Source organism: Janthinobacterium sp. FT14W (assembly GCF_009208755.1).
Classification (GTDB): Bacteria; Pseudomonadota; Gammaproteobacteria; order Burkholderiales; family Burkholderiaceae_D; genus Janthinobacterium; species Janthinobacterium violaceinigrum.
On the sequence record NZ_WFLL01000002.1, the window covers coordinates 56,496 to 113,553 of the forward strand.

A 57,058-nucleotide genomic window follows, 5' to 3' on the forward strand; every position below is an offset into this window, starting at 1 on the left:
ATGGCCACGTTGCCGGCGATGGAGCCGAGGATGGCGCAGAAGCAGTCCACCGCTTCGATGCACACGTCGCATTCGTTGTTCAGCGCGCGGCTGGTGATTTCGGCCGCCAGCAGGGGCAGCGCATCGGGCTTGCCGGCGCGTTCGGACAGGGCGCGGTAGATCAGTTCCAGTCCCCGTCCGGAAGCGAGGCGTTCGGCCGAGACGTGCGACAGTTCGCGCCAGGCGAAGGACAGCACGTCCATCTCGCGCTGGTCGCACGGGGCGAAGCTGACGTGGCCCCCTTCGCTGCCCAGCGCGATCCAGCGGTCTTCCGCGGGGATCATGCCCGACACGCCCAGTCCCGTGCCCGAACCGAGCAGGCCGATGACGCTGTCGGCGCGCGCCATGCCGCCGCCGATCTGCAGGCGCTGGTCGGGCCGCAGGTAGGGCAGGGCCATGGCCAGCGCCGTGAAGTCGTTCACGACGAGCAAGGTATCGAGGCCCAGCGCTTCGCGCATGGCTTCGATCGAGAAGAACCAGTGATGGTTCATCATGCGGATATTGTCGTCGTCGATGGGATTGGCGATGGCGATGGCGGCATGGCGCACGCGCGCCGAACCTGCAGCGCGCGCCTCGCTGCTATCGATATAGGCGGTGATGGCGTCGAGCAGCGAAGCGTAGTCGTCGCAGGGCAGCACGGCCACCGCTTCCAGGTGGCCCTGGCGCGTTTCGAGCACGAAGCGGGCATTGGTGCCGCCGATGTCTGCCAGCAGGCGCGGCCCGTCACTGAAACGCTCCGCCGGATCGCTGCCTGCTACTTCCATTTTTTCATCAATTTTCATGGCGGTGCTTAGTCTCGTCTGCGTGCGCTGTCGTGGCGGCGCACTGTCGTTATGGGCAAAAACCAAGGATTTTAATTCGTATACGTGCCGCGTGCCGAAAAATGCGGGACGCCTGCGCAATTGCTTGTCCAGCGTGCCAGAAAGGGTGGCGTCAGCGGGAAAAAACAGGGCAGTCAACGCGCAGATCAGTACGCAAATAAAGTGTCGCAGAGTAGTCGTAGGATTACAACATAATATGTTGATATTTGTTCGTAGTATAGTTACTATGTCCCTGCTGGAAAGAATTCTGGCCAGTACATTCGGCCACGAATGACTAGATAAAAACAAATTACTGAGGAGACTTACCATGCTGCATCGCACCATGTTGAAGGCCGTGTTGAAAGCACTGCCAGCTGCCATCGTCTTGGCCATCGCCAGCGGTTCCGCTGCCGCCGATCCCATGTATCCATCCGATTCCGAAGGCTTCCATGGCTACCTGCGCGCCGGCGCCGGCAGCAATACCTCGGGCGACGGCGGCTCGCAAGGCTGCTTCGGCCTGGGCGGCAATACCATGAAATACCGTCTGGGCAATGAGTGCGACGCCTACACGGAGTTCGGCTACACCAAGTCCATCGCCAATTCCGGCGGCGTGAACTACCTGGCCACCATCTGGGTCAACGCCTACGCGCCGAATTCGGATTTCGGCGACAACAAGCTGGGCATCGTCAAGGCCTATGTCGAAGCGCAGGGACTCGATTTCCTGAACGGCGGCACGGCCTGGATCGGTAAGCGCTTCTACTACCGTCCTGACATCCACATGCTGGACTTGCAATACATCAATATGAACGGCACGGGTGCCGGCCTGGACCGCATTCCTGCCGGCCCGGGTAAATTCTCGTACGCCTTCTTCAAGGACAACGACATCAACACCGTGTCGCCGACCGGCGTCGTCAGCACCAAGTCCGCCGTGCGCCAGAACTTTATCTACGGCGAGATTCCCGTGAATGAAAACGGCACCCTGGACCTGGCCGCCACCTACATCATCGGTGAAGGCAAGGACAACGACTTATACGGCAAGAAACACAATGGCTGGCAGCTGTCGGCCTTCCACCGTCAAGCCAAAGTCTTCGGCGGCGGCAATACCTTCGGCGTGCAGTACGGCGTCGGTCCCGGCACGGGCAAGGGCGCGCAGTTCGGCGCGTCGGGCGACACCAATTTCGGCTCGGACGTGAAACGCACGCGCATCTTCAATGACATGGCGATCCAGCCCATGGCCAACTTCGGCATGGAATTCGTCGCCCTGTGGCAAAAAGACGAGTCCAACGCCAACGGTTCCTCGACCTGGACCTCGGTCGGCGTGCGTCCTGTGTACGCGTTCACCAACAACTTCAAGCTGGTGGGCGAACTGGGCACGGACCGCGTGACGCAAGCGGGCGGCCTGCCGGCCAAGCGCCTGACCAAGCTGACCATCGCGCCGACGATCTCGGCCGGTCCTGGCCTGTGGTCGCGTCCTGAACTGCGCGCCTTTGTCACCTACGGCAAATGGAACGATGCGGCCACCGCCTCGGTCAACGCGTCGAACAACGGCGGCCCCATCTACAACAACAATACCAGCGGAACGTCCTACGGCTTCCAAGTGGAAACCTGGTTCTAAGCACCGGACCGAACCTGCTGCGCGGCGCGCCTTGCGGCCTGCGATGCTCACCGGGTTCCAGCCCGGCTGCGCTTCCCGGCCACAAATCGCTGCCGCTCGCGACGGTTTTGTTCAGTGTTGATGTTTGTAATGCAGATCAACCTGGCGCATCCTTCGCGGATGCGTTTTTGGCGCCGTCCCGTGATATAAATGCAATGTAGTCATTTCATGGATCACGGCGCCGTCTTTATACCAAGATGATGCCCGTTTGCAAGCGGGTCTGAGCACAAGAGCGCCGGTACAGGCGCAGATTTCACCTTTTTCGGCCCCCGTATGCCGAAGCCCCCTAAAAGCTTGATCAAAAAAGGAATGTGGAGATGAAACTGAAATTCAAGATTACCCAACTGGCCGCATTGACCACCCTGGCATTCGCCGGCAGCGCCTTTGCGACCGACGTGGAAGTGTTGCACTACTGGACCTCCGGCGGCGAAGCGAAGTCCGTGGGCCAGTTGCAGCAAATCGTGAAAGAAAGCGGCTTCGGCTGGAAAGACTTCGCCGTGGCTGGCGGCGCTGGCGAAAACGCCGCGACCGCGCTGAAAACCCGCGTCATTTCCGGCAATCCGCCAACGGCCGCCCAGATCAAGGGCCCGTCGATCCAGGAGTGGGGCGCGGAAGGCGTGCTGGCGAATATCGATGATGCCGCCATTCCAGGCAAATGGGATGCCGTGCTGCCGAAAGTCGTCGCCGACATCATGAAATACAAGGGCCACTACGTCGCCGCTCCCGTCAACGTCCACCGCGTCAACTGGATGTGGGTCAATCCGGAAGTGCTGAGAAAAGCCGGCGTGGCCACCACCCCGACCACCTGGGATGCGTTCTTCGACGCGGCCGAGAAAATCAAGAAATCGGGCGGCATCGCGATCGCCCACGGCGGCCAGCCATGGCAGGACGCCACCGTGTTCGAATCCGTCGCGCTGGGCGTGGGCGGCACGGAATTCTACAAGAAGGCCATCCTCAAGCTGGACCAGAAGGAATTGACCGGCCCGACCATGCTCAAGGTGTTCGACACCCTGGGCAAGGTGAAGACCTACATCGACAAGGATGCGGCAGGCCGCGACTGGAACCTGGCGACCGCCATGGTCATCAACAACAAGGCCGGCTTCCAGTTCATGGGCGACTGGGCCAAGGGCGAGTTCACGGCTGCCGGCAAGGTGCCGGGCAAGGACTACCTGTGCGTGGCCGCGCCTGGCACGGACAAGGCCTACACCTTCAACATCGATTCGTTTGCCATGTTCACGCAAAAGGATGCAAATGCGAAGAAAGGGCAGATCGCCCTGGCCAACGCCATCATGAATCCGAAGTTCCAGTCGATCTTCAACCTGAACAAGGGTTCCATCCCCGTGCGTTCCGGCGTTTCCAAGGACAAGTTTGACGCTTGCGCCCTGAAATCGATGGAAGACATGGACGCTACCAACAAGAACGGCGGCCTGGTGCCATCGTTTGCCCACGGCATGGCGCTGCCATCGGCCACGCAAGGCGCCGTGACCGACGTCATCGCCAAGTTCATGAATACCAACATGAGCTCGAAAGACGCGGTTGCCGCATTGGCCAAAGCGGCAAAAGTGAAGTAATCACGACGGCGCCGGCACTCCCGCCGGCGCCCTCTGCATCGCATGCATCGCAGGCGCCCGCCCTGGCGTTCGTCCAGGCCGGCGCCACACGCAGTTCTACTTCTACGGCTGTCCTATGTCCATACGCAAGCAATTCGACCGATGGATACCGCAGATGGTGCTGGGCCCCACGCTCATCGCCAGCCTGGTATTCGTCTATGGTTTTATCTTTTTGACCGGTTGGCTGTCGCTGACCGAATCGCGGCTGATGCCGAACTACGAGTTCGCCGGCCTGGTGCAATACGTCGAGCTGTTCGACAATGAGCGCTGGTGGACCTCGCTCAAGAACCTCGGCATCTTCGGTGTCCTGTTCATCGCCTGCAGCATCGCCATCGGCCTGTTCCTGGCCATCCTGCTGGACCAGAAAATCCGCGCCGAAGGCGCGCTGCGCGCCATCTACCTGTATCCGATGGCGCTGTCCTTCATCGTCACCGGCACGGCCTGGAAATGGATGCTCAATCCCAGCCTGGGCCTGGAAAAGGTCATGCACGACTGGGGCTGGACCTCGTTTACCTTCGACTGGCTGGTGAACTCCGACATGGCCATCTACACGGTGGTGATCGCCGGCGTCTGGCAATCGTCGGGCTTCGTCATGGCCCTGTTCCTGGCGGGCCTGCGCGGCATCGATGATGAAATCATCAAGGCGGCGCAAGTCGATGGCGCGTCCTTGCCGACGATTTACTGGCGCATCGTGATTCCCGCCATGCGGCCCGTGTTCTTCAGCGTGCTGCTGATCCTCGCGCATATCGCCATCAAGAGCTTCGACCTGGTCATCGCACTGACGGCTGGCGGACCTGGCAACTCGTCGTCCGTGCCGGCCATCTTCATGTACCAGTTTTCCTTCACCCGCGGCCAGCTGGGCCTGGGCTCGGCATCGGCAATGATGATGCTGGCTACCATCGTGGCCGTGCTCGTGCCGCTGATGTACCTGGAAACGCGCAGCGCAAAGGCGATGAGATGACACCTACACGCAATAATCGCCTCACCCTCGGACGGGTGGTTGTATACCTGCTGCTGATCCTGTTTGCGGTGTACTACATCGTGCCCCTGTACGTGACCCTGTCGACGTCGTTCAAGTCGCTCGACGAGATCCGCAGCGGCAACCTGCTGGCACTGCCGCACGTGTGGCAGTTCGATTCCTGGTCCAAGGCCTGGTCCTCGGCCTGCACGGGCGTCACCTGCGACGGCATGCAGCCGTTCTTCTGGAACTCGATCAAGATGGTGATTCCCGCCGTGCTGATCTCGACCTTCCTGGGCGCCTTCAACGGCTATGTGTTCGCGCACTGGCGCTTCCGCGGTTCGGAAATCCTGTTTGCCGCCTTGCTGGTGGGCTGCTTCATTCCGTTCCAGGTGGTGATCCTGCCGATGGCGCGTTTGCTGGGCGAATTCGGCCTGGCCAATACCACCACGGGCCTCGTCTTCGTGCACGTGGTGTACGGCACGGCCTTCACGACCCTGTTCTTCCGCAACTACTATATCGGCGTGCCGGAAGAGCTGATCAAGGCGGCGCGCATCGACGGTGCCGGCTTCTTCCTGATCTTCCGCAAGATCGTGCTGCCGATTTCGGGTCCGATTTTCGTCGTCTGCATCATCTGGCAATTCACGCAGATCTGGAACGACTTCCTGTTCGGCATCGTGTTCGCCAGCGGCGATTCGCAGCCGATCACGGTGGGCTTGAACAACCTGGTCAACACGTCCACGGGCGTGAAGGAATACAACGTCAACATGGCTGCCGCGGTGATTGCCGCGCTGCCGACCCTGCTGGTCTATCTGGTCGCAGGCCGTTATTTTGTGCGCGGTCTGACCGCAGGCGCAGTCAAAGGTTAAGGAAAGAATATGTCCAGTTTATCGATACGCAGCATCCGCAAGGTGTACACGAATGGCGTCGAAGTCCTCAAGGGCATCGACATCGAGATCAAGGATGGCCAGTTTCTGATCCTCGTCGGCGGCTCCGGCTCCGGCAAGTCGACCTTGCTCAACATGGTAGCCGGCCTGGAAAGCGTCACCTCGGGCGAAATCCTCATCGACGGCAAGGTGGTCAACGACCTGCCGCCGAAGGACCGCGACATCGCCATGGTGTTCCAGTCCTACGCGCTGTACCCGTCGATGACGGTGCGCGAAAACATCGCGTTCGGCCTGAACGTGAAAAAAGTGCCGAAGGCGGAGCAGGAAGAAATCGTCGCCCGCGTGGCCGAAACGCTGCAGATCACCCACTTGCTGGACCGCCGTCCGGCGCAGTTGTCGGGCGGTCAGCGCCAGCGCGTGGCCATGGGCCGCGCCATCTCGCGCAAGCCGTCGCTGTTCCTGTTCGACGAACCGCTGTCGAACCTGGACGCCAAGCTGCGCGTGGAAATGCGCGCCGAGATCAAGCTGCTGCACCAGCGCCTGAAAGCCACCATCGTCTACGTCACGCATGACCAGATCGAGGCGATGACCATGGGCGATCTGATCGCCGTCATGAAGGATGGGGTGGTGCAGCAACTGGGCACGCCGCAGGAAATCTACGACAATCCGGCGAACCTGTTCGTGGCCGGCTTCATCGGCTCGCCGTCGATGAACTTCATTACCGTCAAGCCTGTCATCGAGGGCAACGAGGTATTTGCCGTCATCGACAACGCGGGCAAGAGCATGCGCCTGGTCTTGCCATTCCCGGCCGACAAGCTGCGCAGCCATGCGGGCCGCGACGTGATCCTGGGCGTGCGCCCGGAACAGATCACGGACATGAGCAGCGCGCACGGCGACGTGGGCCAGGAACTGGGCTGCCTGATCGACCTCGTCGAGCCGACCGGTCCCGACACCCTGCTGACGACGCGCTTGAACGGCGCGGCAGTGACCTGCCGCACGCACCCGCGCGAAGCCGTGCTGCCGGGGCAGACCATGCAGCTGTCGTTCAACCTGTCGAAAGCGGCCCTGTTCGATCCGGCCAACGGCGAACGCATCGCGTAAGCAGCAACTGCGATAAAAAACGGCCCGCCTGTCAGCTGACAGGCGGGCCGTTGTCGTTTGCGCCGCGCTTACTTGGCCAGCGATTTTTTATACGCGATGGCGTAGCTCAGCTTGCCCGTCGGCGTGACCAGGTCGTCCAGCGCCGCCTGGCTGAAGACGCCCGTCCAGCCCAGCGCCTGCGCCGTCGCGCCGCCGCTGACGATGTCGCCCGCCTTCAGGCCCGCCATCGCCAGCGAAGCCGTCTTGATGGTGGCCATGTAGCTGCTGGCGTCGCTCGTATCCGTCCTGGCCAGGTCGACGCCGGCCTGCTTGCGCAGCCAGTCGGCCCAGTAGAATTCGAGGAATTCCGTGGCTGTCGATGGCACCACGTAGCCCGCGTCGCGCGTGAAGTAGACGAGGGCGCGGTAGGGATCGTTGCCCAGCGATTTGAGGCCGATGGAGGCCGGCAGCTGGCTGGTGGCGATGGCCTTGTTGCCGCCATCCTTGAGCCAGACCTTGTTGACCTTCTTCATCTGTGCCCAGAAATCGTATTCATTGAGCTTGCTGAAATTGTCCGTCACTTTGACCCACACTTTGAGCTGATGGTTCTGGCCATTGTCCGCATCCCAGAAGGCGCTGAACGTGTGGTGGCCGTCCGTCAGGTACAGGGTGCCGTTCGGGCCGATGACGACGGTCTTCATGTCGCCCGGCTTGGTGCCCACGGCGGACTTGCACTGGAAGGTGGCGGGCGGGGTGCTCAGGGTGGCGCCGGCCACGTTGGCCGTTTTCGTCACCACGTCGTCCTGGCCGTTGGCTTCGCACAGTTCGGCGAATTTCTTCGGCTTGTTGGTCTTGGCCATGATCTGGTCTTCCGCGCCGTAGCGGCCCAGCTTGTAGTAGATCTGGTCGTAGCCGACGGCGGGCTGCGTGGGGCGCAGTTCGTCGAGCGACACTTGCAGGAAGACGGGCGCCGCATCGGTGCCGGCGGCCGTGGCGGCCAGCACTTGCTGGCGCGCGCTCAGGACGGGCGGCGTTTCCAGCACGCTCTTGCCGGTGGCCATGGGCGTGCCGCCATCGATGATCTGCGCGACGATGCTGCCGCTGGCATTGACGATGTCGATATCCGTGCCGCTCTGTTTTACCTGCAGGTTGTCCAGCAGGACGTCGGCCGGGTCCTTGCTGTTCGGCGTCAGGGCGCCATTGACGAAGTCGTAGCTGGCCGCCATGCCCAGGGTCTGCATGGGTGCCGCCAGGGCCTTGCCCAGCTGCGTCTGCGCCGTTTGCAGGCGTGCCGCATCGACGGCGGCCAGGCTGGCGGGCGATGCGCTCGACGGGGTGCTGCCCAGCAGCTGCATGGCGATGACGGAGGTGAGCGGCGTGAGGTTGACGGCCGTTTCCTTCAGCGACAAGGTGTACAGGGTGGCGCCGCCCGCCGGCGTGACGGAGACGAGGAAGGGCGCCTTCGCCGCCGCAGCCAGGGTGATGGCCACCTTGCCATTCGCGTCCGTGGTGCCGCTGCCGACGACATTCTTGCTGGCGTCGAGCACGCTGACGGAGGCGTTCGCCACGGCCTTGCCGGTGGCCGCCACCACGTTCAACAGGCGTGCGGGAGTGACGGGATCGACTGGCACGACGGGCGCCGTGGCGTCGTCGCGGTAGTCGTGGCCGCCGCAGGCGGCCAGGCTGGCGCCCAGCGTCATGGCGATGGCGAGGGATAGAGTCGTGCGGCGAAGGCTGTTCTTGTACATGGTGTCCCGTGATGTCGGCATAAAAAGTGCCGACATGCTAGCGGGCGCAGATGTCAGGATGATGACACGCCCGCATGTCACTGGCGCGGCAGCGACTTCCGGTAGCCGATGGCGTAGCGCAGTTTGCCTTTGTCCCGCGTCAATTCATCGCGTGTCTCGCGGTCGACTTGGTCCAGCGCCCCCAGGTCCGCCGCCGTTTGATGCCGCGCAGGCGCGGCGCACAATGGCCGCGCGCCGTCAGCGGCCCAGCATGCGCAGGCAGGCGGCGGCCACGTCGGCGGCAAAGGCGCTGCTATCGTCCAGTTGCGCGGCGATGGCGTCGTCCGTCACGCCATGCACGGCCGAGTAAATCATCAGGGCCGCCAGGCGCGGCTGGGGCAGGGGCCACGCGCCCGCTGCCGCGCCGCCTGCCAGGATGGCGCCCAGCTGCGCCAGGATGGCGTTCTTGTCGGGATTGTCCGCAGAGTCGATGCCGATGCCGATGCTGCGGCGGTGCTGCGTGTAGACGATGTCGTGCAGGCGCCAAGTGGCCAGGTAAGTGGCCACATTCGCCTGCACCCAGGCGCGCAGCCGGCCCTCCCAGTCGTGCGGCATGCACAGGCCGACTGCCGTTTCCAGGCTGGCCAGGAAACGGGCCGTGTAGCGTGCGGCCAGCGCCGCCAGCATTTCATGCTTGGACGGGAAGTAATGATAGAAGGTGCCTTTCGCCACGCCGGCCAGCGCCGTGATGTCGCTGACGGTGGTCGCTTCCACGCCCTGGTCCAGGAATAGCCGCTCGGCGGCGGCCATCAATTCATCGAGGCGTACTTCGGCCGGCTTGGTGCGGGGGCGGGCGGGGGCCGGCGGGGCGGCATCGGGCAAGACGGTCTGGGTGGGGCGTGTCGTGGTCATGCGCCCAGTATAAGTGAAGCGCGGGCGCCGCCCAAGCATCCGCGTGCACACGGTGGATTTTTAATTGACCGACGGTCGGTCGATGGTTATGATGAAAGCGAACTCATACTTAGGAGCGACTCCATGCAGCGTTATCGCCGTGCGGCCCTGGTGGCCGCCGCCTACCTGGGCACCTTTCTTGCCTCGCTCGACATCAGCATCGTCAACGTGGCCCTGCCCACCCTGCAAACGGCGCTGGCGACGGACATGGCGGGCTTGCAGTGGGTGGTCAATGCGTATGCGCTGTGCCTGTCGGCCTGCATGCTGTCGGCCGGGCCGCTGGGCGACCGGCATGGCCACAAGCGCATCTGGCTGCTGGGCGTGGCCCTGTTTACGGCCGGGTCACTGCTGTGCGCGCTGGCCGCCAGCCTGCCCCTGCTGCTGGCCGGGCGTGCCGTGCAGGGCGTGGCGGGGGCCCTGCTGATCCCGGGCGCCATGCCCATCCTCAGCCATGCCTTTCCCGACCCGCGCGAACGGGCGCACGTGATCGGCGGCTGGTCCGCCTTCAGCGCGCTGGCGCTGATCCTGGGGCCGCTGCTGGGCGGCATGCTGCTGGAAGCCACGGGCTGGCAAAGCATTTTCCTGATCAACCTGCCGCTGGGCTTGCTTGCCCTGCTGCTGGGCGCCTGGGGCATCCCCGAGCGCCGCTACCACGGGCAGGCGGCGCTGGACCGGACGGGGCAGGTGCTCAGCATCGTCTGGCTGGGCGCGCTCACCTATGCCTTGATCGCGCTGGGCGAGTCCGGGCACGGCGGCAGGTACGCGTGGCTGGCGCTGGCCGTGGCGCTGCCGGCCTTCGCCGCCTTCCTGGCCGTGGAAGCGCGCGCGCCGCGCCCCTTGCTGCCGCTGCGGCTGTTCCGCGACCGGACCTTTGCGCTGGTCAACCTGGCTTCGCTGGTGCTGGGCTTTGCCTGCTACAGCAGCCTGTTCTTCTTTTCGCTGTACCTGCAGCAGATCCAGGGCTGGGCGGCCGGCGCCAGCGGCTGGCGCATGTTGCCGCAGTTCGCGGCCATGGCCATCGTTTCCCTGTGTTTCGGCCGCCTCAGCCGTCACGTGCCGTTGCGGCGTCTGATGCTGGGGGGCTATGTGCTGGCGGGACTGGTGCTGCTGGCCACGGCGGCCCTGGCACCGTGCACGCCGTATGTCATCGTGGGTAGCTTGTTCGGCCTGCTGGGCGTGGCCATGGGACTGGCCGTGCCCGCCACCGGCCTGCTGGCGATGGCCAGCGTGGAGGGCGGGCGTGCCGCGCTGGCGTCGGCCGTCCTGAATGCCTTGCGGCAGGCGGGCATGACCCTGGGCGTGGCCGTGCTGGGCAGCGTGATGAACGTGCGCGCCGCCGCGCTGCTGGAGCGGGCGGGGCAGGTCGTGGCACTGGCCGCCGGCTTCCAGCTGGCCATGCTGCTGGCGGGGCTGGCGTGCCTGGCCGTGGCCTTGCCGCTGTACTGGCTGCCGCCGGAGTAAGGCTCAGGCAAGCAGATCGCTGGGCACGCGGGGCGAGGACATCAGGTCGCGGAAGGCGGCCCAGTGTTCGGCGCGCGTCGCGCCCTGGCGTTCGACATAGGCTTTCGCCATGTCCTGGCCCAGGTTGTAATTGATCACATAGGCACCCATGGCATCGTAGAACTGCAGGCGCTGTGCGGACTTTTCGGCCGGATACAGGCGCACGTTGACCAGCCATTCCAGCGCTTGCTCGCGGGTCAGGCTGCCTTCGAGGTACTGGCGCGCGATGTCGTTGTCGGCATAGCCGAGCTTGGCCAGCAGGCGGTTCAGCTGGGCGTAGCGGGGCGCCAGCGCGGGGTCGAGGCCGGCCAGCGGGTACAGCACCTGCTGTTCGAACGCCAGCCGCTCTGCATCCGTGAAACTCAGTTCGATGCCGTAGTTGGCCGTGCCTTCGGCGATCAGCGATTGCGGCGAATACAGCGGATAGATGCAGTACTCCATCCAGCCCTTGCCGCGCACCAGGTCGCGCTCCAGCAGCACGTTGTACACGTGGTGGCCCGGATACGCTTCGTGGCAGCCGAGGTCGACCGCGCGGTCTATATACACGGGCAAGTCGGTATTGATCTGGATCACGCTCTGGTAATTACCCTTGTACCAGTTGTAGCCGCTCCACGGCTTGTCGGTGACAAATTCCAGCACGAAATCTTCGCCTTCGGGCAGGGCGATGTATTGCAAGGTGCGTTCACGGCCCGCGCGGATGGCCGCATCCATGACGGCGCGCAGCTTGTCGGCGGGAATGACGAGTTGCGCGCGCAAGGCGTTCACGCGTTCGCTGACCGTGCCGTCGCCGGGCAGCAGGGTGTCGATCTCCGCCACCAGCTGTTCGTACCAGGCGCGGCTGTGATGGGGCGAGACGGCGTCGTACAAGCGCGCGCTTTCCGTGTCGAAATCGAGGCGCGATCCCTGCAGCATGTCCGCCTTGGCCAGCAGCGCTTGCAGCTGCTTGCGCAGGTTGAGGGCGCGCAAGGAGGCGTCGCCGGCCAGCAGGGCCAGCGCGGTGTCCGCGGCAGCCTGGATGTCGCTCAGACTCTGCGGCTGGGCGTTCGCCTGCTGCTGCCAGGCGGGCGGGCCGTAATAGGCGTCCACATACGAGGCGTCGTGCCGGCCCATGGCCAGGACCAGCTTGACGTAGCGCTCGGCCACGTCGGCAAGGAGGAGAGTGTTGCTGTCGTTATTGGTCATGGCGGCAAGGTTGTTCGCGGTTGGCAGGCGCTTATTGTATAGCGCATTGGCGCAGGCGTGAGGCGTACGGTGGCGACCTCCTTTCCGTATAGTAATTGGAAAAAGACATCTTGATATGGCTCATTGAACCCGGCATTCGCGGCCTGCGCTGCGCGCTTTGACGGCAAGATGGGAGGTCGTCTTTTTATCTGCAGGCGTGATTTTCTCCTCGATCCTCCTTCGTTTATGGACGAACATGACATACGACAGATCATTTTATGGCTGTGCGGGAGCGCAAGCGCGTGACGACAAGCGCGTGACGACAAGCGCACGCAGTGGAAAGATATCGAATGCGCCTGCTGGCACGACTGGAGGGAGAGGGGACATGAGCGAGGACATCCGCAAACCACCGAGAGACCGCTCGCAGGACGAGGCGATGGCCGGACTGTACCGCGACGATCCCGCCTTCGCCCTGGAGCTGATCAACAATATCCTCGCCGAGGGCGACCATGGCGAACTGCTGGCCGTGCTGCGCCAGCTGACGCGCGCCTTTGGCGGCGTGCCTGCCGTGGCGCAGGCGGCCAGGCTCAACCCTACCCAGCTGTACCGGACCTTGTCGCCCGAAGGCAATCCCTCGCTCGCCACCTTGACGGCCATCCTCGACGCCATGGGCTTGCGCCTGGCCGTGGAACCCAGGCAGCCCGAACGTCCATTTCCCCCGCCGGCTGCCTGAGCCCCCTGGCGGCTTAAAACTCCACGGGCCGCGCTTCGCGCATCGCTTGCGTCATGGCCAGGCCGATGCGCGTCGCTTCCGTCGCGTCGTGCAAGGTCAGGGACAGGGTGCGCCGGCCCAGCGCCGCATCCGTGAATTCCTGCGCCTCGATCAGGAAGGCGTCGGCGAAGCGGGCATAGAAATCCGGCGTGCACTCATTGCGCACGCCATGCGCATCCGAGATTTCCACCCGGTTCAGGCGCGGATTGCTGCCCACGGCCAGGCGGCCGCCCGTGCCGAACACTTCCGTCAGGGTTTCATGGCCGTGCGCCATGGTGCGCGAAGCCATGAAGCTGGCCATGCTGCCATCGGAAAACTCCACCGTCGCCAGGCCGTTGTCGACGTCGCCGAACGCCTGCAAACCCGTGTGGATGGCGTTGGTGCCGCTCGCATACACGCGCTTGGGCACGGGATTGCCCAGCAGCCAGCGCGCCAGGTCGATATCGTGCACGCTGCAATCGAGGAAGATGCCGCCGCTGGTGGGGGCGAAGCGCATGAAGGCGCCGCTGGGATCGTTCTGGTCGCAGGTCTGCGAACGCACCAGGTAGGGTTTGCCGATCAGGCCTTGCGCGATCTTTTGCTGCGCGTCATGGTAGCTGGCGTCGAAACGCCGCACGAAGCCGATCATGACGGTCAGCTGCGGGTGGCGCGCCGCTTCCGCTTCCACCTTCAGGCAGTCGGCCAGGTCCAGCGACAGCGGTTTTTCGCAAAATACGTGCTTGCCCGCGCGCAGGGCGGCGATGATCTGGTCCGCATGCAGCGACGTGGGCGTGACGAGGAACACGGCGTCCAGGCCAGGGTGGGCCAGCAGGGCGTCGTAGTCGGCATAGCCGGTGGCGATGCCGAGCGTGCTGGCGGCCCAGTCCAGTTCCGCTTGCACGGGACTGCAGGCGGCCACGACTTCGGCGTTGGGCACGCGCTGCGCCAGGTTGATGGCATGGCGCTGGCCCAGCCGGCCCAGGCCGACGATGCCGACTTTTAATGTTGGGGATGACATCTTGTCTCCAGATATTTTTATTGTTGAGTTATACAGTGACCACGCGCTGTTCGCGCCACGACAGGGTGGCCGCCTCGGCCAGTTCCAGTGCCTTCAAGCCATCGTGGACGGTGGTGCGCAGCGGCGTGCCGTGGCTGAGGGCATCAAAGAAGTGCGCCATTTCCTGCGCGTAGGCCACGCGATAACGTTCGAGGAAGAAGTCTTCCGGCTTGTCCACGCTGACGTTCGCAGAGCCATACGCCGTCACTTCCGTCGGCCTGTGGTTGCCTGCCTGCAGCATGCCGGCGCTGCCCAGCACTTCGAAGCGCTGGTCGTAGCCATAGGCGGCGCGGCGCGAGGCATTGATCTGGCACAAACGTCCCTTGGCCGTGCGGATGGTGACGACGGCCGTGTCCAGGTCGCCCGCCTCGCCGATGGCGGGGTCGACCAGGCAGCTGCCCGTGGCGTGCACGCTGACGGCTTCATCGTCGAGTATCCAGCGGAAGATGTCGAAATCGTGGATCAGCATATCCTTGAAGATGCCGCCCGAGACCTTGATGTAGCTGACGGGCGGCGGACCGGGATCGCGGCTGGTGACGACCAGCAATTCCGGCGTGCCGATCTCGCCCGCTTCGATGCGCGTCTTGACGGCGTTGAAGGTGGGGTCGTAGCGGCGCTGGAAGCCCAGCATACACAGCACCTTGGCTTCCTTGACGGCGGCGGCGCAGGCGCGCGCCCGGGCTATCGTCAGGTCGACGGGTTTTTCGCAGAAGATGGCCTTGCCGGCGGCGGCCGAACGCAGGATCAGGTCCGCGTGCGTGTCCGTGCTGGAGGCGATGACGACGGCCTTGATGGCCGGGTCGGCCAGCGCCGTTTCCACCGTGGCGCTGCTGCCGCCATGCAGGCCGGCCAGCGCGGCAGCCGCTTCCTGGTTGACGTCGACCACGTATTTGAACTGCACGCCGGGTTGCGCGGCCAGGTTGGCCGCGTGGATCTTGCCGATGCGTCCGGCGCCAAACAATGCTACTTCAATCATCATGTTCTCCTGGGGTGTGGATTTCTTCGATGTCGAGCTCTAATTTGTATGCCAGCGCGATGAACAGCGCCTGGCACAGGCAGATGGTGCTGGTCAGCGAGCGGAAGGCAAAGGCGCTGCCCTCGGTGACGGTGAGCAGCGCGTCGGCGGCCCGCGCGAGCGGGGCCAGCTTGCTGTCGGTAATCACGAGGACCTTGGCGCCCTTGTCCTGCGCCGCCTTGATGCACTGCTGGGTTTCCTTGCCGTAAGGCGAGAAACTGATGGCGATCGCCACATCGCGTTCGCGCACGCTGCGCATCTGTTCGCGGTGCATGCCGCCCAGTCCGCTAATCAGGTGCACGCGCTTGTCCGTGTGTTCGAGCGCGTAGGCGATGTAGGAGGCGATCGGAAAGGACCGGCGCACGCCGATCACATAGATGTTGTCCGCTTTCAGCAGCAGATTGACGGCCGCTTCCAGCTGCGCGTCGTCGAGTCCCGCGGCGAGGTCGTCGAGGCCGGCGCGGCTGGCGCCGACGAATTCGCGCGTCAGGTCGCCCGCGGTGAGGGCCGCGTCGCGCGTGGAAATGAGCTTGCGGATGCGCTGCTGGTAGTCGGGCGTGGCGCCGGCCTGGTCCGTATAAGCCTGGCGGAACACGTCCTGCATTTCACTGAAGCCCGTGTAGCCGAAGCGTTGCGCGAAGCGCACGATGGCCGATGGCTGCACGTCGCAGGCGGTGGCGATGTCGCTGATGCGCTCGAGCATCAGGCTGGCCCGGTGTTTCTCGATGTATTGGGCAATGACTTTCAGCTGGCGCGACAGATTGTCGTACTCGGCGGCAATGTGCTGCATCAGCTGTTCGATGGGGGCGGTGGCTGCCATGGTTTTTTCCTCGGTTGCTTGCTGGGCCGCAGGATTGCTGCGGCAGGTTCTGGCGAGAATTATAGGAGTGAATTCAGAAAATAGAAATGATTTTCTATTTAAATTTATTTTGAAAATTTTATTGCATTTGTCTTTTTTGTGGCCTAAGCTGTGCGCAGTGCATCGGTTTGCATGCCGCAAGGCCAGGCCGGTGACACCCTTCATAAAAGCTCGCAACTATAAAAAATAATCCGTCTAGGAGACATTCATGCATAGCAATAAAAGCAAGGGTTTGTTGAAGTGTCTGGCCATCGCCAGCCTGGGTCTGAGCCTGGGATTGAGCACGGCCACCAGCCATGCGGCCGGCGAGAAATTCGTCATGGTCAGCCATGCGCCGGACTCTGATTCCTGGTGGAACACCATCAAGAACGCCATCAAGCAGGCTGGCGAGGACTTCAACGTGTCCGTCGATTACCGCAATCCGCCGAATGGCGACCTGGCCGACATGGCGCGCCTGATCGAGCAGTCGGCGGCGCGCAACTATGATGGCTTGATCGCCGATATCGCCGACTTCAGCGTGCTGCAAAAACCGCTGGGCACGGTGGTTGCCAAGAAAATCATGCTCGTGACCATCAACTCAGGCACCCTCGCGCAAAGCGAGCAGCTCAAGGCCATCATGCACGTGGGCCAGCCCGAGTATGACGCGGGCCTGGGCGCGGGCAAGCGGGCCAAGGAAGCTGGCATCAAATCGTTCGTGTGCGTGAACCACTATGCGATGAATGCCTCGTCGTTCGAACGCTGCCGCGGTTTTGCCGATGCGCTGGGCGTCGATTTCAAATCCTCCACGCTCGACACGAATGGCGTCGACCCCGGCGTGATCGAGAGCAAGGTCAGCGCCTATCTGCGCAGCAATCCGAAGACGCAGGCCGTGCTGGCGCTGGGACCGGACTCGGCGCCGCCCGCCATGCGCGCCGTCGAGAAAATGGGCTTGAAGGGCAAGATGTATTTCGCCAGCTTCGACTTGTCGGAAGAAATTGCCAAGGGCATCAAGGATGGCAGCATCCAGTTCGCCATCGACCAGCAGCCCTACCTGCAAGGCTATATTCCTGTCGCCGTGATGGCCATCATGAAACAGCAGAAGATCACGGACCTGGCCAAGGTCAAGGAAATTCTCATTGCCAATCCGAAATACCAGGCGCGCCTGGCGGAATACGGCCTGACACCGATCTATGGCCCGCGCCACATCAGCTCCGGCCCCGGTTTCGTGACCAAGGACAACATCGCCAAGGTCGAAAAATACGCCGGCCAATACCGCTGATCTTCTCAATTGCCAGTGTGTGAACGACGCCGCGCTGCCTTCGGGCAGGCGGCGTACTGGACCGCCACGCCTGGCGCCAGCGATGCTGGCAGGAAAGTAGTTGATATTGGTAGCAGGAATTGTTGCAAGTATTACTGAAAGGAATTCGTATGACTGCGCTTAAATCCAGCCTGGCTAGCCCCGGCATGAATCCTCCTCCGCCTTCCGGCGCCGCCAGCAAGCCAGTCGCCGCCGATGAGCGCGTAGGCACGACCAGCTGGGTCAAACGGTTTTTCGGCCGCCCCGAGTTCGCCTCGATTTCCGGCGCGGTGCTCGTGTTTGCCTTCTTCGTCATCACGGCCGGCGATTCCGGCATGTTCAACCTCGATGGCGTCGTCAACTGGATGCAAGTGGCGTCCTACCTGGGCATCATCGCCATCGGCGCCTGCCTGCTGATGATCGCCGGTGAGTTCGACCTGTCGATCGGCTCCATGATCGGCTTTGCGGGCATGATGATCGCCATCCCGACCATCTATTTCCACTGGCCCTTGTGGGCTGCCATCCTCTTCGCCTTCGCCGGTTCCATGGCGCTGGGCTGGCTGAACGGCTACATCGTCATCAAGACGCGCTTGCCCTCGTTCATCGTCACCCTGGCCTTCCTGTTCATCCTGCGGGGCCTGACCCTGGCCTTGTCGATCATGTTTGCCAACCGCACGATCGTCAGCGGCGTGGGCGACCTGGCCGCCAATGACTGGCTGGCCAGCCTGCTGTTCCACGGCAATGTCGCCACGGGCTTGTTCCACTGGATGGGCGCGCATGGCTGGATCGCCGTGCTCGACGATGGCTCGCCCCTGGTGAAAGGCATACCGAAAGTGATCGCCTGGTGGCTGCTGCTGGCCGCCGGTGCCGCGTTCGTCCTGTCGCGCACCCGCTTCGGCAACTGGATGTTTGCCGTGGGCGGCGATGCGAATGCGGCCAAGAATGTGGGCGTGCCGGTGCGTAAGGTCAAGATTTCCCTGTTTGTCTTCACGGCGTTCTGCGCCTGCCTGTTTGCCACCTTGCAAGTGTGCGATATCGGTTCGGCCGCCGCCGACCGCGGCATGCAAAAGGAATTCGAAGCCATCATCGCGGCCGTCATCGGCGGCGCCTTGCTGACGGGCGGCTACGGTTCCGTCGTCGGCGCCTGCTTCGGCGCGCTGATCTTCGGCGTGGTGCAGATCGGTATCACTTATACGAACATCAATTCGGACTGGTTCCGCGTCTTCCTCGGCGTCATGCTGCTGATCGCGGTGCTGTTCAATAACTTTGTACGCTCACGCGTCACGGAAGCGAGATAAATCATGAGCGAACATATTCTTGCCCTGGAAAACGTCAGCAAGCGTTTCGGCTCCGTGCTGGCCTTGCAGAACATCACCATGCGGCTGAAAGAGGGCGAAGTGCATTGTTTGCTGGGCGACAATGGCGCCGGCAAGTCCACCCTGATCAAGACCCTGGCCGGCGTGCACAAGCCGACCGACGGTCAGTACCTGGTCGATGGCAAGCCCGTCGTCTTCAATTCGCCCAGCGAGGCGCTGGACATGGGCGTGGCCACCGTCTACCAGGATCTGGCGCTGGTGCCGCTGTTGTCCGTGGCGCGCAACTTCTTCATGGGCCGCGAGCCGATGAAAAAGCTGCTGGGCCTGGTACCCGTGATGGATATCGATTACGCGGCCGAAACGGCGCGCGCCAAGCTGGCCGAGATGGGCATCATGGTGCGCGACCCGCACCAGGCCATCGGCACCATGTCGGGCGGTGAAAAGCAGTGCCTGGCCATTGCCCGCGCCATCCACTTCGGCGCCCGCGTGCTGATCCTCGACGAGCCCACGGCGGCCCTGGGCGTGAAACAATCGTTCAATGTGCTGAAACTGATCTACAAGGCGCGCGAACGGGGCATTTCCGTGATCTTCATTACGCACAATGTGCACCATGCGTATCCGGTGGGCGATTCGTTCACTTTGTTGAACCGGGGCAAGTCGCTGGGCACGTTCACCAAGGATACGGTGACCAAGGACGCCTTGCTGGACATGATGGCGGGCGGTGCGGAAATGCAAACGCTGATGGCTGAACTCGACGGTGTCACGATTTAAGGATAACCATGAATAACCCGACACAATTTGCCCAGGGACGCGCGCTGGACGTGATCTGCCTGGGCCGCCTGGCCGTGGACCTGTATGCGCAGCAGATCGGCAGCCCGCTGGAAGACGCCACCAGTTTCGCCAAGTACCTGGGCGGCTCGTCGGCGAACATCGCCTTCGGCACGGCCCGCCTGGGCTTGAAGTCCGCCATGCTGTCGAAAGTGGGCGACGACCACATGGGCCGTTTTTTGACGGACACCTTGTCGAAAGAGGGCTGCGACGTCAGCCATGTAGGCATCGACCATGACCGTTTGACGGCCCTGGTGATGCTGGGCATCAAGGATAAGAACACGTTTCCCCTGATTTTTTACCGCGACAATTGCGCCGACATGGCCATCGACCCGGCGTCGGTGGATGCGGCCTTCATTGCGTCGAGCAAGGCGCTGTTAATCACCGGCACGCACTTTTCCACGGCTGCCATGCACGCCGTCAGCATGCAGGCCTTGAAGCTGGCCCGTGCCAACAATGTGCGTACCGTGCTCGACATCGATTACCGGCCCGTGCTGTGGGGCTTGTCCGGCAAGGCGGACGGCGAAACGCGTTTCGTCTCGAACGACGGCGTGACGCGCCACCTGCAGGCGATCTTGCCGCAGTTCGACCTGATCGTCGGCACGGAAGAGGAATTCATGATTGCCGGCGGCGGCGCCGACATCATGGCATCCCTGCGCGCCGTGCGGGCCGCCACCCTGGCCACCCTGGTCGTCAAGCGGGGTCCGCTGGGCAGCGCCGTCATCGACAATGTGGTGCCGGCCAGCCTCGACGACGCATACAACTACCGGGGCGTGCGCGTGGAAGTGCTGAACGTGCTGGGCGCGGGCGATGCCTTTATTTCCGGATTCCTGAAAGGCTGGCTGCGCGGCGAAGGCTATGAGGCCTGCTGTCGCTACGCAAATGGCTGCGGCGCCCTGGTGGTGTCGCGCCACGGCTGTGCGCCGGCCATGCCGTCGCCCGTGGAACTCGACTATTTCCTGGCGAATGCGGCCAGGCTCACGCAACCGGACCAGGATGCCACCTTGTCCCGCCTGCACCGCACGACGGTGGCGCGCCCGCAGTGGGATGAATTGTGCGTGTTTGCCTTCGACCACCGCACACAATTTTTCGAGCTGGCGCAGCAGGCGGGCGCATCCGAGTCGCGCATTGCGGCCTTGAAACAGCTGATGGTGCAAGCCGTGGCGCAGACGGAAACGGTCTTGCAGCTGGCCGGCAAGACGGGCGTGCTGATCGACGGCCGCTACGGTGTCGACGCGCTCAACGATGCGACGGGGCGGGGCTGGTGGATAGGCCGTCCCGTGGAATTGCCGGGATCGAACCCGCTGCAATTCGACTGGGGCCGCTCCATCGGTTCGCACCTGCTCAGCTGGCCGAAGGAACACGTGATCAAATGCCTGGTGCAGCTGCATCCGGACGATGCCGTGGAAAACCGCCTGGAACAGGAAGCGCAGATCAAGGCCCTGTACGACGCGGCGCAAGTGAGCGGTCACGAACTGTTGTTGGAAGTCATACCGTCGGATGCCTTGCCGAAGGGCCATGACACCGTCTTGCGCGCCGTCAAGCGCCTGTACAACCTGGGTATTTACCCGGAATGGTGGAAGCTGGAAAGCATGTCGGCCCAGCAATGGCAAGCGATCGATGCCCTCGTGCATGAGCGCGATCCGTATTGCCGTGGCGTCGTCCTGCTGGGCTTGAACGCGCCCATCGATGCGCTGGCCGCCAGTTTCGAACAGGCCAGTGCCAGCAGCACCTGCCGCGGCTTCATGGTGGGACGCACCATCTTCCAGGAACCGAGCCGCCGCTGGCTGGCCGGCGACATCGACGATGCGGGCCTGATCGCCGCCGTGCGCGCCAACTTCGAACAGTTGATTTCCCTGTGGCAGCGCACGCGCAACCGCCTGGAGCGTGCAGCATGAGCGCCACCACCATCCGTTTGACCATGGCGCAGGCGCTGGTCCGCTATCTGGCCGCCTTGCGCACGGACGAGGGCGACGGGACCTTGGTTCCCCTGTTCGGCGGCGCCTTCGCCATCTTTGGCCACGGCAACGTGGCGGGCCTGGGCGAAGCGCTGTACCAGTACAAGGAAGTCTTCCCCACGTTTCGGGCGCACAACGAGCAGGCGATGGCGCACGCTGCCATTGCGTATGCGAAAGCGCACATGCGCCGGCGCATGCTGGCCGTCACCAGTTCCATCGGCCCTGGCGCCACGAATTTGCTCACGGCGGCGGCCCTGGCCCACGTCAACCGCCTGCCCGTGCTGTTGCTGCCCGGCGACGTGTTCGTCTCGCGCGCGCCGGACCCGGTGCTGCAGCAGCTGGAAGACGGCACGGACGGCAGCGTGTCGGTGAATGACGCCTTCAAGCCGCTGTCGCGTTACTTTGACCGCATCGTCTATCCGGAACAGTTGCTGACGGCCTTGCCGCGCGCCATTGCCGCCTTGACGGACCCGGCTGCTTGCGGCCCCGTCACCTTGTCGCTGCCGCAAGACGTGCAGACGATGGCGTATGACTACCCCGAGGAATTCTTCACGCCCCGCACCGTGCGTTTCCGCGCCGTGCCCCCCGTGGAGCAGGAACTGGAAGAAGCGGCAGCCTTGTTGACGGCTGCCAGGCAGCCCCTGATCGTGGCGGGCGGCGGCGTGCTGTACGGCAAGGCCGGCGCCGCCTTGCAGGCATTTGCCGAGCGCCACGGCATTCCCGTGGCGGAAACGCAGGCGGGCAAGAGCAGCCTGCCGTGGGACCATCCGCTGCAGCTGGGCGCCATCGGCGTGACGGGTTCGCCTGCCGCGAACAACCTGGCGGCCGAGGCGGACGTGGTGCTGGCCGTGGGCACGCGCCTGCAGGATTTCACGACGGGATCGAACTCGCTGTTTGCGCAGGCGCAACTGGTGAGCCTGAACGTCAACAGTTTTGACGCCCTGAAACGCCGTGGTCTCGGTGTGCAGGCGGACGCAACCCTCGGGCTGCAAGGCCTGTCCCGCCATCTGGGCAGCTGGAACAGCGCGGGCCAGTGGCTGGACCGCGCACAGCAGGCGGGCCACGCCTGGCGCGCGACGGTGGCCGCGATTACGGGCAAGCGCGAGGTGGCCGGCTTGCCCTATGACGGCGAAGTCATCGGCGCCGTGCAGCGCTCATCGGGCGACTCGACCACCCGCGACATCGTCGTCTGCGCGGCGGGCACCTTGCCGGCCGAACTGCACAAGCTGTGGCGCACCAGCACGCCCGGCGGCTATCACATGGAATACGGCTACTCGTGCATGGGCTATGAAATCGCGGGCGGCCTGGGCGTCAAGATGGCAAAACCGGATGCCGAGGTGATCGTCATGGTGGGCGATGGCAGCTATCTGATGATGAATTCGGAAATCGCCACCTCCGTCATGCTGGATAAAAAACTCATCATCGTGGTGCTCGACAACCGGGGCTACGGCTGCATCAACCGCCTGCAGCAGGCCTGCGGCAATGCGTCGTTCAACAATATGCTGCCCGACAGCGCACCGCGCATCGACTTCGCCCTGCATGCGCGGTCCCTGGGCGCCCTGAGCGAACATGCGGGGTCGATTGCCGAGCTGGACGATGCCATGCAGCGGGCCCGCGCCGCACCGCGCACATATCTGATCTGCATCAATACGGACGACACGCGCACGACGGAGGAGGGCGGTTGCTGGTGGGAAGTGGCCGTGCCCGAAGTCTCGACGCAAGCCGGCGTGCAAGCTGCGCGCGCCCGTTATGAACTTGACCGCCAAGGACAACAAAAATGACTACATGGAATGTGAAGATCGGCATCAACCCGATCTCGTGGATGAACGACGATTTGCCCAGCCTGGGCGGCGAGACACCCCTGGAGACGGCCTTGAAAGAGGGCGCCGAGATCGGCTACGTGGGCTTTGAACTGGGTAACAAGTTTCCCAAGGACGCTCCCGCCCTGAACGCCGTGCTGGGCAAGTATGGCCTGGCGTGTGTTTCCGGCTGGTATTCGGGGCGCTTGGCGCACCGCTCCGTGGAAGAGGAAATCGCTGCCGTGGGGCCCCATCTGCGGCTGCTGGCCGGCAGCGGCGCCACGGTCATGGTGTACGGCGAAGTGGCCGACGCCATCCAGGGCGAGCCGCGCCCCTTATATAAACGCCCCCGCTTCCAGACGCAGCAGCAATGGCAGGAGTATGCGGACAAGCTGACGGCGTTTGCGCAACACTTGCTGGACCACGGCGTGCGCCTGGCCTACCACCACCACATGGGCGCCTATGTGGAAACCCCGGCCGACGTGGACCAGTTGATGGCCTTGACGGGGCCGGAAGTGGGCTTGCTGTTCGACACGGGCCACATCACGTTTGCCGGCGGCGATGCGCTGGCCGTGCTGAACAGGCACATCGACAGGATTTGCCACGTGCATTGCAAGGATGTGCGTCCCAACGTGGTGAAGCTGGCCCGCAACGGCCACTGGAGTTTTTTGCAGGCCGTCATCAATGGCGCGTTCAGCGTGCCCGGCGACGGCAGCATCGATTTCTCCGCCATCCTCACGCGCTTGTATCTGCACGGCTACGAAGGCTGGCTGGTGGTGGAGGCGGAGCAGGACCCGGCCGTCGCGCCCAGCTATGAATACGCGAAGATGGGCCACGATTACCTGGCCCGGCTGGTCGACGCCATCCCCCGCCTGGGCCGGGAGGCGGCATGAGCCCGCTGCTGGTCAAGGCCCGGCCTGGTTCGGCCATCGTCGAGGTGACGCCGGAGTCGGCCGGCTGGACGCATGTGGGCTTTGCCGCGCACCGGCTGGCGGCCGGCGAGCAGTTGAACCTGGACACGGGCAGCCGCGAACTGTGCATCGTCGTGTTGACGGGCACGGTCACCGTGCAGGCGGGCGGGCAGGCCTGGGAAGCCATCGGCGGGCGCGCCAGCGTCTTCGAGGAGCGCTCGCCGTATGCCGTGTACGTGCCGCTGGAAACCGCAGTGCGCATCACGGCGGTGAGCGGCGCGGAAGTGGCGCTGTGCAGCGCGCCCGCCACGACGCACCGTCCGGCGCGCCTGATCGACCCGCAGTCGATGATGCGCTTCGTGCGCGGCAAGGGCGCGAACACGCGCTATGTGTGCGACATCCTGCCGCAAACGGCCGAGGCCGATGGCTTGCTGGTGGTGGAGGTGGTGACGCCGTCCGGCCATTCGTCCAGCTATCCGCCGCACAAGCATGACGACGACAATATTCCCACAGAAAGCTCGCTGGAAGAAACGTATTACCACCGCCTGAACCCGGAGCAGGGCTTTGCGTACCAACGCGTCTATACGGATGACCGTTCCATCGATGAAGCGATGGCCGTCGAAAACCACGACGTGGTGATGGTGCCGCGCGGCTACCACCCCGTCACCGTGCCGTATGGCTATGACGGCTATTACCTGAACGTGATGGCCGGCCCGAAACGCGTATGGCATTTTAAAAACGACCCGGCCCACGAGTGGCTGATGACGAAATAAACGAGGACAAGAAGATGACAACGCAACAGATCGGCCACTTTATCGGTGGCAACCCCATGGCCTCGCGTTCCGAGCGCACGAGCGATGTGTTCAATCCCGCCACGGGCGCCGTCACGGCCAAGGTGTCGCTGGCCACGCCGAGCGAGCTGAACGCGGCCGTGGCCGCCGCCCATGCGGCGTTTCCCGCCTGGTCGCAAACGTCGCCCTTGCGCCGCGCGCGGGTGATGTTCAAGTTCAAGGAATTGCTGGAAGAGCACTCGGACCAGTTGGCCGCCCTGATCACGGCCGAGCACGGCAAGGTGTTCACGGATGCCAAGGGGGAAGTGACGCGCGGCATCGAAGTGGTGGAGTTTGCCTGCGGCATCCCGCAAATGATGAAGGGCGAGTATTCGGAGCAAGTGGCCGGCGGCATCGACGCCTGGTCGATCCGCCAGGCCCTCGGTGTCTGCGTGGGCATCACGCCCTTCAACTTTCCCGTGATGGTGCCCATGTGGATGTTCCCGATGGCGATTGCCTGCGGCAATACCTTCGTCCTGAAACCGTCGGAGCGCGACCCGTCGGCCAGCCTGCTGCTGGCGCAGCTGCTGACGGATGCGGGCTTGCCCGACGGCGTCTTCAACGTGGTGCAGGGCGACAAGGAAGCCGTGGACGGGCTGTTGCATCACCCGGACGTGCGCGCCGTCAGCTTTGTCGGTTCCACGCCGATTGCCGAATACATCTACGCCACGGGCTGCGCCCAGGGCAAGCGCGTCCAAGCCTTGGGCGGCGCCAAGAACCATATGGTGGTCATGCCGGACGCGGATATTGCGCAGACGGTGGACGCCCTGATGGGTGCCGCCTTCGGTTCGGCGGGCGAGCGCTGCATGGCCATTTCCGTCGTGGTGGCGGTGGGCAATGTGGGCGATCAGCTGGTCGAGGCGCTGGTGCCCCGCATCGCGGCCCTGAAGATCACGCAAGGCATGGATCTGTCGGCCGAGATGGGGCCTGTCGTCACGCAGGTGCACAAGGACAAGATCGCCGGCTACATCGCCACGGGCGTCAAGGAAGGTGCCAAGCTGGTCAGTGACGGGCGCGGCTTCGTCTTGCCCGGCCATGAAAAGGGCTTTTTCCTCGGCGGCAGCCTGTTCGACCATGTGACGCCGGAGATGACGATCTATAAAGAGGAAATCTTCGGCCCCGTGCTGTGCATCGTGCGCGTGCCCGATTTTGCCACGGCGCTGGACCTCGTCAATGCGCATGAATACGGCAATGGCACGGCGATCTACACGCGCGACGGCAACACGGCGCGCGAATACACGCACCGCGTGCAGGTGGGGATGGTGGGCGTCAACGTGCCGATCCCCGTGCCGATGGCATTCCACAGCTTCGGCGGCTGGAAGCGCAGCCTGTTCGGCGACCACCATGCGCATGGTCCGGAATCGGTGCGTTTCTACACGAAGCAGAAGGCCGTGACGCAGCGCTGGCCCGCCTCGACGGCGGCCGGTGCCGAGTTTGCCATGCCGACCCTGAAGTAAGACTCCGCCGTAAACCGGCTGGTTCGCTTCTTGCTTACTGCAATGGTTAATTGTTTAGCCATTGCAGATCGCTCCCATGACGTCCAGCCGTACCCAGCCAGCGCCAGACCGCCCCCTGCGCATTGTCGTCGTCAATACCATCGTCGAGCACGGCGTGCACGCGGATGCGGCGCTGGCTGCCCAGGTGCAGCGCGGCAATGCCTTGCGCATCGGCTTGCTGGAATCGGGCTTCGACATCGTCGCCTCGCTGCCGGCCGACCTCTATCTTCCCGAGCGCATCGCGCAACTCCAGCCTGACCTCATCATCATCGACGCCGAATCGGACGCGCGCGACGTGCTCGAGCACATCGTCATCGCCACGCGCGACGAGCGCCGCCCCATCGTGCTGTTTACGGAAGACGGCGCCATGGCCAGCATCGACGCGGCCATGGCGGCCGGCGTGTCCGCCTATATCGTGGCCGGCTTGCAAGCCGAACGCATTCAACCCGTGCTGAACGTGGCGCTGGCGCGCTTTCGCCAGGAAGAAAAGTTGCGCGCCGAATTGCTCGACACGCGGCACAAATTGCTTGAACGCAAGGTGATCGAGCGGGCCAAGGGCTTGCTGATGACGCATCACGGCTTGACGGAAGACCAGGCTTACCAGCGCCTGCGCAGCATGGCCATGAACAAGAAACTGAAACTGGCCGAGATCGCCCAGCGCATCCTCGACGTGGAGGACTTGCTGGGATGAAGCGTTCATTTCCTGACACATGCTGGTGCAGCGCACCATCGCGGTGCATTTCCAGCCGTCCGGCACAAGGTGGGCACAGGCACGGTCCTTGCTGCTGGACGGGGAGAGCCGTGCCCATGGTGGCGCGGAAAAACAGTATTTATCAGCAAGGAATGGTATGACAGAGCAAGCGGACAAGCAGGAAGAATATGGCGCCCAGGCGATGCGCACCCTGCAGCCGGAAAAACAGACGATACGCATCGGCTACCTGCCGCTCAGCGATTGCGCCTCCCTGATCATGGCCGCGGAACTGGGTTGCGATGAACGGCACGGCATCAAGATCGAACTGAGCCGGGAGATGTCGTGGGCCGGCGTGCGCGACAAATTGCAGAATGGCGAACTCGATGCGGCCCACGTGTTGTACGGCCTCGTGTATGGCGTGCAGATGGGCGTCGGCGGGCAACAGCACGACATGGCCGTGCTGATGAACCTCAACCGCAGCGGCCAGGCCGTCACCCTGTCGGCGGCGCTGGCGCGCGAGGGCGCCCACGATGGTCCTACCCTGGCGCGGCACATGCGCGCCGCGGCGCGGCCGTTTGCGTTTGCACATACTTTTCCGACCGGCAACCATGCGATGCTGCTGCAATACTGGCTGGCCGCGCATGGCATCGATCCGCTGCGCGACGCGCGCGTGATGACGGTGCCGCCGTCGCAGATGGTGGCGGCCTTGCGCGCGGGCCAGATGGACGGTTTTTGCGCGGGCGAACCGTGGGGCTACAAGGCCATCGTCGATGGCGTGGGCGTGACGGCCACCACCAGCGGCGCCATCTGGCCCGACCATCCGGGCAAGGTGCTGGGCACCAGCGCCGCGTTTGCGCGCCAGCATCCGAACAGCTGCCGCGCCCTGATTGCCGCCGTGCTCGAGGCGGGGCGCTGGATCGACGCCAGCGACGCCAACCGGCTGGTCATGGCGGCCACCGTGGCCGCGCCGGCCTATCTGAATACGCCGCAGGAAACGCTGGCGCCGCGCATGCTCGGCCACTACCAGGATGGCCTGGGCAAGACCTGGGACGAGGCGCAGCGCCTGCAGTTCTACCAGGGCGGCGCCGTGAATTTTCCGTATCTGTCCGACGGCATGTGGTTCATGACCCAGCACCGGCGCTGGGGCTTGCTGCGCGACGAACCCGATTACCTGGCCGTGGCCCGGCAAGTCAGCCGCATCGACCTGTACCGCCAGGCGGCGGAAATGACGGCCACGCCCTTGCCCGCGTCGCCGATGCGCAGGTCGACCCTGTGCGACGGCGTGGTGTGGGACGGCAGCGCGCCGGAAGCGTATGCGGCATCGTTTGCCATCGGCCACTTTTTTTAATGGGAGAGTTCATCATGGCGCAACTTGGAAGCGTGACGCTGGTGGGCGCCGGTCCCGGCGACCCGGACCTGCTCACGGTAAAGGCCGTAAACGCCATCGCGCGGGCCGACGTGGTGCTGATCGACGACCTCGTCAATCCGGCCATGCTGGCCCATGCGGCGCCCGGCGTGCGCGTGGTCGAAGTGGGCAAGCGGGGCGGCTGCGCTTCCACGCCGCAAGCCTTCATCGAACGCCTGATGCTGGCCGAAGCCCGCGCCGGCCTGCATGTGGTGCGGCTGAAAGGGGGCGACCCCTATCTGTTCGGACGGGGCGGCGAGGAGCGCGCCTACCTGCGCAGCCACGGCGTGGCCGTGGAAGTGATACCCGGCATCAGCAGCGGCCTGGCCGCGCCGGCTGGCATCGGCGTGCCGCTCACGCACCGCGCCTGGAGCCAGGGCGCCATCTTTGTCACGGGCCACGGCAAGGACAGCGCCTCCGAACCGAACTGGGCGGCATTGGCGCAGAGCAAGCTCACCCTCGTCATCTACATGGGCGTGGCCCGGGTAGCGGCCATCCAGGCGGGATTGCTGGCCGGCGGCATGGCGCCCGGCACGCCCGTGGCCGTGGTGCAGTCGGCCAGCTTGCCGGCGCAGCGCCAGTTGCTGAGCACTTTGCAGGCCTTGCCCGCCGACTTGCTGGCCAGCGGCCTGGGCAGCCCCAGCATCATCGTCGTGGGCGACGTGGTGCGCTGCGCCGACGCCTGGAATGACCATGGCGCGGGGGCGCAGCTGTCCGTCTCCGCTTGAGCTCAGCGGATCGGCAGGGCCACGGGACGGATGGGCGCCGCGTCGCCGCCGCGGAATTTCAGCGAAGCGCCGATGAAGGCAAACTGGTAGACCTTGTCGCGCGACAGCGCTTCCAGGTCGACCAGTTCCAGGATGGGCGTGCCCTGCTGCGCCAGCAGATAGGTGTGCACGGGCAGGTAATTGCCCGCCACTTCGGACGGAAACGCCTCGAAACTGAGGTTGTCCGCGCCCACCACCATGGCGCCGCCGTCTTCCACGAGGAATTTCGCCGCATCGAGCGACAGGCCGGGCGGATTCGCCATGTACGCTTGCGCCTGCTCATAGTGCTGCATGCGGCCCGTGCGTATCAGCACCACGTCGCCCTTTTCCAGGGTGATCTGCTGGTGCGCCAGCGCGGCGCGCAAATCCTGCCGCGTGACCCGGTAATTGTCGGGCAGCTGGGATAAACCCTTGGCCACGGCCACGTCGATCAGCACGCCGCGCGCCACGATGGGCGGCAGCTTTTCCGCGCCTGTCACCGTCCAGCCCCGGTCGCCCAGGTAGCGCTCTTCCGTAAAGCCGTTCCAGATCTTGCCGTTCAGGCCGAAGTGGTTGAGCGCGTCGATATGCGTGCCCATGTGCGCATACATGGACACGGCCGAACCCGTGTAACTGACGTGGCGGTTCATGGCTTCGCCCACGTGCATGGAATCGGCCACCACGTTGCCCTTGGGCGTGTGCGTCATCCACATCTGGTAGGGCGGATCGCCTGCCGCCTGCCAGCTGGGCATGCCGACATAGAAATCGACGGCCAGGTCATAGCTCTTGCCGCCGTCGATGCGGGCCAGGATGGCGGCGCGCGAGGCCGGCGTCATCAGGTTCAGGCGGCCGATTTCGTCTTGCGGGCCCCAGGGGCTGATGCCCACGTCGGGCAGGGCGGCAGCCGGCGCTGCGGCGTGCGCCGTACTTGCCAGCAGGGCCAGCAGCAGGGCGCTCAGGGCGGTCGATGGTGTGAACATGGGGTGCTCCTTGTGTCAGGTGAGGAAAGAAGCCGCCATCATATTATTTTTCATTTCCATGATAATCAGCGATAAAATAATAAGATATTCAACTAAAATGAAAGAATCATGGATGTCCTGGCGCACATGCGCGTGTTTCGCAAGGTGGTCGAGCGCGACAGCTTCAGCAAGGCGGCGCAGGACCTGAACCAGTCGGCGGCCGCCATCAGCAAGCAGGTGCGCCAGCTCGAGGAGCGCCTGGGCACGGTGCTGCTGGTGCGCACCACGCGGCGCATGAGCCTGTCGGATGGCGGCCGTGCCTACTATTTTGAATGCTGCCGCCTGCTCGACGAGGTCGAAGCGCTGGAACTGGCCACGCGCGGCTGCGCGGGCAAGGTGGCGGGGCGGCTGCGCGTGAATGCGCCGCTGTCGTTCGGCCTGAAAGTGCTGTCGCCGCTGCTGCCCGTCTTCATGGCCCGCTACCCGGAAGTCAGGATCGAGATGACCCTGGACGACCGCCTGCGGGACGTGGTGGGCGAGGGGTATGACGTGTCGCTGCGCATCCGCGCCGCGCTGGCCGATTCGACCCTGGTGGCGCGCCGCCTGGGCGACGTCGAGCAGATGATCTGCGCGGCGCCCGCCTACCTGGCGCGGCGCGGCACGCCCCGGCTGGCGCAGGACCTGCATGGCCACGATTGCCTGGCCTACCGCCTGGCCGACAGTCCCGGCGTCTGGCAGCTGGACGGCCCGGAAGGGGCGAGCAGCATCGTCCTGCCCGTGCGTTTTTCCGCCGACAGCAGCCTGCTGCTGGCCGATATGCTGGTGGCGGGCATCGGCGTGGGCGCGCTGCCGTCCTTCGTCGCCGCGCCCCTGCTGGCCAGCGGCGCCCTGGTGCGCGTGCTGCCATCGCACGGCATGGCCAGGCGCGGCGTGTATGCCTTGACGCCCGATGGGCGCCATGTGCAGGAAAAAGTGCGCGCCTTCTGCGACTTCCTGGCGGGGGCGCTGCAGCCGGCATAGGCGCCAGGTGTTTTCCAGGGCAACCATCGCGTGTGCTTTTTTTCATGCGAGGATGCGTCGCGCAGGGGCTTTGATAGTATCCTCGTACTTGCTGGGCGGCAGGGCGCCGCACATTTGAGGAACCGGAATAAGCGATCGACAATGCACACTTTGAGCAAGGGCGGGACGGCAGCGGGTAGCGGGATCTGGGCAGGCGGGCTGCTGCTGGCATTGGCGGTGGGCGGTGCCCTGTATGCGGGCGCGGCGCGCACGGTCAACGACGACGCCGAACAGCGTTTCGACAATCTCACGCATGGCGCCCAGCATAGCCTGGTCACGCGCGTGAAAAGCTATTCCGACCTGCTGCGCGGGCTCGAAGCCCTGTTCCGCACCAGCGAGCAGCTGACGCGCCGCCAGTTCCACGACTACGTGGCCGGCCTCGACATCGCGCGCCAGTTCCCGGCCATCGAATCGGTCAACTACGCGGTGGCGCTGACGCAGGCGCAGCGCGCGGCCTATGTGGCCGACGTGCGGGGGGACACCAGCCTGAGCCCGCGCGGCTATCCCGATTTCACCATCCGCCCTCCCGGGGAGCGGCCGGCCTACACGGTGCTTACCTACCTGGAGCCCGACTCCCTGCTGGCCGAACGCATGGGCGTCGACATCGGCGCCAGCCCGCTGGTGGCGCAGGCCCTGGCGCAGGCGCGCGACAGCGGCGAGGTCAGCGCATCGGGGCAGGTCATCATGATCAAGGGGCCGCCAGCGCATGTGGGCCTGGGCATGCGCCTGCCCGTGTACCGCAATGGCATGCCGCAAGGCAGCGTGGACGAGCGCCGGGCAGCCTATCAGGGGTCCGTGGGCATCGGCTTCGGCGTGGCGCAGCTGGTGCACAGCGCGCTCGAACGCAGCGCCCTGGAACCGCTGCACCTGACCCTGTACAGCGCGGCCGATCCCTTGCCGGCCAGCGGGGTCCTGTCCATTACGCCGCGCGACCGCCTGCTGTTCAACGATGATGGCGACTTGGCGGCGGTGCCGCCGCAACCGGGCAGCGATGACGCCTATTTCGACCAGGTACTGCCCGTGGCCTACCAGGGCGGCGTATGGAAAGCCCATTTCCGCGTGCGCAAGACGGAGCTGTACAGCCCCTTCGACCGCTACTTCCCGTGGCTGGCGCTGGCCGTCGGCGTGGCCGGGACCCTGCTCGGTTATGGCTATATCTTTACCCTGTACCGCTCGCGCCGCAACGCGGTGGCGCAGCGCACCCTGCTCGATATGGTACTCGACAGCGTCGATGCCTACGTCTACATGAAGGATGCGGACCTGCGCTACCGCTACGTGAATGCGCGCACGGCGAAGATCCTGGGCCGCTCGGCGGAGCAGCTGATCGGCCGCCAGGATGGCGATTTGATGCTCGGCGACGCGGCCGCCGCCGCGCAGCTGACGGAACGCCAGGTCTTCGACAGCGGCAGCAAGTTCGTCGGCGAAGAGCGCTTCGTCGATGCGCAGGGCCAGGTGCACCACCTGTGGAGCGTGAAGGTGCCGCTGGGCTTGCCCGGTCCCGTCACGGGGCTCATCGGCCTGTCCACCGACGTGACGGAACTGCACCGCCTGAAAGAGCAGGCCGACGCGGCCAGCCAGGCCAAGAGCGACTTCCTGTCGAACATGAGCCATGAAATCCGCACGCCGATGAACAGCATTATCGGCATGGCGCACCTGGCGCTGAAATCGGTGGCCGATGCGCGCCAGCGCGATTATCTGCAAAAAATCTTCCATTCGGGCCAGCATCTGCTGGGCCTGATCAACGACATCCTCGATTTTTCCAAGATCGAGGCGGGCAAGCTGGAACTGGAAGTGCTGGACTTCCGGCTCGACACGCTGCTGGCGAACATCGCCAGCCAGCTCGGGGATGCGGCCGCCGTCAAGGGACTGGCGCTGCAGTTCGATATCGCGCCGGAGCTGCCGCAGCGCTGGCGCGGCGACCCGCTGCGCCTGGAGCAGGTCCTGCTGAACCTGGCCAGCAACGCCATCAAGTTTTCCGACAACGGCAGCATCTTCGTGCGCGTGCGCCAGTCCGAGGAGCGCGGCAGCCACGGCATGCTGCGCTTCGAAGTGCAGGACCGGGGCATCGGCATGAAGCAGGAAGAGGTGGCGCAGCTGTTCCGCTCCTTCCACCAGGCCGACCCGTCGACCACGCGCAAGTATGGCGGCAGCGGCCTGGGGCTGGTGATCAGCAAGCAGCTGGTTGAACTCATGGGCGGCAAGGTGGGCGTGTACAGCCAGCCGGGCCTGGGCAGTACCTTCTGGTTCACGGCGCGCCTGGAGAAAAGCGCGCAGGCGGGCGACGAGCGCATCGCCGAAGTGGAGCCGGAAGTGCTGGGCGTGATCCGCGGCGCCTCCATCCTGCTGGTGGAAGATAACGTCTTCAGCCAGCAGGTGGGCTGCGAATTGCTGGAAGACGCAGGCGCCACCGTCTGCGTGGCCTGCAATGGCCGCGAGGCGCTGGAATTGCTGGCCCACCAGCGCTACGACTGCGTGCTGATGGACGTGCAGATGCCGGAGATGGACGGCTTCGAGGCGACGCGCCGCATCCGCGCCGACCCGCAGCTCAGCGGCCTGCTGGTGATCGCCATGACGGCCAATGCGGGCAGCGAAGACCGCGCCCGCTGCCTGGCGGCAGGCATGGATGAATTCCTGACCAAGCCGATCGCGCCCAATCTGCTGTTCCACCTGCTGGCGAAATGGTTCCGCCTGCGGGGCGGCATCGGCAGCGTGGGCCGCGCGCGCCCGGGCGACAGGCTGGTGGCGGTGCCGAAAGCGGCGCCGTCGGATGCCGCGCTGGAGTTGCGCGACACGGCCATCCTCGACCTGGCCACCCTGGCGCTCACGTTCAGCAACGACACCGTGAAGATGCGCAAATATACCCAGCTGTTCCTGGACACGGCACGCGACGGCATCGCCGAAATGGAGCAGGCCATGGCGCTGGAAGACCTGGGGCGCCTGGCGGACCTGGGGCACCGCAGCAAATCGTCGGCGCTGGCCGTGGGCGCGCACGCGTTTGCGGGCCTGTGCACGTCGATCGAGAGCTTGCGCCGGGGCGGCGACCTGCAGCAGGCGCGCGTCCTGCTGGCGGCGCTGGCCCCGGCGCTGGCGCAGGTGGCAGAACAAATTTCGCTGGAATTTGCCGCCAGCGACGCCCCCTGACGCGGGCAGCGGCGATAATACGCGTTTGACGCCTCCGGCCACCCGGCCGGAGGCGCGGCAACCCATCGGATCAGCATGCATACTCCCGTCACGCCCGGCCTCCTCATCCTGCATGGCAACCAGCTGGAACAGCTGCGCGCCGCCGTCTTCCAGTGGCTGCGCCAGCATCCGCTGGCGCCCCTGGAAACGGACATCTTCCTGGTGCAGTCGAACGGCGTGGCCGAATGGCTGAAGATCGCCCTGGCCGAGGAGATGGGGGTGTGCGCCGCCACGCGCATCGCGCTGCCGGCGCGCCTGCTGTGGGAAAGCTACCGTGGCATGCTGGGGCGCGAGCGCGTGCCGCGCGTGTCGCCGTTCGACAAATCCCCGCTGACGTGGCGTCTGATGCGATTGCTGCCGTCGCTGCTGGCCGACCCCGTGTTTGCGCCGCTGCGCTACTTCCTTGCCGACGGCGATAGCGAACGCCGGCTGCAGCTGGCCGAGCGCCTGGCCGACCTGTTCGACCAGTACCAGGTGTACCGCGCCGACTGGCTGGCCGATTGGGCCGCGGGGCGCGACCAGCTGCGCACGGCCCGCAACGAAGCCATCGCACTGAAGCAAGACCAGCGCTGGCAGGCGCAGTTGTGGCGCGCCGTGGCGGCCGACGTCGACGAATTCGAGCGCGACACGGGCCGCGCCGACATCCACGACGCCTTCCTGGCGGCGATTGCCGCCGGCGATGCGCCGGCCGGCAAGCTGCCGCGCCGCGTGGTGCTGTTCGGCGTGTCGGCCTTGCCGTACCAGACCTTGCAGGCGCTGGCCGCATTGGCGCGCCATACGCAGGTGGTGCTGGCCGTGCCCAATCCGTGCCAGTTCTACTGGGGCGACATCATCGACGGGCGCGACTTGCTGCGCGCGCAAAACAAGCGCCAGCGCCAGCGCAATGGCCACGACCTGGCGCAGATTCCCCTCGAAGCGCTGCACGCGCACAGCCATCCGCTGCTGGCCAGCTGGGGCAGGCAGGGGCGCGATTTCATCCGCATGCTCGACGAGTTCGACGAGCATGCGGCCGCCGAAGGGCGCGACGACAGCCTGCGCATCGACCTGTTTGGCGAGGAAACGGGCGAGACCCTGCTGCAGCAGGTGCAGGTGGCCATCCGCGAACTGCGCCCGCTGGCCGAACACGAACAGACGCCGCCCGATGCGGCTGACCGCTCGATCGAATTTCACGCGGCGCACAGCGTGCAGCGCGAAGTGGAAGTGCTGCACGACCAGCTGCTGGCCATGTTTGCGCACAGCGACGTGACGGGCTTGCGTCCGCGCGACGTGGTGGTGATGGTGCCCGACATCGACACCTTCACGGCCGCCATCCACGCCGTCTTCGGCCAGTACCGGCGCAACGACGAGCGTTTCATTCCGTTCGAGATCGGCGACGTGAAGGACCGCAGCGTCAACCCGCTGCTCGTCGCGCTCGAGTGGCTGCTGCAGCTGCCGCAGCAGCGCTGCCGCCAGAGCGAGGTGCGCGACCTGCTCGACGTGCCCGCGCTGGCCGCCCGCTTTGGCCTGCAGCCGGACGACCTGGCCACCCTGGGCGCCTGGATCGAAGGGGCGGGCGTGCGCTGGGGCCTGGACCAGGCGCACCGCGCCGGCCTGGGGCTGGGCGCGGCGGGCGAGCAGAATGCGTGGATCTTCGGCGTGCGGCGCATGCTGCTCGGCTATGCCAGCGGCAGTGGCGCCAGCTTTGGCGGCATCGAGCCATATGGGGAAGTGGGCGGCCTCGATGCGGCGCTGGCGGGCTCGCTGGCGCAGCTGGTCGAGGCGCTGCTGCACTGGCGCACGGTGCTGGCCGGCGCCTGCACGCCAGCCGAGTGGGGCGTGCAGGCGCGCGCGCTGCTGGCCGCTTTTTTCGACGCCGACGACGAGGGCGACCGCCTGACCCTGGCGCAGCTGGAAGGCGCCTTGCTGGGCTGGCTGGAAACCTGCGAGCATGCGGGCTTCGTCGAGCAGGTGCCGCTGTCCGTGCTGCGCGTGGCGTGGCTGGGCGCGCTGGACGAGCCCACCCTGAACCACCAGTTTGTCTCCGGCGGCGTCACGTTCTGCACGCTGATGCCGATGCGCGCCGTGCCGTTCCGCGTGGTCTGCCTGCTGGGCATGAACGATGGCGATTTTCCCCGCCGCGCGCAGAAGGCCGATTTCGACCTGCTGGCGCTGCCCGGCATGGCGCGCCCGGGCGACCGTTCGCGCCGCGACGACGACCGCTACCTGATGCTCGAAGCCCTGCTGGCCGCGCGCGACAAACTGTACGTGAGCTGGGTGGGGCGCAACGTGCGCGACAATTCCGAGCAGCCGCCGTCCGTGCTGGTGTCGCAGCTGCGCGATTACCTGGCCGCCGGCTGGTCGCTGGACCGGCACCTGGCATCGCTCACCACCGAACATGCGCTGCAGCCGTTCAGCCGCCGCTATTTCGAAGCCGACGGCTTGCTGACTTACGCGCGCGAATGGCGCGTGGCGCATGCGGATGCCGATGCGGCCCATGCGGAGGCGCTGGCGCTGGGCCCCTACGAACTCGATCCCGGCATGCGCTTGAAGCTGGGCGAGCTGGCCAGCTTTCTGCGCCAGCCCGTCAAATACTTTTTCCGCCGCCGCCTCAGCGTGTATTTTGCCGATGCGGCCATGCTGGGCGAGGATGAGGAACCGTTTGGCCTGAATGCGCTCGAGCGCTATCTGCTGGAAGACACCATGCTGGATGACGGCGGCGCCGTCGAAGCGGCGGGCGACGTGCGCGCCAGCCTGGAAGCGCGCGCAGGGAAGCTGGCGCGCGAAGGCGTGCTGCCCATCGGCCTGATCGGCCAGCAGGTGCAGGCGCAACTGGTCGAGGCGCTGGTGCCCGTGCGCAGCGCGTGGCTGTCCCTGCGCGCCTCGTTTCCGTACGCGGCCGACAAGCGGGCCATCAACCTGCCGTTTGGCGAGCTGCAGATCGACGACTGGCTCGACAGATTGTGCAGCAACGGGCGCGACACGGCCTGGCTGATGCAGATTTCCTCGAAGGTGACGGACAAGGCGGGCCAGGCGCGCGGCGACAAGCTGATGCTGATGTGGCTGCGCCAGCTGGCCGCCGCCGCGCTGGACTTCCCCGTCACCGGCTACCTGGTGGCGCGCGACGCCATCGTCTGCATGGCGCCGCTCGACCCGGCCGCTTCGCGCGCCGCGCTGGCCACCCTGCTGGCGCTGTGGCGCGAAGGCATGAACCATCCGCTGCCCACGGCGTGCAAGACGGGCCTGGCGCTGGTGCAGCAGGGCGACCCGCGCGCCGTCTACGATGGCGGCTTTGAAGTCTCCGGCGAGCGCGACGAGCTGTGCCTGGCGCGCCTGTGGCCCGAGTTTTCCGCGCTGGCCGCCGAGGAAGCGTGGCAGGACTGCACGCGCGAGCTGTATGGCCCGCTGGCCGACTGGCTGCAGCAATACATCACCATCGACCCGATCAGCGCGCCCGATGACGGCGCCGGAGAAGAACAATGACGAGCCATCTGCTCAACCCCCTGGCGTTCCCGCTGCACGGCTCGCGCCTGATCGAAGCCTCGGCCGGCACGGGCAAGACCTGGACCATCGCCGCGCTGTACGTGCGCCTCGTGCTGGGCCACGGCGACGACGACAGCCGTTTTACGCGCCCCCTGCTGCCGGCCGATATCCTGGTGATGACGTTTACCCGCGCCGCCACGCGCGAATTGTCGAACCGCGTGCGCGAGCGCCTGATCGAGGCGGCCGCCTATTTTCGCCACGAGGTTGGCATGGAGTCCGGCGCCAGCGACCCGTTCCTCGACGCCTTGCTGGTGGCGTATCCGGACGAGAGCGAGCGGCAGAAGGCCGCGCACCGGCTGATGCTGGCCGCCGAGACGATGGATGAAGCGGCCATTTTCACCATCGACGCGTGGTGCCAGCGCATGCTGCGCGAGCACGCGTTCGACAGCGGCAGCCTGTTCGACGAAGAACTGGTCAGCGACGAGCAGGCCCTGTTCGAGGATGCGGCCCACGATTACTGGCGCCAGCAGGTGTACCCGTTGCCGCCGCAGGCGCTGGACGTGCTGCTGGCCTGCTGGCCCGACGTGGGCGCGCTGAAGAAAGGCGCGCGCGAACTGGCGCGCCGCGCGGACATCATGGCCATGGCGCAGGAAGAACCGTTGTCCGCGCTGATCGCGCGCGAACAGCGGGCGCTGGCCGCGCAGCTGGCCAGCCTGAAGGCGGGCTGGGTCGAGCGCGTGGACAGCATGGCCGCGTGGATCAACGACCACCGCGCCGTCAATCCCAAGTGTTTTAACGGCGTCAAGATGAAGCCGGAGAACCTGGCGAAGTGGTTCGACGGCTTGCGCCGCTGGGCGCAAGACCCGCTGTTGCTGCAGCCGGCCATCACGGCCAAGGCGTGGGAGCGCCTGACGCCGTTCGGCATCGAAGACGCGTTTGCCAAGAGTTTTACGGCGCAAGTGCCCGAGTGCTTCGACCATACGGAAGAACTGGGACGGGCGCTGGCCGCCATCACGCCGCTGGCGCACAAGCTGCACCTGCATGCGGCGGCGGCCATCGCGCGGCGCATGGACCAGTTGAAGCGCCAGTCGCGCCAGTTCGGCTTTGCCGACATGCTGCAGCGGCTGCACGACGCGCTGGCCGGCGAGAATGGCGCGGCCCTGCGCCAGCGCATCATCGACCAGTATCCGCTGGCCATGGTCGACGAATTCCAGGATACGGCGCCGGCCCAGTACCAGATCTTCAACCTGCTGTACCGCATTGCCGACAACGATCCGGTGCTGGGGCTGTTCCTGATCGGCGACCCGAAACAGTCGATCTACGGCTTTCGCGGCGCCGACATCCAGAGCTACCTGGCGGCGCGGCGCGCCACGGCAGGGCGCCACTACCAGCTGGGCACCAACTACCGTTCCACGGCGCCCCTGGTGGCGGCCGTCAACCAGCTGTTCCTGCATGCGGAGCGCGCCGACGTGCCGGCCGGCGCCTTCCGCTACCGCCAGGGCGATGACAATCCGCTGCCGTTCGAAGCCGTCGACGCCAAGGGCCGCGCCGAATCCCTGGTCACGAAGGATGGCGCCATGCCGGCGCTGCTGGCCGCCTGCGCCAGCGATGAAGGATTGCGCGGCGACAGCTACCGCGAGTATTTCGCGCAGCACTGCGCGGAACATATCGTCGCCATGCTGGGCGATGCGCAGGCGGGCTTCGATGGCCCCGGCGGCTTCGTGCGGCTGCAGCCGGCCGACGTGGCCGTGCTGGTGCGCGACCGCAAGGAAGCTGCCGCCATCCGCCGCGCGCTGGCGCGCCGCCGGGTGGCCAGCGTGTACCTGTCCGACAAGGATTCCGTCGTCGACAGCGAAGAGGCGGCCGACGTGCTGCGCTGGCTGGCGGCGCTGGCCAATCCCCTCGACGGTGGACTGGCGCGCGCCGCGTTTGCCACGCGCACCATCGGCCTGTCGCTGGGCGAACTGGCGCGCCTGTCCAGCGACGAACTGGAATGGGAGCGCCGCGTCGAGCAGCTGAAGGCCCTGCACCTGATCTGGCAGCGCCAGGGCGTGCTGGCCATGCTGCGCCGCTTCATCCACGAACTGCAGCTGCCGGCCATGCTGCTGCAGCAGACGGGCGGCGAGCGGCGGCTGACGAATCTGCTGCACCTGGCCGAACTGCTGCAATCGGCCAGCCGCCAGCTCGATGGCGAACAGGCGCTGATACGCTGGCTGGCCGAGCAGATCGCGGGCGAAGGCGAGGGCGGCGACGAGCGCGTGCTGCGCCTGGAAAGCGATGCGGAGCTGGTGAAAGTCATCACCGTGCACAAATCCAAGGGCCTCGAATACCCGCTCGTGTATCTGCCGTTCGCCGTCACGGCGCGCAAGGTGGACAAGCGCAACCGCAGCTTCTTCGACTACGCGGATGAAAAAGGCGAACGCCGCCTCGATTTGTCGCTGTCCGACGAGGCGATGGCGGCGGTCGAAGAGGCGCGCATCGAGGAAGACCTGCGCCTGCTGTACGTGGCCCTGACGCGCGCGCGCCACTTCCTGTGGCTGGGCGTGGCCGCCCAGGCGGCGCGCAAGGCGGGCGAGAATACCCTGCACGAATCGGCGCTCGGCTATCTGCTGACGGGCGGCGACAAGCTGCCGGCGGAGCAATTGCTGTTGCGCTGGCAGCAGGTGGCGGGCAGCTGCGACGCCATCTACGTGGCTTCCCTGGCGCAGCCCGACGCCTGCACGGTGCTGGAGCGGGTCGAGCGGCGCCCCCGCTTGCGTCCCGCGCCCGTGTTTGAGGGCGAATTCGAGCGCGACTGGTCGGTGGGCAGCTTTACGTCGCTGACGCGGCAGATCGGCGCCGTGGCGGCTCCGCACGTGCCGCAGCGGGCGCTGGAAGAAACCCTGCTGGAAGATGGCACGGGCGTGCCAGCTGTCTCGCCGCTGCAGACGGGCGACGCGCCATGGCACCGCTTTCCGCGCGGCTCCGTGCCCGGCAATTTCCTGCACGAGCAGCTCGAGTGGATGGGCAGCGAAGGTTTTGACAGCGTCCACGAGGCGCACTTCGACACGCGCCTGGCCGCGCGCTGCGAGCGGGCAGGCTGGGGCCACCGCCAGGAAGACGCCATCGCCTGGCTCAGGGAAATCGCCGTCACGCCGCTGCCGCTGCTCGATGCGTCGCTGTCGCAGCTCGATAGCACCCTGTCCGAGATGGAGTTCTGGTTCCCCAGCGAGCATTTGTCCACGGGGGCGCTCGACCAGCTGTGCACGCGCCTGCTGCTCGACGGCGCGCCCCGTCCCGTGCTGCCGCGGCGCCAGCTGCACGGCATGCTGAAAGGCTTTGCCGACCTGGTGATCGAACAGGATGGCCGCTATTGGGTGCTCGACTACAAGTCGAATGCGCTGGGGGCCAACGACGCGGCCTACCACACGGCCGCACTGGCGGCCGGCATGGCGCAGCACCGCTACGATATCCAGGGCGCCATCTACATGCTGGCCCTGCACCGGCTGCTGAAAAGCCGCCTCGGCGACGCATACGACCCGGCCGAGCACCTGGGCGGCGCCATCTTCCTGTTCCTGCGCGGCATAGCGAATGGGGACACGCATGGCTGCTACTGGCTGGCGCCGCAGCTGGAACTGCTGGACGGCCTCGATCAACTGTTAGAAGAAACGGAACACCATGCAGCATGACGCACAGATGAACGCTTTGCTTGCCCATGTCGACGGCGTCGCCGAGGATGGCCATCTGCGCCGCCTGAGCGCCGCCTTTGCCCGCTTCATCGCCAGCCTGGATGACGATGCGCCGGACGCGCCCGCCGTGGCCGTCGCATGCGTGGTGCTGGCCGAGCTGGAAGGGCGTGGCCACAGCTGTTTGATGCTGGCGGACCTGGCCAGCGAACCGTCGCAGCTGCTGGGCTGGAGCGAAGAGCTGTGGCATGGCGTGCTGGCCGTTTCCGGCCCGCTGCCCGACAGCGTTGCTGGCTGGCGCGCGCTGCTGGCCCGCGCGCCGCAGGTGTGGCAAGTGGATGCGCCGGACGTGCGCCAGCCGCTGGTGCTCGATGGGGCGCGCCTGTATTTGCGCCGCTACTGGCGCGACGAGCGCCTGGTGGGCGGAAAAATCGCCGCCCGCGCGCAGGATCTGGGCGCTCCGCCGCTGGCGCAGGTGCGGCAATGGCTCGACATCCTGTTCGACCAGCCAACCCAGGACGGCGGCCCGGACTGGCAAAAGGTGGCGTGCGCCATCGCGCTGCGGGGCAAGGTGGCCATCATCACGGGCGGGCCGGGCACGGGCAAGACGTACACGGTGGCCAGCCTGTTGACCCTGCTGTTTGCCGTCTCGCCGCAGCCGGAGCAGCTGCGCATCGCGCTGGCCGCACCCACGGGCAAGGCGGCCGCGCGTTTGAAGCAGTCGATCGACAAGGCACTCGAGGGGCTGGCGGCCAAGGCGGCGCGCGGCGATCAAGGCTTGCCCCTGCTGGAACTGGCGCGGCGCATGGGCGCGGCGCGCACCCTGCATAGTTTGTTGGGCGCGCGGCCCGATACGCGCGCCTTTGCCCACCACGCGGGCAATCCGCTCGAGGTCGACGTGCTGATCGTCGATGAAGCGTCGATGGTGCACCTGGAGATGATGGCGTCGGTGCTCGACGCCTTGCCGCCCAAGGCGGTCCTGATCCTCCTGGGTGACAAGGATCAACTGGCGTCCGTGGAAGCGGGCGCCGTGCTGGGCGACTTGTGCCACGATGCGCAGGCGGGCGGCTACACGGACGACACCATCGCCTATGCGCAGGCGGCCAGCGGCGTGGCCATTCCCCCCCGCTTTGCGGGAGCGGCCGGCGCGCTGGCGCAGCAGACGGTGATGCTGCGCCACAGCCACCGTTTCAGCGGCCCCATTGGCGAACTGGCGCTGGCCGTGAATGGCGGCAGGCCCGACCTGGCCAGGGCGTGCTTCGCCGGCGACAGCGGCGGCCAGCTGGCGTGGAGCGTGCCGGCGCAGCAGGAAGACGTGCTGCGCCTGGCCTTGCGCGGCCGCGCAGATGCACCGGGCGGCTACCAGCCCTACCTGGCGCTGGTGAATGCGGGCGGGGAGGGCCATGCGCAGCACGACGACTGGGTGCGCGCCGTGCTGCACGCGTTCGAGTCGTTCCGCATCCTGTGCGCCGTGCGCGAAGGCGAGTGGGGCGTGGCGGGCCTGAACACGGCCATCGAACTGCGGCTGGAAAAGGAAGGCCTGATACGCCGCAGCGAATGGTATGTGGGCCGCCCCGTGATGGTCACGCGCAACGACTACGGCACGGGCGTGTTCAATGGCGACATCGGCTTGACCTTGCGCGACCCTGCGCGGCCCGGTTCCCTGCGCGTGTACTTTTTGGAAGGCGAGAACGTGCGCAGCGTGCTGGCCACGCGCTTGCGCCACGTGGAGACGGCGTTTGCCATGACGGTGCATAAATCGCAGGGATCGGAATTCCGTCACACGGTGCTGGTGCTGCCGCAGGAAGGCGGCGCCATGCTGGCGCGCGAACTGGTCTACACGGGCATCACGCGGGCGCGCGATTTCTTCACCCTCGTCTCGCCCACGCAGGCCGTGCTGTTCGACGCGATCCTGCGCCGCACGCAGCGGGCCAGCGGCTTGCGAGGGCTGATCGGGGCCTGACTGGCTAGCGGCCCGCTTGCCGGCTGACCGTCCAGATCCACCAGATCAGCGCCGCCTGCAGGGGCAGGCGCGCCAGCAGCAAGGCTTGCTGCCAGGCGGGATCGCCCGCCGCGCGCGCATTCAGCAACATCTGTACGTTCGCCGGCAGCACGGCCAGCGACAGCGCGATCAGGCCGATGCCGGCCAGACGCCGCGTGCGCACGGGCAGCAGGCCGATGCCGCCGGCCAGCTCGCAGGCGCCGCTGACATACACGAGCAGCAGCGGCGCAGGCAGCCACGGCGGCATGATGCCCGCGTAGGCGGCGGGGAACATGAAATGCAGCAGGCCGGCCACGCTGAAGAACAGCGCCAGTGCATAGCGAGACAGGGCCAATCGGTGCTGCCGGTAGGGGGTGGTCATGTGGGGGGGCAATCGCTGCCTGTTCATATAAAAGTTAAATGTCTAGCAATTCTTGCGTGTTGTCAATGCGCATCGCGGCGCTTCCCCTGTGGTTTCTTCATTGAATATTCCAAATATTTCATCCTCCTGTTCCGATTTTTGTGTAAAACTGCGAAATGTAAAATATTGACACGTAGCAATTTTCGGCAGCTCCCGCTTGCCGGCGCAAGCGCCGCGTGTCGATACCATCAACATCGAAACCAGGAGTCCATCATGTTGTCTTCCCTTCGCACGCGCTTGGTCCTCATCTGTGTCGCCATCGTCGTGCTGTCCATGCTGGCCTTGTCGGTCGCCAATTACATCACCACGCGCAACAGCATGCAGGCGTCCTCGGACCAGCAGATGCAGCAACTGCTGCAAAGCCAGTCGGCCGTGCTGGCGCAATGGGTCGACGGCAAGAAAAAAGTCATGGCGTCCGTCGTCATGTCGGCGGAGACGCCCGATCCGCTGCGCGCCTTCCAGATCGCGGAAAAGGCCGGCGATTTTGCGGAAGTGTTCATCGGCTACGCGGACAAGCGCTCCGTGTTTACCCATCCAGGCCGCCCGGCCGATTTCGATCCCACCGCGCGCGCCTGGTACACGGATACCGTCAAGGCGGGCGTGCCGATGCTGACGCCGCCGTATGTGGATGCGGCCAGCCACAAGCTGGTGGTGTCGTTCACGGCGCCCGTCGGGCCGAAGGAGGCGCCGAGCGGCGTGGCGGGCGCGGACGTGCTGCTCGATACGGTGATCGCCAACGTGGTGGCGATCAAGCCGACGCCGCACAGCTTTGCCTTCCTGGTCGACCAGAGCGGCACCATCATCGCGCATGCCAGCAAGGACCTGAGCCTGCAGCCGGTGACGAAGCTCGATGCCGCGCTGTCGGCCGCGCAGGTCAACCGCCTGGAAAGCACGCGCACGAGCGAGGCCGTGCGCTTGAACGAGCGCGACGGCATGCTGTACGTCACGCGCGTGGGCGGTACCGACTGGCTGCTGGCCGTGGTGCTGGACCAGCAGGAAGCCATGCAGGCCTTGCAGACGATGCTGACGACGGCCACCGTCACGGCGGCGCTGCTGACCGGCTTGGCGGCGCTGCTGCTGTCGCTGCTGGTCTTCAAAATGCTCAAGCGCCTGGAACTGGTGCGCGATGCGCTCGACGATATCGCCTCGGGCGAAGGCGACCTGACGCGCCGCCTCGACGCTTCCGGCGTGGATGAACTGGCGCAGATCGCGGGCGCCTTCAACCGCTTCATCGACAAGATCGCCGCCGTGCTGGTAAAAATCCGCACGGCCAGCGAATCGGTGAAGGTGTCGTCGACGGAAATCGCCGCCGGCAACCAGGACCTGTCGTCGCGCACGGAACAGCAAGCCAGCTCGCTGGAAGAAACGGCCGCCTCGATGGAGGAGCTGACCAGCACGGTGAAACAGAACGCGGACAATGCGCGCCAGGCTAACCAGATGGCGCAATCGGCGTCCGGCGTGGCCAGCAAGGGCGGGCAAGTGGTGGCGCAGGTGGTCGATACCATGGCGTCGATCAACGACTCGTCGAAGAAGATCGTCGACATCATCAGCGTCATCGACGGCATCGCCTTCCAGACGAACATCCTCGCGCTCAATGCGGCCGTGGAAGCGGCGCGCGCGGGCGAGCAGGGACGGGGCTTTGCCGTGGTGGCGACGGAAGTGCGCAGCCTGGCGCAGAGGTCGAGCCAGGCGGCCAAGGAAATCAAGCTGCTGATCGACGATTCGGTGGGCAAGGTCGATTCGGGCGCGCGCCTGGTCGACGAGGCCGGCGCGACGATGCAGGAAATCGTCGACAGCGTGCGCCGCGTTACCGACATCATGGGCGAGATCACGGCCGCCAGCGCCGAGCAAAGCTCGGGCATCGAACAGGTGAACCAGGCGATCGCGCAAATGGACCAGGTGACGCAGCAGAATGCGGCCCTGGTGGAAGAGGCGGCCGCCGCGGCGGAAAGCCTGCAGGACCAGGCCAGCACCTTGTCGCAGGTGGTGGGCGTGTTCAAGCTCGATGACGGACCAGCGCCGGCGCCGCTCAAACCGGCGGCGCGCCCACCGGTCGTGCAGCGCATCGCCAGCCGTCCTGCCGCCCAGGCGGCGGCCCGCAGGACGGAACCGTCCGAGGAATGGGAGACTTTCTAGGCAGCGCTCAGGCGCGCCGGGGCGCCAGGGTCGGCGCCATCTGCTTCGCCACGTCGAAAAAGGCGTTGGTGGCCGGCGTGTTCTGGCGCCGGTCGCGCACGGCCAGGCCCACCTTGCGGCTGACGGGCGGGTTCAAGGGCAGGGCGACCAGTTCCGGATACTGCTCGCGCAGGCGCTGCGGCAAGGCCAGTTCGGCCACGATGGACAGGCCGTCGCCGCGGCTGACCATGTCGAGGATGGTGATGACCTGGCTGATGCGGTAGGGCACGTGCGGCTGCAAGCCCGCGTTGGCGAACAGCGGTTCGATCAGGCAGGCGCAGCCCGCCTCGGACATGATGAACGGCCCCTCGCACAGTTGCGCCAGGGTGATGGTCTTGAGCTGCGCCAGCGGGTGGCTGCGCGGCACCAGTGCCATCATCTGGTCTTCCACCAGCGGCGCCGTGTCGAAGCGCTCGTCGGGCAGCACGACGAAGCCGACATCGACCCTGCGCTCGCGTATCCATTGCACCACTTCATGGTCGGCCCCTTCGTCGATGCGCAGGTCGATGCCCGGATAGCGCAGGCGGAATTGCGCCGTGATGGCCGGCAGCAGGTTCAGCGACGACGTGGGACCGAAGGAGCCGATGCGCAAGGTGCCCTGGCGCTGGCCCAGCACGTCGGCCGCTTCCTGGCGCATGGCTTCCGACAGGCCGAGGATTTCGCGCGCGCGCACGAGCAGCTGGCGGCCCACGTCCGTCAGCTCGGCCGAGGCCTGGTGGCGCACGATGAGGTCCACGCCCATCTCTTTTTCCAGCGCTTTCAATGCATGCGAGACGGCCGACTGGCTGATGCCCAGCTGCGCGGCGGCGGCGGAAAAGCCGTGCAGTTCGGCCACCAGGGTAAAAATTTCCAGTTGCGTGAAGGTCATGGTGTGGTTTTGTTGAGTTATGAGTATTTGCTCATTATTTCATGAGTTGATATTAGTATTAATATATACGCATATCACCCGCCACACAAGCGGCCTTCAGGATGCACCCTAGGATATCCCATGTCTTCTTCCGCCGTACCCCAGGCTCCGCTGCTCGCCGTGCAGTCGCCGCTCGTCTACATCAAACTGATTTTCGTCGCCCTGTTCTGGGGCGGTACCTTTATTGCCGGGCGCGTACTGGCGCAGCAGATGCCGCCCATGACGGCCGCCAGCGGACGCTTCGGCGTGGCCGTGCTGCTGCTCGTCGTGCTGGCCTGGAAGCTGGAAGGGGGCTTGCCCCGCCTGGACCGCAAGCAGCTGGCAACGACGGCCGCCTTGGGCCTGACGGGCATCTTCTTATATAACCTGTGCTTCCTGGCGGCCCTGTCGCGCATGCCGGCCGGGCGCACGGCCCTGTTCGTGGCCCTGAACCCCATCGTCACAGCGCTGGCGTCGGCCATGCTGTTCCGCGAACGGCTCGGTTCCTTCAAGTGGCTGGGCATCATGCTGGCGTTTTGCGGCACGGCCATCGTCATCACGCGCGGCGATATCGCCGGCGTGCTGCATGGCACGGGCGGCGGCATCGGCGCTGGCGAGATCTTCATGTTCTGCGGTATTTCCAGCTGGGCTGCCTATACCCTGATCGGCCGGGTGGCGCTGAAGGGCTTGTCGCCGATAGCGGCCACCACGTATGCGGCTATGTGGGGCCTGGCTTTCCTGCTGGTGGGGGCGGCCGTGGAATTTCCCACAGTGCCGTGGCACAGCTTCGGCTGGCAAGTGTGGGCCGCCATCGGCTACCTGGGCGTGTTCGGCACGGTGATCGGCTTTGTCTGGTATTACGAAGGCGTAAAAGCGCTGGGACCGTCGCGCACGGCCGTGTTCAACAACCTCGTGCCCGTGTTCGGCATCGTGCTGGCGGCGGCGCTGCTGGGCGAGCCCGTGCTCGTCTCGATGCTGGTGGGCGGCGCGGTGACGATTACCGGCGTGGTGATGACCAACCGGCAAGCGAAATAATTATTTGGCGCGGCGACGCTTCGATGGCTTCGCCGGCGCCTTCTTGTGCCGGCTGACGGAAGCGCGCATCACCTTCGGCTCTTCGATGCCGTTTTCGGCCGCCAGCATGCGGCGGATGTTGACGGCGTCCATGGCGCGCACGGAATTGGCGCGCGCGTTGAGCAGAATCATGGTGGCGAACTTGCCGGCCGACTTGATGCGCATGATCAGGCAGCGGCCCGCTTCATTCGTGTATCCCGTCTTCGACAGGCCGATATCCCAGCCCTTGGCGCCCACCAGGCGGTTCGTGTTGTGGTATTCCACATCGCGGCCCTTGATCTGGATCACGTCCTTCGAATCGGTGGTGATGCGGCTGATTTCCGGGTAGCGCGAGGCGGCCACGGCCATCTTGACGAGGTCCGCTGCCGTCGACTGGTTGTTCGGCGACAAGCCCGTCGGCTCCTCGATCACGGTCTGGTGCATGCCCAGCGCCTTGATCTTGGCGTTGACGGCCACGGCAAAGGCGGTGGGGCCGCCGGGGAAGGTGCGCGCCAGCGAGGCGGCGGCGCGGTTGTCGGACGACATCAGCGCCAGTTGCAGCACGTCGTGGCGGCTCAGGGTGGCGCCCACGGGCACGCGCGAGGTGCTGTGCTTCAAGGTGTCGACGTCTTCGCGGTCGATGCTGATCTCTTCCTGCATATTCGCCTTGGAGTCGAGCACGACCATGGCCGTCATGAGTTTGGTCAGCGAGGCGATGGGCACCACCACGTTGGAATTTTTTTCAAGCAAGACTTTGCCTGTGCCGTCTTCGACCACCAGTATCGACTGGGAACCGAAGGGCACGGCGATGGCCGCTGTGGAAAGCGTCATCAGCACTGCGGCGAACATTTTTTTGAGCATGGGATTGTATGTGGGAAAGCAGTTTTGGGGCGCCATCGAGGGCGCTGCGCGCAAAATCGGGACAGGCCTGCGCGGGGACGCGGAGTGTGTCTCGGAGGCAATATTTGCCAAGCTTAAACAATACCATTAAAGATCAAGCGATGTCTACGGGATAAGGGCGCCACAGGCTGTGTAGCGGCCAATTTGGCGAATAAACGGGGCTATTCTTGCCGTAGTGAAAATTGTTCCGCAATTATTGATTTCGTTATAGAAACTTCGTATTATTTTAGCAATATTGGCAGCCATGGTCCGGCAAACCGCGCGCGCGTCGTCGTTGATGCCTGCCGCTTCGTGCTTCGTTGCCCCGCGCTATGCCCTGCCAAGGGGGCACCGTAGACTGCGTTCATGCCTGATTGGCACGACAAGGAGAGCGCAGCTGGTATACATGGTGCCCATGACCATCGTCGTGCTCTGGCGCAATCGCCAGTACGAGGCGCTGGCCCTGCAGCTGCAGCAGGATGCCGAGCGCGACCGCCTAGCGCGCGAACTGAGCGAATCGCAGCTGCGGCTGCTGCGCGCACAGATCGAACCGCATTTCTTGTTCAACACCCTGGGCGCCGTGCAGCAGCTGGCCGAGCATGGCGCCCACGGGACGGCGCCATGCGCTTGCGCGTGCAGGATACGGGTGCAGGTCTGGGCGTGGGGCCGGGCAGCGCGCCCGGCGGCGGCCTGGGCCTGGAGAATGTGCGCCGCCAGCGTGCCCGTGCAGGATGGCGCAGAGGGCGGCGTGCTCGCCGAGATCGTGCTGCCGATGAATATGGAAGGCCAGGCCGCATGAACGCCACCATTCTGATCGCGGAAGACGAACCGCTGATGCGCGAGCGCCTGCAGGCGATGCTGGCGCTGGCCTGGCCCGAGGCGCGCATCGTGCTGGTGGCGGAAAACGGCAACGATGCCTGGGACGGTTTCCTCGAGCATGAACCGAATGTGGTGTTTCTCGACATCCGCATGCCTGGCTTGTCGGGCCTGGAAGTGGCCGAGCGCATCGGCAAGCGCGCCCACGTGGTGTTCGTCACGGCCTACGACCAGTATGCCGTCGACGCGTTCGACGCGGGCGCCGTCGACTACCTGTTGAAACCCGTGCAGGCCGAGCGCTTGCAGCGGGCGCTGGCCCGCCTGCGCGACAAGCTGGGCGCCCAGCCGGCCGACATGGCCCATTTGCTGCAGTCGCTGCGCGCGGCGCTGCCGGAGCCGCCGCGCGAAAAACTAAAATGGATCAAGGCCAGCGTGGGCAAGCAAATTCGTTTGATCGATGTCAATGAAGTGCTGTTTTTCCAGGCCGACACCAAGTACACGCGCGTGGTGCTGGCCGGCTCGGAAGCGCTGGTGCGCACGCCGCTGAAGGATTTGCTGGGAGGGCTCGATCCCGCACAGTTCTGGCAAATCCACCGGGGCACCATGGTCAATGTGAAGGCCATCGAGGCGGCCGAGCGCATCGACGCCGAGCGCATGCAGGTGCTGCTGCGGGGCAGCACGGAAAAGCTGCCCGTCAGCCGCACGTTTACCTATTTGTTCGGGGATTGATATGATGGCAATGTTTTTAATCTGCCACCATATGGACTTCTCATGACAATTCTACGCCGCTGGTTCGCCGCCATCCTTCTTTCCTTGCTCTCCTGTACTGCCGCCCACGGGGCGCAGAAGGAGGAAAAGGTCGTGTATCACGTCAATGACGCCAGCAATGCCTCGGCTGCGCTGCGGAATATCCGCAACCACCTCGATGCCAGCCCGCAGGCGACCATCGTGCTGGTCGCCCACGGCCCCGGCATCGACTTCCTGCTCGACGGCGCCATCGACAAGCAGGGCTATCCGTATGACGTGGCGGTGCGCGAGCTGGTCAAGCGGGGCGTGAGCTTTCGCGTCTGCAATAACACCTTGCAAGGACGCAATATCGACCGCCAGCGCGTGTTGCCCGAAGCCGTCATCGTGCCGTCGGGCGTGGCCGAACTGAGCCGCCTGCAGGCACAGGAAGGCTATGTGTACATCAAGCCCTGATGCAAACGCCGCGCCGTTGCCAGATGGCAAGGGCGCGGCGCTTGGGCAGGCGCTGCCTACTGGATCTTGGCGATCGACACTTCCGTCGATTTCACCAGGGCGATGACTTCGCTGCCCACCTTTAAGTCCAGGTCCTTGATCGAGCGCGAGGTGATCACCGAGGTGACGATGCCGTGCGGCGTTTCCACGTCCACTTCCGACACCACGGGGCCAAAGATGATTTCCTTGATCTTGCCGCGAAACTGGTTGCGTACATTCACTTCCGAGATAGCCATGATGTTTCCTTTATGCCCGTGATACGCCGTGCGGCGCGACATGCCCAGAGTACGGCGCGCGCGGGGTTTTGACCACGAATCGATGCGCATATCGATATGCGGAAATGGTGCGCGGATGCTGCCGCAAGCATATTATTCGCCTATGCTCGTCTGTACTGCCACGGCGAGGTTTGCCATGCGTCCATGCTTGCTGTCGTTCCGGCCGTTGCCCACCTCAGGCTGCTGCAGAAACAGCAGTGACGGCGCGCCAACAAAAAAACCGGGACATGTCCCGGTTTTTTTGTTGTGGCGCAAGCTTACTTCTGATAAATCTTGTCGAACTCGCCACCATCGTCAAAGTGTTTCTTTTGCGCCTGTTTCCAGCCGCCAAACACGTCGTCGATCGTGAACAGGCTGATCGGCTTGAAGCTGGCTGCGTATTTCTTGGCGACCGCGGCCGAACGGGGACGCAGGTAGTGCTTGGCGACCAGTTCCTGGCCCGGTTCCGAGTACAGGTATTGCAGGTAAGCCGTGGCTTCCTTGCGGATGCCGCGGCGGTCGACCACCTTGTCGACGACGGCCACGGGCGACTCGGCCAGGATGGAGATGCTTGGATACACCACCTCGAAGTTGTCGCCGAATTCGGCGCGCACCAGCTGTACTTCGTTTTCAAACGTCACCAGCACGTCGCCGATTTCACGCTGCGTGAAGGTGGTGGTGGCGCCGCGGCCGCCGCCGTCGAGTACGGGCACGTTCTTGAACAGCTTGCTCACCAGCTCGCGCGCCTGCGCTTCGCTGCCGCCTTTTTTCACGGCATAGCCCCAGGCTGCCAGGTAGGTGTAGCGGCCATTGCCCGAGGTTTTCGGGTTCGGCACGATGACCTTGATGCCGGGCTTGGCCAGATCGTCCCAATCCTTGATGTGCTTCGGGTTGCCTTTGCGCACCAGATATACCATGGTGGAATAGAACGGCGCCGCATTGTTCGGGAACTTCTTGGCCCAGTCGGCCACCACGAGGCCGCGGTCGACGAGGATATCGATGTCGTTGGCCTGGTTCATGGTCACGACGGACGCTTCCAGGCCGTCGGCGACGGAGCGCGCCTGCTTGCTCGAACCGCCGTGCGATTGCTTGATGGTGATGGTTTCGCCCGTTTTGGCTTTCCAGTCAGCAATAAAAGCGGGATTCACATCCTTGAACAATTCGCGCATCACGTCGTACGAGGCGTTCAGCAAGACCACGGGTTCGGCGGCGGACACGCTCATGGGCAGGCTCATGGCGGCAGCGGAAGCGGCCAGGGCGCTGGCCAGGAACCAGCGGCGCGAGCGTTGGGCGAGCGTCGTTGCGGTAGTCGATACGGCGTTGGAATCGGTCATGTTGAACTCTTGTTGTGAGAATAGACAGACATAGTCTAAAATTCCGGCCGGAAAAGAAACGAATTTTTCGTAATATGCTTAGATCCGATTCCCGTTTGCGCTAAAAAACATATATCGATTTTTGGAAACATTCGTGGGCAAGGTGCGCATCAGCACTTAGTCTGCAAGCATTGCGTCATAGGCAAAACGAGCCCGTGGCGCGCGGCAAAAAACCTGATTGCGCCGCTTGGTGTATAGTCGAATCGCACGATACAGGGGTAAAACCGCCTGCATCGGCAACTGGAATATTTTGTGAGCGTACATGAGTCTTGAAATTCGTATTGCAACATCGACCGACGCTTTCGAGGCGTGCAACGTATTACGACGCTCCATCGTCGAATGCTGCAGCCTCGATCATCGGGACGATCCGGCCATCCTGGAAGCCTGGCTGGGCAATAAAACACCGCAGATGGTGGCGTGCTGGTTTGCGTCGCCCACCAATTTTTCGCTGGTCGCAGTCGAGCAGGGCGCCGTCGTCGGCGTGGGCTTGCTGACGCGCGCCGGCAAGCTTGCCCTGTGCTACCTGCTGCCCGAGGCGCAAGGCCGCGGCGCCGGCAAGGCGCTGGTGGAACGGCTGGAAGCGCAGGCGCGCGAGTGGGGCATCAAGGCCCTGCAACTGCACAGCACGGCCAGCAGCCAGGCCTTTTTCGTCAAGCGGGGTTATGTCGAGGCGGGCAATGTGCGTTCGCCGTATGGCGTGGAAACGATTTTTTGCTGGAAACAGATTGACCCCGCAGGCATCGCCAGCGGCGACCCCAAGCGCAAGCGCTTTTGCAACTGCAATTCGGCCTGACGGCCACCCCCGTACCTCAGCCCGCCCATCCGGCGGCGGGCCATTCCCTTCCTTTGAATATTTCCCTTCAGTAACTGATCTGGATATACACGCCTTGCGGCGCATGATCGTTTGCCTGCAGCAAGGCGCCCCCGGCAAACAGTTTCAGCTCGCCGGGCGCAAACGCCAGCCAGTCCTCGTTTTGCGTCAACGGATGCGTGGCGATGACGGCGATGCGGTCGTCCAGATGGTTATGCTGGCGAAAGTCGATGCTGCGTTCGCAGTCGATCAGCTGCGCCACGGAGAACGGGTATTCGCGTATCACATAGTGCAGGTGCGTGGAACAGTGGGCGAACAGCAGCTCGCCGTCCGATAGGATGAAATTGAAGCTGCCGTGCGCGGCGATCTCCTTGGCGACCTCGGCGATGGCGGCGCGCAAGTCGGCGCGCGCGGGTTCGCCCGCGGGAAACTGCGTGCGCAGGCGGGCCAGCAGGTGGCAGAACGCCTGTTCGCTGTCCGTGTCGCCGCTGGCCCGGTAGTGGGCGTCGGCGGGCGCGCGCCACGTCTTGAGGTCGCCGTTGTGGGCGAACGACCAGGTCTTGCCCCACAGTTCGCGGGCGAACGGGTGCGTGTTTTCCGGCGCGATGCGGCCCCGCGTGGCCTTGCGGATGTGCGCGACGATGTTCTTTGCCTTCACGGGATGCTGTTGCACCGTGGCGGCCAGCGGCGAATCGATGGCCGCCAGGTGGTCCGTCAGCAGGGTGCAGCCGCTACTGGAATGATAGGCGATGCCCCAGCCGTCGCGGTGCTCGTCCGTGCGTCCGCCCCGTTCGGCAAAGCCGGCAAAGGAAAATCCCAGTGCGGCGGGCTTGCTGCTGTTCATTGCGAGTAACTGGCACATGGCGGCCCTTCCTGATGGTATCGGTACACGCCCACAGTAAAGGCGGGCGGCAGGGGCGTGAAGGAATGTTTCTGACTATCGTTATGCGCTGTCCGTTGCGGCATCCATATCTGCTGGCCGCATATCAAATGGCGAAACCATTCGTTCTACTTTGCTTGGCCCTGCCTTACTCTGCACACTTTGGCGCCGCCTTCCCCATGAGGGCAGCCGGCGCGGCCCCATGAAGGAGCATGTATGCCATTTCCCATCCTGAAAAACTATCTGGCCCGTTTGTCGCATCAAACCCAGGCAGGCACCAGTGTCTGGCTCGACGGGGAGGGCAGGGCGCTGGGGCGCTTTTTCAATTGCACCATGACCAGCGCCTTCCAGCCGCTGCGCGAACTCGAGAGCGGCAAGCTGGTGGCGTTCGAGGGGCTGGCGCGCAGCGTGTCGAAGGCGGACGAGGGCTTGTCGCTGTGGCGTTTGCTCGACCATGCGGCCAGCGACGACGAGTCGGTGGAGCTGGACCGGCTGTGCCGCATGCTGCACGCCATCAATTTTTTCCGGCAGGCGGAAGCGGAGCAGGCCGACCTGTACCTGAACGTGCATGACCGCCTGCTGAGCGCGGTCAGCAGCAATCACGGCCACGCCTTCCAGCGCATCCTCGACGCGCTGGGCTTGCCCATCGAGCGCATCGTGCTGCAATTGCCGACGGTCACGCCGAACCAGGGCTGGCTGCTCAATTACGTGGCCGACAATTACCGGCGCAACGGTTTCCGCCTGGCCATCAACGTGGCCAGCGTGCACGAGGCAACGGGCATGCTCGAGCGCCTGCACCCGCACGCGTTCAAGCTCGATGCGGGCAACCTCAGCGACGAGCAGGCCGTCGCCAGCTTCGTCACCCTGTGCCATGCGGCGAAAATCCGCGTCATCTTCAAGCGCCTGGACACGCCGGCTGCGCTGGCCGCGCTGCAGCGCGTCGCGGCCCTCACGGGCTTGCCCATCGTGACCCAGGGTTATCTGCTGGACAAGCCCTTGACGGCGCTGGCGCAGGCCAGGCAGGACGTCGCGGCCAGCGCCGCGGCCGCGTAGGGCGCGTCCGGGACGGAAATGAGGGCGACACGATAGGCATAGAGGGTTTTTCTTCGCAGCACAATACGCTATAGTATTCCTATCGTTAAATTGGACTGACTATGGCATCGCGCAGAAATTTTCTACACCACGGTATGGGCCTGGCCGCGCTGGGCCTGGTAGCCACTCCCCTCATCGGCTGCGCCTCGCGCACGGCCGCTCCCGCATCGGCTTCGGCCAGCGCCAAGCCGCGCACGCCGCGCACGGCCGTGCCGCCCCAGCCCACGCAACTGGCCAGCGTCGACCGCTCGCTCACTTCGCAGTCGCGCCAGGCCATCACCGAGATGGAACCGCCGCCGGACATCTTCGACGCGCAGGCGCTGGACCTGGAATTCTGGCTCAAACCCCGCACCCTGGAAGTGGTGCGTCCGGCCAGCAATGAAAAAGCCAGGCTGCTGTACTGGAAGGATGGCGAAGTCATCGATTCGGCCTACCAGGAACTGTGCCACTTGCTGCGCGACGTGAACGGCAAGAAGACGGCGCCCATCGACCCGAAACTGCTGGAAACCCTGTGGGGCACGCAAGCGTTCGTGGCCCGCTACGGCATCGAGCAGCCGCTGGAGATCCTGTCCGGCTACCGCACGGCCGAGTCGAACAGCCGCCTGCGCGAAGCGGGCGTGCCGGCCGCGCGCCAGTCGCTGCACATCTCGGGCCGCGCCGCCGATATCCGCGTGGCCAACCTGAACGCGGAAGTGCTCGGTTCGCTGGTGCGCAGCTTCAAGCAGGGCGGCGTGGGCTTCTATTACCGTTCCGGCCCCCGTGGCGGCTGGATCCATGCCGATACGGGCCTCCAGCGCACCTGGAAAGGCTAAACCTGAGTAGCGGCGCGCGGTGCGCCGTGCGGCCGCATGCCGCTGCCGCGCGCGGCGGTGTTTGGATCAGTCGTAGTGATACGGCGGCTCCGGCACCTTGTCGCGTTCGGCGCGCCGCCATTGCTCGACATTCAAAGGGCGTTCCCAGTAGATGCGCCAGCCCAGGCGCTGGCTCGCTTGCGCCTGGGGATGGTCGCGCAGATAGCCGTCGATAAAACGCGTGAATTCCGATACATAGCCGCCGCGGCGGCAGGTGAGTGCATGCGGCATGGCTGCTCCTCTGCTTGTCCTAGCCGTTTGACCGTCCGCGCGCCCGAAAGTGCCGCACCTTCCACCATGCCCATGAAACTTTCCAGCCATAACATCGAACTGTTCCTGGCCGTCGTCGACGGCGGCTCGTTTTCGGCCGCGGCGCGCGCCTTGCGCCGGGCGCCGTCGGCCGTCAGCATGGCGATGGCCAATATCGAGGCGGAACTGGGCATCGCCCTGTTCGACCGGGGCGCGCGCGAAGCCGTGCCCACGCCCGCCGCCCTGGCCCTGCTGCCCCATGCGCGCCTGATCGCGGAACAGCTGAAGCAGTTGCACCTGCACGTGCAGGAATTGTCGCAGGGACTGGAAAGCCGCATTTCGCTGGGCATCGCGGCCGAGCTCGACCCTGCACCGTTCGTGGCCGCCGTGCGCGCGCTGTCGCTGCGCCATCCGCTGCTCGACATCGAAGTGCTGACGGCGCCGCAGGACGACGTGCTCGACCTGCTGCAC

General features: G+C 65.1%; 47 protein-coding genes (2 of these 47 only partly in view). 32 read left to right on the forward strand and 15 right to left on the reverse strand.

Annotation, left to right across the window (positions count from 1 at the left end; translation table 11 throughout):
- Window positions 1–821, reverse strand: partial view of a glucokinase gene (locus GCN74_RS02450; RefSeq protein ID WP_152255201.1) — the 5' end (the start) only. Its footprint begins 1,093 nt before the window's first position; the window shows 821 of its 1,914 coding nt (coding positions 1–821); it begins with the start codon at window positions 819–821; its stop codon lies beyond the left edge, outside the window.
- Between the two features lie 346 nt (window positions 822–1,167).
- On the opposite strand from GCN74_RS02450, the gene GCN74_RS02455 reads away from it, so the two are divergent.
- The 5 genes from GCN74_RS02455 (at window position 1,168) to GCN74_RS02475 (ending at window position 7,049) form a co-directional block, all read left to right on the forward strand.
- On the forward strand, window positions 1,168–2,454 hold the full coding sequence (locus GCN74_RS02455) for a maltoporin (protein ID WP_152255202.1): 1,287 nt from the start codon (window positions 1,168–1,170) through the stop codon (window positions 2,452–2,454).
- Between the two features lie 356 nt (window positions 2,455–2,810).
- Entirely contained in the window at window positions 2,811–4,064 is a 1,254-nt protein-coding gene (locus tag GCN74_RS02460) for an ABC transporter substrate-binding protein (RefSeq protein WP_152255203.1), read from the forward strand.
- Between the two features lie 115 nt (window positions 4,065–4,179).
- Complete coding sequence (locus GCN74_RS02465) at window positions 4,180–5,064, forward strand: carbohydrate ABC transporter permease (protein WP_076573023.1); 885 nt, start codon at window positions 4,180–4,182, stop codon at window positions 5,062–5,064.
- On the forward strand, window positions 5,061–5,930 hold the full coding sequence (locus tag GCN74_RS02470; RefSeq protein ID WP_034777933.1) for a carbohydrate ABC transporter permease: 870 nt from the start codon (window positions 5,061–5,063) through the stop codon (window positions 5,928–5,930). Before GCN74_RS02465 ends, GCN74_RS02470 begins: the two co-directional genes overlap by 4 nt.
- 9 nt (window positions 5,931–5,939) lie before the next feature.
- Complete coding sequence (locus tag GCN74_RS02475) at window positions 5,940–7,049, forward strand: ABC transporter ATP-binding protein (RefSeq protein WP_152255204.1); 1,110 nt, start codon at window positions 5,940–5,942, stop codon at window positions 7,047–7,049.
- Between the two features lie 68 nt (window positions 7,050–7,117).
- On the opposite strand, the gene GCN74_RS02480 is transcribed toward GCN74_RS02475, so the two are convergent.
- Together GCN74_RS02480 and GCN74_RS02485 are read right to left on the reverse strand one after the other, a co-directional pair.
- Window positions 7,118–8,797 carry a ParB-like protein gene (locus GCN74_RS02480; RefSeq protein WP_193316939.1) on the reverse strand — a complete coding sequence of 560 codons (1,680 nt, stop codon included), beginning with the start codon at window positions 8,795–8,797 and terminating at the stop codon, window positions 7,118–7,120.
- Window positions 8,798–9,013: 216 nt separating this feature from the next.
- A complete protein-coding gene (locus GCN74_RS02485) occupies window positions 9,014–9,667 on the reverse strand; it encodes a TetR/AcrR family transcriptional regulator (RefSeq protein WP_152255206.1) in 654 nt (217 codons plus the stop codon).
- A gap of 123 nt (window positions 9,668–9,790) precedes the next feature.
- Between GCN74_RS02485 and GCN74_RS02490 the strand changes: the two genes are divergently transcribed.
- On the forward strand, window positions 9,791–11,167 hold the full coding sequence (locus GCN74_RS02490) for an MFS transporter (protein ID WP_152255207.1): 1,377 nt from the start codon (window positions 9,791–9,793) through the stop codon (window positions 11,165–11,167).
- 3 nt (window positions 11,168–11,170) lie between these two features.
- Here GCN74_RS02490 and GCN74_RS02495 read toward each other — a convergent pair whose 3' ends face one another.
- Window positions 11,171–12,388 (reverse strand): hypothetical protein, encoded by a 1,218-nt coding sequence (locus GCN74_RS02495; protein ID WP_226938832.1) that lies wholly within the window; start codon window positions 12,386–12,388, stop codon window positions 11,171–11,173.
- 364 nt (window positions 12,389–12,752) lie between these two features.
- Here GCN74_RS02495 and GCN74_RS02500 point away from each other — a divergent pair, with 364 nt between their 5' ends.
- A complete protein-coding gene (locus GCN74_RS02500; protein WP_152255209.1) occupies window positions 12,753–13,100 on the forward strand; it encodes a DNA-binding protein in 348 nt (115 codons plus the stop codon).
- Window positions 13,101–13,113: 13 nt separating this feature from the next.
- Here the strand turns inward: GCN74_RS02500 and GCN74_RS02505 are convergent, their stop codons facing one another.
- From GCN74_RS02505 to GCN74_RS02515, 3 genes are read right to left on the reverse strand one after another with little or no spacing between them, the layout of a single operon-like run.
- Entirely contained in the window at window positions 13,114–14,136 is a 1,023-nt protein-coding gene (locus tag GCN74_RS02505) for a Gfo/Idh/MocA family oxidoreductase (protein WP_152255210.1), read from the reverse strand.
- Window positions 14,137–14,164: 28 nt separating this feature from the next.
- Window positions 14,165–15,151 carry an inositol 2-dehydrogenase gene (iolG, locus tag GCN74_RS02510; RefSeq protein ID WP_152255378.1) on the reverse strand — a complete coding sequence of 329 codons (987 nt, stop codon included), beginning with the start codon at window positions 15,149–15,151 and terminating at the stop codon, window positions 14,165–14,167.
- A complete protein-coding gene (locus GCN74_RS02515) occupies window positions 15,144–16,010 on the reverse strand; it encodes a MurR/RpiR family transcriptional regulator (protein WP_152255211.1) in 867 nt (288 codons plus the stop codon). Before GCN74_RS02515 ends, iolG begins: the two co-directional genes overlap by 8 nt.
- Window positions 16,011–16,257: 247 nt before the next feature.
- Here GCN74_RS02515 and GCN74_RS02520 point away from each other — a divergent pair, with 247 nt between their 5' ends.
- The 11 genes from GCN74_RS02520 (at window position 16,258) to cobA (ending at window position 29,287) form a co-directional block, all read left to right on the forward strand.
- A complete protein-coding gene (locus GCN74_RS02520; protein ID WP_152255212.1) occupies window positions 16,258–17,307 on the forward strand; it encodes a sugar ABC transporter substrate-binding protein in 1,050 nt (349 codons plus the stop codon).
- Window positions 17,308–17,492: 185 nt separating this feature from the next.
- Window positions 17,493–18,623 carry an ABC transporter permease gene (locus GCN74_RS02525; RefSeq protein ID WP_193316949.1) on the forward strand — a complete coding sequence of 377 codons (1,131 nt, stop codon included), beginning with the start codon at window positions 17,493–17,495 and terminating at the stop codon, window positions 18,621–18,623.
- A gap of 3 nt (window positions 18,624–18,626) precedes the next feature.
- Window positions 18,627–19,412: an ATP-binding cassette domain-containing protein gene (locus tag GCN74_RS02530; protein WP_152255214.1), complete on the forward strand. Its 786-nt coding sequence runs from the start codon at window positions 18,627–18,629 to the stop codon at window positions 19,410–19,412.
- Between the two features lie 8 nt (window positions 19,413–19,420).
- Window positions 19,421–21,367, forward strand: a complete 1,947-nt coding sequence (locus GCN74_RS02535; protein WP_152255215.1) for a bifunctional 5-dehydro-2-deoxygluconokinase/5-dehydro-2-deoxyphosphogluconate aldolase — start codon at window positions 19,421–19,423, stop codon at window positions 21,365–21,367.
- Window positions 21,364–23,208 carry a 3D-(3,5/4)-trihydroxycyclohexane-1,2-dione acylhydrolase (decyclizing) gene (iolD, locus tag GCN74_RS02540; RefSeq protein ID WP_152255216.1) on the forward strand — a complete coding sequence of 615 codons (1,845 nt, stop codon included), beginning with the start codon at window positions 21,364–21,366 and terminating at the stop codon, window positions 23,206–23,208. Before GCN74_RS02535 ends, iolD begins: the two co-directional genes overlap by 4 nt.
- On the forward strand, window positions 23,205–24,119 hold the full coding sequence (gene iolE, locus GCN74_RS02545) for a myo-inosose-2 dehydratase (protein WP_152255217.1): 915 nt from the start codon (window positions 23,205–23,207) through the stop codon (window positions 24,117–24,119). The genes iolD and iolE overlap by 4 nt, the downstream gene beginning before the upstream one ends.
- Window positions 24,116–24,910, forward strand: a complete 795-nt coding sequence (gene iolB / locus GCN74_RS02550) for a 5-deoxy-glucuronate isomerase (protein ID WP_152255218.1) — start codon at window positions 24,116–24,118, stop codon at window positions 24,908–24,910. The genes iolE and iolB overlap by 4 nt, the downstream gene beginning before the upstream one ends.
- Before the next feature lie 14 nt (window positions 24,911–24,924).
- Window positions 24,925–26,424 (forward strand): CoA-acylating methylmalonate-semialdehyde dehydrogenase, encoded by a 1,500-nt coding sequence (locus GCN74_RS02555; RefSeq protein ID WP_152255219.1) that lies wholly within the window; start codon window positions 24,925–24,927, stop codon window positions 26,422–26,424.
- 76 nt (window positions 26,425–26,500) lie between these two features.
- A complete protein-coding gene (locus GCN74_RS02560; RefSeq protein WP_152255220.1) occupies window positions 26,501–27,154 on the forward strand; it encodes an ANTAR domain-containing response regulator in 654 nt (217 codons plus the stop codon).
- Window positions 27,155–27,311: 157 nt separating this feature from the next.
- A complete protein-coding gene (locus GCN74_RS02565; RefSeq protein WP_152255221.1) occupies window positions 27,312–28,502 on the forward strand; it encodes a CmpA/NrtA family ABC transporter substrate-binding protein in 1,191 nt (396 codons plus the stop codon).
- Window positions 28,503–28,516: 14 nt separating this feature from the next.
- Entirely contained in the window at window positions 28,517–29,287 is a 771-nt protein-coding gene (cobA, locus tag GCN74_RS02570) for a uroporphyrinogen-III C-methyltransferase (RefSeq protein ID WP_152255222.1), read from the forward strand.
- A 2-nt stretch (window positions 29,288–29,289) separates the two neighbouring features.
- Here the strand turns inward: cobA and GCN74_RS02575 are convergent, their stop codons facing one another.
- A complete protein-coding gene (locus GCN74_RS02575) occupies window positions 29,290–30,285 on the reverse strand; it encodes a cyclase family protein (protein ID WP_152255223.1) in 996 nt (331 codons plus the stop codon).
- A gap of 108 nt (window positions 30,286–30,393) precedes the next feature.
- On the opposite strand from GCN74_RS02575, the gene GCN74_RS02580 reads away from it, so the two are divergent.
- The 5 genes from GCN74_RS02580 (at window position 30,394) to recD (ending at window position 43,590) form a co-directional block, all read left to right on the forward strand.
- Window positions 30,394–31,284: a LysR family transcriptional regulator gene (locus GCN74_RS02580; RefSeq protein WP_152255224.1), complete on the forward strand. Its 891-nt coding sequence runs from the start codon at window positions 30,394–30,396 to the stop codon at window positions 31,282–31,284.
- A gap of 141 nt (window positions 31,285–31,425) precedes the next feature.
- A complete protein-coding gene (locus GCN74_RS02585) occupies window positions 31,426–34,464 on the forward strand; it encodes a CHASE domain-containing protein (protein WP_152255225.1) in 3,039 nt (1,012 codons plus the stop codon).
- Between the two features lie 75 nt (window positions 34,465–34,539).
- Window positions 34,540–37,962 carry an exodeoxyribonuclease V subunit gamma gene (gene recC / locus GCN74_RS02590; RefSeq protein ID WP_152255226.1) on the forward strand — a complete coding sequence of 1,141 codons (3,423 nt, stop codon included), beginning with the start codon at window positions 34,540–34,542 and terminating at the stop codon, window positions 37,960–37,962.
- Window positions 37,959–41,630, forward strand: coding sequence for an exodeoxyribonuclease V subunit beta (gene recB / locus GCN74_RS02595; protein WP_152255227.1), 3,672 nt, complete (start codon window positions 37,959–37,961; stop codon window positions 41,628–41,630). Before recC ends, recB begins: the two co-directional genes overlap by 4 nt.
- Window positions 41,620–43,590, forward strand: coding sequence for an exodeoxyribonuclease V subunit alpha (recD, locus tag GCN74_RS02600; RefSeq protein WP_152255228.1), 1,971 nt, complete (start codon window positions 41,620–41,622; stop codon window positions 43,588–43,590). Before recB ends, recD begins: the two co-directional genes overlap by 11 nt.
- A 4-nt stretch (window positions 43,591–43,594) precedes the next feature.
- Here the strand turns inward: recD and GCN74_RS02605 are convergent, their stop codons facing one another.
- Window positions 43,595–43,990 carry a DoxX family membrane protein gene (locus tag GCN74_RS02605; RefSeq protein WP_226938833.1) on the reverse strand — a complete coding sequence of 132 codons (396 nt, stop codon included), beginning with the start codon at window positions 43,988–43,990 and terminating at the stop codon, window positions 43,595–43,597.
- A 252-nt stretch (window positions 43,991–44,242) separates the two neighbouring features.
- Here GCN74_RS02605 and GCN74_RS02610 point away from each other — a divergent pair, with 252 nt between their 5' ends.
- A complete protein-coding gene (locus GCN74_RS02610; protein WP_152255230.1) occupies window positions 44,243–46,165 on the forward strand; it encodes a methyl-accepting chemotaxis protein in 1,923 nt (640 codons plus the stop codon).
- Between the two features lie 7 nt (window positions 46,166–46,172).
- Here GCN74_RS02610 and GCN74_RS02615 read toward each other — a convergent pair whose 3' ends face one another.
- Window positions 46,173–47,072 (reverse strand): LysR family transcriptional regulator, encoded by a 900-nt coding sequence (locus GCN74_RS02615; RefSeq protein ID WP_152255231.1) that lies wholly within the window; start codon window positions 47,070–47,072, stop codon window positions 46,173–46,175.
- A gap of 120 nt (window positions 47,073–47,192) precedes the next feature.
- Between GCN74_RS02615 and GCN74_RS02620 the strand changes: the two genes are divergently transcribed.
- The gene (locus GCN74_RS02620; protein WP_152255232.1) at window positions 47,193–48,125 is read left to right on the forward strand and encodes a DMT family transporter; all 933 of its coding nucleotides are present in this window, start codon (window positions 47,193–47,195) and stop codon (window positions 48,123–48,125) included.
- Here GCN74_RS02620 and GCN74_RS02625 read toward each other — a convergent pair whose 3' ends face one another.
- Window positions 48,126–49,004, reverse strand: coding sequence for a serine hydrolase (locus GCN74_RS02625; RefSeq protein WP_152255233.1), 879 nt, complete (start codon window positions 49,002–49,004; stop codon window positions 48,126–48,128).
- Between the two features lie 424 nt (window positions 49,005–49,428).
- On the opposite strand from GCN74_RS02625, the gene GCN74_RS02630 reads away from it, so the two are divergent.
- The 3 genes from GCN74_RS02630 to GCN74_RS02640 are packed head-to-tail and all read left to right on the forward strand — an operon-like array spanning window position 49,429 to window position 51,038.
- Complete coding sequence (locus GCN74_RS02630) at window positions 49,429–49,821, forward strand: histidine kinase (protein WP_226938834.1); 393 nt, start codon at window positions 49,429–49,431, stop codon at window positions 49,819–49,821.
- Entirely contained in the window at window positions 49,818–50,567 is a 750-nt protein-coding gene (locus GCN74_RS02635) for a LytR/AlgR family response regulator transcription factor (protein ID WP_152255235.1), read from the forward strand. The genes GCN74_RS02630 and GCN74_RS02635 overlap by 4 nt, the downstream gene beginning before the upstream one ends.
- A 42-nt stretch (window positions 50,568–50,609) precedes the next feature.
- Window positions 50,610–51,038, forward strand: coding sequence for a DsrE family protein (locus tag GCN74_RS02640; RefSeq protein WP_152255236.1), 429 nt, complete (start codon window positions 50,610–50,612; stop codon window positions 51,036–51,038).
- Between the two features lie 56 nt (window positions 51,039–51,094).
- On the opposite strand, the gene GCN74_RS02645 is transcribed toward GCN74_RS02640, so the two are convergent.
- Both GCN74_RS02645 and GCN74_RS02650 read right to left on the reverse strand, forming a co-directional pair.
- Window positions 51,095–51,313 (reverse strand): TOBE domain-containing protein, encoded by a 219-nt coding sequence (locus tag GCN74_RS02645; RefSeq protein ID WP_034757699.1) that lies wholly within the window; start codon window positions 51,311–51,313, stop codon window positions 51,095–51,097.
- 296 nt (window positions 51,314–51,609) lie between these two features.
- Window positions 51,610–52,566, reverse strand: a complete 957-nt coding sequence (locus GCN74_RS02650; RefSeq protein ID WP_193316950.1) for a sulfate ABC transporter substrate-binding protein — start codon at window positions 52,564–52,566, stop codon at window positions 51,610–51,612.
- A gap of 400 nt (window positions 52,567–52,966) precedes the next feature.
- Here GCN74_RS02650 and GCN74_RS02655 point away from each other — a divergent pair, with 400 nt between their 5' ends.
- On the forward strand, window positions 52,967–53,497 hold the full coding sequence (locus GCN74_RS02655) for a GNAT family N-acetyltransferase (protein WP_152255238.1): 531 nt from the start codon (window positions 52,967–52,969) through the stop codon (window positions 53,495–53,497).
- 67 nt (window positions 53,498–53,564) lie between these two features.
- Here the strand turns inward: GCN74_RS02655 and GCN74_RS02660 are convergent, their stop codons facing one another.
- Window positions 53,565–54,377, reverse strand: coding sequence for a class II glutamine amidotransferase (locus GCN74_RS02660; RefSeq protein ID WP_152255239.1), 813 nt, complete (start codon window positions 54,375–54,377; stop codon window positions 53,565–53,567).
- A 234-nt stretch (window positions 54,378–54,611) separates the two neighbouring features.
- Between GCN74_RS02660 and GCN74_RS02665 the strand changes: the two genes are divergently transcribed.
- Together GCN74_RS02665 and GCN74_RS02670 are read left to right on the forward strand one after the other, a co-directional pair.
- Window positions 54,612–55,448 carry an EAL domain-containing protein gene (locus tag GCN74_RS02665; protein ID WP_152255240.1) on the forward strand — a complete coding sequence of 279 codons (837 nt, stop codon included), beginning with the start codon at window positions 54,612–54,614 and terminating at the stop codon, window positions 55,446–55,448.
- 101 nt (window positions 55,449–55,549) lie between these two features.
- Window positions 55,550–56,299 carry a YcbK family protein gene (locus tag GCN74_RS02670; RefSeq protein WP_405002810.1) on the forward strand — a complete coding sequence of 250 codons (750 nt, stop codon included), beginning with the start codon at window positions 55,550–55,552 and terminating at the stop codon, window positions 56,297–56,299.
- Between the two features lie 66 nt (window positions 56,300–56,365).
- Here GCN74_RS02670 and GCN74_RS02675 read toward each other — a convergent pair whose 3' ends face one another.
- Window positions 56,366–56,569 carry a DUF3460 family protein gene (locus GCN74_RS02675; RefSeq protein WP_152255241.1) on the reverse strand — a complete coding sequence of 68 codons (204 nt, stop codon included), beginning with the start codon at window positions 56,567–56,569 and terminating at the stop codon, window positions 56,366–56,368.
- A 72-nt stretch (window positions 56,570–56,641) separates the two neighbouring features.
- Here GCN74_RS02675 and GCN74_RS02680 point away from each other — a divergent pair, with 72 nt between their 5' ends.
- On the forward strand, window positions 56,642–57,058 hold the beginning of the coding sequence (locus GCN74_RS02680) for a LysR family transcriptional regulator (RefSeq protein ID WP_152255242.1). The gene runs 474 nt beyond the window's last position; 417 of the gene's 891 nt are visible here — the first part of the coding sequence; its start codon is at window positions 56,642–56,644; its stop codon lies off the right edge, out of view.

What these genes read in the sequence shown, in the direction of transcription:
- GCN74_RS02645 (WP_034757699.1), bottom strand. Translation starts at nt 51,313, where the DNA reads ATGGCTATCTCGGAAGTGAATGTACGCAACCAGTTTCGCGGCAAGATC.
- GCN74_RS02455 (WP_152255202.1), top strand. Translation starts at nt 1,168, where the DNA reads ATGCTGCATCGCACCATGTTGAAGGCCGTGTTGAAAGCACTGCCAGCT.
- GCN74_RS02615 (WP_152255231.1), bottom strand. Translation starts at nt 47,072, where the DNA reads ATGACCTTCACGCAACTGGAAATTTTTACCCTGGTGGCCGAACTGCAC.
- GCN74_RS02495 (WP_226938832.1), bottom strand. Translation starts at nt 12,388, where the DNA reads ATGACCAATAACGACAGCAACACTCTCCTCCTTGCCGACGTGGCCGAG.
- iolD (WP_152255216.1), top strand. Translation starts at nt 21,364, where the DNA reads ATGAGCGCCACCACCATCCGTTTGACCATGGCGCAGGCGCTGGTCCGC.
- iolE (WP_152255217.1), top strand. Translation starts at nt 23,205, where the DNA reads ATGACTACATGGAATGTGAAGATCGGCATCAACCCGATCTCGTGGATG.
- cobA (WP_152255222.1), top strand. Translation starts at nt 28,517, where the DNA reads ATGGCGCAACTTGGAAGCGTGACGCTGGTGGGCGCCGGTCCCGGCGAC.
- GCN74_RS02675 (WP_152255241.1), bottom strand. Translation starts at nt 56,569, where the DNA reads ATGCCGCATGCACTCACCTGCCGCCGCGGCGGCTATGTATCGGAATTC.
- GCN74_RS02655 (WP_152255238.1), top strand. Translation starts at nt 52,967, where the DNA reads ATGAGTCTTGAAATTCGTATTGCAACATCGACCGACGCTTTCGAGGCG.
- GCN74_RS02515 (WP_152255211.1), bottom strand. Translation starts at nt 16,010, where the DNA reads ATGGCAGCCACCGCCCCCATCGAACAGCTGATGCAGCACATTGCCGCC.
- iolB (WP_152255218.1), top strand. Translation starts at nt 24,116, where the DNA reads ATGAGCCCGCTGCTGGTCAAGGCCCGGCCTGGTTCGGCCATCGTCGAG.
- GCN74_RS02490 (WP_152255207.1), top strand. Translation starts at nt 9,791, where the DNA reads ATGCAGCGTTATCGCCGTGCGGCCCTGGTGGCCGCCGCCTACCTGGGC.
- GCN74_RS02630 (WP_226938834.1), top strand. Translation starts at nt 49,429, where the DNA reads ATGGTGCCCATGACCATCGTCGTGCTCTGGCGCAATCGCCAGTACGAG.
- recD (WP_152255228.1), top strand. Translation starts at nt 41,620, where the DNA reads ATGCAGCATGACGCACAGATGAACGCTTTGCTTGCCCATGTCGACGGC.
- GCN74_RS02525 (WP_193316949.1), top strand. Translation starts at nt 17,493, where the DNA reads ATGAATCCTCCTCCGCCTTCCGGCGCCGCCAGCAAGCCAGTCGCCGCC.
- GCN74_RS02640 (WP_152255236.1), top strand. Translation starts at nt 50,610, where the DNA reads ATGACAATTCTACGCCGCTGGTTCGCCGCCATCCTTCTTTCCTTGCTC.
- GCN74_RS02535 (WP_152255215.1), top strand. Translation starts at nt 19,421, where the DNA reads ATGAATAACCCGACACAATTTGCCCAGGGACGCGCGCTGGACGTGATC.
- GCN74_RS02460 (WP_152255203.1), top strand. Translation starts at nt 2,811, where the DNA reads ATGAAACTGAAATTCAAGATTACCCAACTGGCCGCATTGACCACCCTG.
- GCN74_RS02520 (WP_152255212.1), top strand. Translation starts at nt 16,258, where the DNA reads ATGCATAGCAATAAAAGCAAGGGTTTGTTGAAGTGTCTGGCCATCGCC.
- GCN74_RS02625 (WP_152255233.1), bottom strand. Translation starts at nt 49,004, where the DNA reads ATGCTCAAAAAAATGTTCGCCGCAGTGCTGATGACGCTTTCCACAGCG.
- GCN74_RS02665 (WP_152255240.1), top strand. Translation starts at nt 54,612, where the DNA reads ATGCCATTTCCCATCCTGAAAAACTATCTGGCCCGTTTGTCGCATCAA.
- GCN74_RS02635 (WP_152255235.1), top strand. Translation starts at nt 49,818, where the DNA reads ATGAACGCCACCATTCTGATCGCGGAAGACGAACCGCTGATGCGCGAG.
- GCN74_RS02465 (WP_076573023.1), top strand. Translation starts at nt 4,180, where the DNA reads ATGTCCATACGCAAGCAATTCGACCGATGGATACCGCAGATGGTGCTG.
- GCN74_RS02670 (WP_405002810.1), top strand. Translation starts at nt 55,550, where the DNA reads ATGGCATCGCGCAGAAATTTTCTACACCACGGTATGGGCCTGGCCGCG.
- GCN74_RS02585 (WP_152255225.1), top strand. Translation starts at nt 31,426, where the DNA reads ATGCACACTTTGAGCAAGGGCGGGACGGCAGCGGGTAGCGGGATCTGG.
- GCN74_RS02475 (WP_152255204.1), top strand. Translation starts at nt 5,940, where the DNA reads ATGTCCAGTTTATCGATACGCAGCATCCGCAAGGTGTACACGAATGGC.
- GCN74_RS02470 (WP_034777933.1), top strand. Translation starts at nt 5,061, where the DNA reads ATGACACCTACACGCAATAATCGCCTCACCCTCGGACGGGTGGTTGTA.
- GCN74_RS02480 (WP_193316939.1), bottom strand. Translation starts at nt 8,797, where the DNA reads ATGCCGACATCACGGGACACCATGTACAAGAACAGCCTTCGCCGCACG.
- GCN74_RS02650 (WP_193316950.1), bottom strand. Translation starts at nt 52,566, where the DNA reads ATGAGCCTGCCCATGAGCGTGTCCGCCGCCGAACCCGTGGTCTTGCTG.
- recC (WP_152255226.1), top strand. Translation starts at nt 34,540, where the DNA reads ATGCATACTCCCGTCACGCCCGGCCTCCTCATCCTGCATGGCAACCAG.
- GCN74_RS02605 (WP_226938833.1), bottom strand. Translation starts at nt 43,990, where the DNA reads ATGACCACCCCCTACCGGCAGCACCGATTGGCCCTGTCTCGCTATGCA.
- GCN74_RS02620 (WP_152255232.1), top strand. Translation starts at nt 47,193, where the DNA reads ATGTCTTCTTCCGCCGTACCCCAGGCTCCGCTGCTCGCCGTGCAGTCG.
- GCN74_RS02580 (WP_152255224.1), top strand. Translation starts at nt 30,394, where the DNA reads ATGGATGTCCTGGCGCACATGCGCGTGTTTCGCAAGGTGGTCGAGCGC.
- recB (WP_152255227.1), top strand. Translation starts at nt 37,959, where the DNA reads ATGACGAGCCATCTGCTCAACCCCCTGGCGTTCCCGCTGCACGGCTCG.
- GCN74_RS02660 (WP_152255239.1), bottom strand. Translation starts at nt 54,377, where the DNA reads ATGTGCCAGTTACTCGCAATGAACAGCAGCAAGCCCGCCGCACTGGGA.
- GCN74_RS02530 (WP_152255214.1), top strand. Translation starts at nt 18,627, where the DNA reads ATGAGCGAACATATTCTTGCCCTGGAAAACGTCAGCAAGCGTTTCGGC.
- GCN74_RS02555 (WP_152255219.1), top strand. Translation starts at nt 24,925, where the DNA reads ATGACAACGCAACAGATCGGCCACTTTATCGGTGGCAACCCCATGGCC.
- GCN74_RS02575 (WP_152255223.1), bottom strand. Translation starts at nt 30,285, where the DNA reads ATGTTCACACCATCGACCGCCCTGAGCGCCCTGCTGCTGGCCCTGCTG.
- GCN74_RS02500 (WP_152255209.1), top strand. Translation starts at nt 12,753, where the DNA reads ATGAGCGAGGACATCCGCAAACCACCGAGAGACCGCTCGCAGGACGAG.
- GCN74_RS02610 (WP_152255230.1), top strand. Translation starts at nt 44,243, where the DNA reads ATGTTGTCTTCCCTTCGCACGCGCTTGGTCCTCATCTGTGTCGCCATC.
- GCN74_RS02505 (WP_152255210.1), bottom strand. Translation starts at nt 14,136, where the DNA reads ATGTCATCCCCAACATTAAAAGTCGGCATCGTCGGCCTGGGCCGGCTG.
- iolG (WP_152255378.1), bottom strand. Translation starts at nt 15,151, where the DNA reads ATGATTGAAGTAGCATTGTTTGGCGCCGGACGCATCGGCAAGATCCAC.
- GCN74_RS02565 (WP_152255221.1), top strand. Translation starts at nt 27,312, where the DNA reads ATGACAGAGCAAGCGGACAAGCAGGAAGAATATGGCGCCCAGGCGATG.
- GCN74_RS02485 (WP_152255206.1), bottom strand. Translation starts at nt 9,667, where the DNA reads ATGACCACGACACGCCCCACCCAGACCGTCTTGCCCGATGCCGCCCCG.
- GCN74_RS02560 (WP_152255220.1), top strand. Translation starts at nt 26,501, where the DNA reads ATGACGTCCAGCCGTACCCAGCCAGCGCCAGACCGCCCCCTGCGCATT.